The organism is Streptomyces sp. NPDC050619 (assembly GCF_040654815.1).
Taxonomy (GTDB): domain Bacteria; phylum Actinomycetota; class Actinomycetes; order Streptomycetales; family Streptomycetaceae; genus Streptomyces.
Genome location: NZ_JBFAIR010000046.1, coordinates 1 through 56954, shown reverse-complemented (window position 1 = coordinate 56954; position 56954 = coordinate 1). Strand labels below are relative to the sequence as shown.

The 56954-nt window shown below is 71.6% G+C and carries 52 protein-coding genes, 1 rRNA gene and 1 pseudogene (1 of these 54 running past the window's edge); 16 read left to right on the top strand and 38 right to left on the bottom strand.

Annotated features, from left to right (window positions below; genetic code table 11):
• Positions 1 to 233, bottom strand: the 5' portion of a protein-coding gene (locus AB0I77_RS46130) for an acyl-CoA dehydrogenase family protein (protein ID WP_363288913.1). It extends 940 nt beyond the left edge of the window; 233 of the gene's 1173 nt are visible here — the first part of the coding sequence; it begins with the start codon at positions 231 to 233; the stop codon falls past the left edge of the window.
• Positions 234 to 415: 182 nt separating this feature from the next.
• Positions 416 to 2014, bottom strand: a complete 1599-nt coding sequence (locus AB0I77_RS46125; RefSeq protein WP_363288912.1) for an MFS transporter — start codon at positions 2012 to 2014, stop codon at positions 416 to 418.
• Between the two features lie 259 nt (positions 2015 to 2273).
• Here AB0I77_RS46125 and AB0I77_RS46120 point away from each other — a divergent pair, with 259 nt between their 5' ends.
• Both AB0I77_RS46120 and AB0I77_RS46115 read left to right on the top strand, forming a co-directional pair.
• The gene (locus AB0I77_RS46120; RefSeq protein ID WP_363288910.1) at positions 2274 to 3464 is read left to right on the top strand and encodes a mannosyltransferase family protein; all 1191 of its coding nucleotides are present in this window, start codon (positions 2274 to 2276) and stop codon (positions 3462 to 3464) included.
• Between the two features lie 238 nt (positions 3465 to 3702).
• The gene (locus tag AB0I77_RS46115) at positions 3703 to 4695 is read left to right on the top strand and encodes a phosphatase PAP2 family protein (protein WP_363288909.1); all 993 of its coding nucleotides are present in this window, start codon (positions 3703 to 3705) and stop codon (positions 4693 to 4695) included.
• 90 nt (positions 4696 to 4785) lie between these two features.
• Here AB0I77_RS46115 and AB0I77_RS46110 read toward each other — a convergent pair whose 3' ends face one another.
• Positions 4786 to 5001 (bottom strand): I78 family peptidase inhibitor, encoded by a 216-nt coding sequence (locus AB0I77_RS46110; RefSeq protein ID WP_363288908.1) that lies wholly within the window; start codon positions 4999 to 5001, stop codon positions 4786 to 4788.
• Between the two features lie 429 nt (positions 5002 to 5430).
• Here AB0I77_RS46110 and ctaD point away from each other — a divergent pair, with 429 nt between their 5' ends.
• Entirely contained in the window at positions 5431 to 7119 is a 1689-nt protein-coding gene (gene ctaD, locus AB0I77_RS46105; RefSeq protein ID WP_363288907.1) for a cytochrome c oxidase subunit I, read from the top strand.
• On the opposite strand, the pseudogene AB0I77_RS46100 reads toward ctaD, so the two are convergent.
• The 3 genes and pseudogenes from AB0I77_RS46100 to AB0I77_RS46090 form a co-directional block, all read right to left on the bottom strand.
• Positions 7004 to 8061, bottom strand: a pseudogene (locus tag AB0I77_RS46100) (WYL domain-containing protein); the annotation flags it as partial. The gene ctaD and the pseudogene AB0I77_RS46100 sit on opposite strands and share 116 nt — an antisense overlap.
• Before the next feature lie 67 nt (positions 8062 to 8128).
• The gene (locus tag AB0I77_RS46095; protein WP_363288906.1) at positions 8129 to 9427 is read right to left on the bottom strand and encodes an ABC transporter substrate-binding protein; all 1299 of its coding nucleotides are present in this window, start codon (positions 9425 to 9427) and stop codon (positions 8129 to 8131) included.
• Entirely contained in the window at positions 9396 to 9962 is a 567-nt protein-coding gene (locus AB0I77_RS46090) for a hypothetical protein (RefSeq protein WP_363288905.1), read from the bottom strand. Before AB0I77_RS46090 ends, AB0I77_RS46095 begins: the two co-directional genes overlap by 32 nt.
• A 135-nt stretch (positions 9963 to 10097) precedes the next feature.
• On the opposite strand from AB0I77_RS46090, the gene AB0I77_RS46085 reads away from it, so the two are divergent.
• Genes AB0I77_RS46085 through AB0I77_RS46075 form a run of 3 tightly spaced genes read left to right on the top strand, consistent with a single transcriptional unit; the run spans position 10098 to position 14478 of the window.
• Positions 10098 to 10577 carry a hypothetical protein gene (locus AB0I77_RS46085; RefSeq protein ID WP_363288904.1) on the top strand — a complete coding sequence of 160 codons (480 nt, stop codon included), beginning with the start codon at positions 10098 to 10100 and terminating at the stop codon, positions 10575 to 10577.
• An 11-nt stretch (positions 10578 to 10588) separates the two neighbouring features.
• The gene (locus AB0I77_RS46080) at positions 10589 to 13777 is read left to right on the top strand and encodes an ATP-binding cassette domain-containing protein (RefSeq protein WP_363288903.1); all 3189 of its coding nucleotides are present in this window, start codon (positions 10589 to 10591) and stop codon (positions 13775 to 13777) included.
• A complete protein-coding gene (locus tag AB0I77_RS46075; protein ID WP_363288902.1) occupies positions 13774 to 14478 on the top strand; it encodes an ATP-binding cassette domain-containing protein in 705 nt (234 codons plus the stop codon). The genes AB0I77_RS46080 and AB0I77_RS46075 overlap by 4 nt, the downstream gene beginning before the upstream one ends.
• Here AB0I77_RS46075 and AB0I77_RS46070 read toward each other — a convergent pair.
• Positions 14387 to 15010, bottom strand: coding sequence for a transglycosylase family protein (locus tag AB0I77_RS46070; RefSeq protein WP_363288901.1), 624 nt, complete (start codon positions 15008 to 15010; stop codon positions 14387 to 14389). The genes AB0I77_RS46075 and AB0I77_RS46070 overlap by 92 nt on opposite strands.
• Positions 15011 to 15422: 412 nt before the next feature.
• Here AB0I77_RS46070 and AB0I77_RS46065 point away from each other — a divergent pair, with 412 nt between their 5' ends.
• Together AB0I77_RS46065 and AB0I77_RS46060 are read left to right on the top strand one after the other, a co-directional pair.
• Positions 15423 to 16205: a hypothetical protein gene (locus tag AB0I77_RS46065; protein ID WP_363288900.1), complete on the top strand. Its 783-nt coding sequence runs from the start codon at positions 15423 to 15425 to the stop codon at positions 16203 to 16205.
• An 83-nt stretch (positions 16206 to 16288) separates the two neighbouring features.
• Complete coding sequence (locus tag AB0I77_RS46060; RefSeq protein ID WP_363288898.1) at positions 16289 to 16657, top strand: hypothetical protein; 369 nt, start codon at positions 16289 to 16291, stop codon at positions 16655 to 16657.
• A 50-nt stretch (positions 16658 to 16707) separates the two neighbouring features.
• On the opposite strand, the gene der is transcribed toward AB0I77_RS46060, so the two are convergent.
• From der to aroH, 5 genes are all read right to left on the bottom strand, one after another.
• Positions 16708 to 18183: a ribosome biogenesis GTPase Der gene (gene der / locus AB0I77_RS46055; protein WP_363288897.1), complete on the bottom strand. Its 1476-nt coding sequence runs from the start codon at positions 18181 to 18183 to the stop codon at positions 16708 to 16710.
• Positions 18184 to 18246: 63 nt separating this feature from the next.
• Entirely contained in the window at positions 18247 to 18909 is a 663-nt protein-coding gene (locus AB0I77_RS46050) for a lysophospholipid acyltransferase family protein (RefSeq protein WP_363288896.1), read from the bottom strand.
• Entirely contained in the window at positions 18906 to 19601 is a 696-nt protein-coding gene (gene cmk, locus AB0I77_RS46045; protein ID WP_363288895.1) for a (d)CMP kinase, read from the bottom strand. The genes AB0I77_RS46050 and cmk overlap by 4 nt, the downstream gene beginning before the upstream one ends.
• Positions 19602 to 19711: 110 nt before the next feature.
• Positions 19712 to 20797 carry a prephenate dehydrogenase gene (locus AB0I77_RS46040; protein WP_363288894.1) on the bottom strand — a complete coding sequence of 362 codons (1086 nt, stop codon included), beginning with the start codon at positions 20795 to 20797 and terminating at the stop codon, positions 19712 to 19714.
• Positions 20794 to 21156 (bottom strand): chorismate mutase, encoded by a 363-nt coding sequence (gene aroH / locus AB0I77_RS46035; protein WP_363288893.1) that lies wholly within the window; start codon positions 21154 to 21156, stop codon positions 20794 to 20796. Before aroH ends, AB0I77_RS46040 begins: the two co-directional genes overlap by 4 nt.
• A 196-nt stretch (positions 21157 to 21352) precedes the next feature.
• On the opposite strand from aroH, the gene AB0I77_RS46030 reads away from it, so the two are divergent.
• From AB0I77_RS46030 to AB0I77_RS46020, 3 genes are read left to right on the top strand one after another with little or no spacing between them, the layout of a single operon-like run.
• On the top strand, positions 21353 to 22009 hold the full coding sequence (locus AB0I77_RS46030) for a hypothetical protein (protein WP_363288892.1): 657 nt from the start codon (positions 21353 to 21355) through the stop codon (positions 22007 to 22009).
• Between the two features lie 40 nt (positions 22010 to 22049).
• Positions 22050 to 22634 carry a DUF6529 family protein gene (locus AB0I77_RS46025; protein WP_363288891.1) on the top strand — a complete coding sequence of 195 codons (585 nt, stop codon included), beginning with the start codon at positions 22050 to 22052 and terminating at the stop codon, positions 22632 to 22634.
• Entirely contained in the window at positions 22631 to 23029 is a 399-nt protein-coding gene (locus tag AB0I77_RS46020; RefSeq protein ID WP_363288890.1) for a Rieske (2Fe-2S) protein, read from the top strand. The genes AB0I77_RS46025 and AB0I77_RS46020 overlap by 4 nt, the downstream gene beginning before the upstream one ends.
• Before the next feature lie 81 nt (positions 23030 to 23110).
• Here the strand turns inward: AB0I77_RS46020 and AB0I77_RS46015 are convergent, their stop codons facing one another.
• From AB0I77_RS46015 to AB0I77_RS45965, 11 genes are all read right to left on the bottom strand, one after another.
• Positions 23111 to 24130, bottom strand: a complete 1020-nt coding sequence (locus AB0I77_RS46015; protein ID WP_363288889.1) for an ADP-ribosylglycohydrolase family protein — start codon at positions 24128 to 24130, stop codon at positions 23111 to 23113.
• The gene (locus AB0I77_RS46010; protein WP_363288888.1) at positions 24127 to 24858 is read right to left on the bottom strand and encodes an NUDIX domain-containing protein; all 732 of its coding nucleotides are present in this window, start codon (positions 24856 to 24858) and stop codon (positions 24127 to 24129) included. Before AB0I77_RS46010 ends, AB0I77_RS46015 begins: the two co-directional genes overlap by 4 nt.
• Positions 24859 to 25022: 164 nt before the next feature.
• Positions 25023 to 26159, bottom strand: coding sequence for a pseudouridine synthase (locus AB0I77_RS46005; RefSeq protein ID WP_363288887.1), 1137 nt, complete (start codon positions 26157 to 26159; stop codon positions 25023 to 25025).
• Positions 26159 to 26842 (bottom strand): SMC-Scp complex subunit ScpB, encoded by a 684-nt coding sequence (scpB, locus tag AB0I77_RS46000; RefSeq protein WP_363288886.1) that lies wholly within the window; start codon positions 26840 to 26842, stop codon positions 26159 to 26161. The genes AB0I77_RS46005 and scpB overlap by 1 nt, the downstream gene beginning before the upstream one ends.
• Positions 26839 to 27849, bottom strand: a complete 1011-nt coding sequence (locus AB0I77_RS45995) for a segregation/condensation protein A (protein WP_363288885.1) — start codon at positions 27847 to 27849, stop codon at positions 26839 to 26841. Before AB0I77_RS45995 ends, scpB begins: the two co-directional genes overlap by 4 nt.
• A gap of 18 nt (positions 27850 to 27867) precedes the next feature.
• Positions 27868 to 28452, bottom strand: coding sequence for a hypothetical protein (locus AB0I77_RS45990; RefSeq protein WP_363288884.1), 585 nt, complete (start codon positions 28450 to 28452; stop codon positions 27868 to 27870).
• Positions 28437 to 29573 (bottom strand): ParA family protein, encoded by a 1137-nt coding sequence (locus AB0I77_RS45985; RefSeq protein WP_363288883.1) that lies wholly within the window; start codon positions 29571 to 29573, stop codon positions 28437 to 28439. The genes AB0I77_RS45990 and AB0I77_RS45985 overlap by 16 nt, the downstream gene beginning before the upstream one ends.
• 416 nt (positions 29574 to 29989) lie before the next feature.
• Positions 29990 to 31114: an alanine dehydrogenase gene (gene ald, locus AB0I77_RS45980; RefSeq protein ID WP_363288882.1), complete on the bottom strand. Its 1125-nt coding sequence runs from the start codon at positions 31112 to 31114 to the stop codon at positions 29990 to 29992.
• Between the two features lie 136 nt (positions 31115 to 31250).
• The gene (locus tag AB0I77_RS45975; RefSeq protein ID WP_363288881.1) at positions 31251 to 33341 is read right to left on the bottom strand and encodes a tetratricopeptide repeat protein; all 2091 of its coding nucleotides are present in this window, start codon (positions 33339 to 33341) and stop codon (positions 31251 to 31253) included.
• A gap of 181 nt (positions 33342 to 33522) precedes the next feature.
• A complete protein-coding gene (locus tag AB0I77_RS45970; RefSeq protein ID WP_363288880.1) occupies positions 33523 to 34149 on the bottom strand; it encodes an NUDIX hydrolase in 627 nt (208 codons plus the stop codon).
• 86 nt (positions 34150 to 34235) lie between these two features.
• Positions 34236 to 35900 (bottom strand): CTP synthase, encoded by a 1665-nt coding sequence (locus tag AB0I77_RS45965; RefSeq protein ID WP_363288940.1) that lies wholly within the window; start codon positions 35898 to 35900, stop codon positions 34236 to 34238.
• 506 nt (positions 35901 to 36406) lie between these two features.
• Here AB0I77_RS45965 and AB0I77_RS45960 point away from each other — a divergent pair.
• Positions 36407 to 38209 (top strand): glycoside hydrolase family 15 protein, encoded by a 1803-nt coding sequence (locus AB0I77_RS45960; RefSeq protein ID WP_363288939.1) that lies wholly within the window; start codon positions 36407 to 36409, stop codon positions 38207 to 38209.
• A gap of 70 nt (positions 38210 to 38279) precedes the next feature.
• Positions 38280 to 39662: an FAD-binding oxidoreductase gene (locus tag AB0I77_RS45955; protein ID WP_363288879.1), complete on the top strand. Its 1383-nt coding sequence runs from the start codon at positions 38280 to 38282 to the stop codon at positions 39660 to 39662.
• A gap of 173 nt (positions 39663 to 39835) precedes the next feature.
• Here AB0I77_RS45955 and AB0I77_RS45950 read toward each other — a convergent pair whose 3' ends face one another.
• Positions 39836 to 40792 (bottom strand): LLM class F420-dependent oxidoreductase, encoded by a 957-nt coding sequence (locus tag AB0I77_RS45950; RefSeq protein ID WP_363288878.1) that lies wholly within the window; start codon positions 40790 to 40792, stop codon positions 39836 to 39838.
• Positions 40793 to 40887: 95 nt separating this feature from the next.
• Between AB0I77_RS45950 and AB0I77_RS45945 the strand changes: the two genes are divergently transcribed.
• Entirely contained in the window at positions 40888 to 42552 is a 1665-nt protein-coding gene (locus AB0I77_RS45945) for a PucR family transcriptional regulator (protein WP_363288877.1), read from the top strand.
• 10 nt (positions 42553 to 42562) lie between these two features.
• On the opposite strand, the gene AB0I77_RS45940 is transcribed toward AB0I77_RS45945, so the two are convergent.
• The 6 genes from AB0I77_RS45940 to AB0I77_RS45915 form a co-directional block, all read right to left on the bottom strand.
• The gene (locus AB0I77_RS45940; RefSeq protein WP_363288876.1) at positions 42563 to 43699 is read right to left on the bottom strand and encodes a glycosyltransferase family 4 protein; all 1137 of its coding nucleotides are present in this window, start codon (positions 43697 to 43699) and stop codon (positions 42563 to 42565) included.
• 231 nt (positions 43700 to 43930) lie between these two features.
• On the bottom strand, positions 43931 to 44728 hold the full coding sequence (locus AB0I77_RS45935) for a hypothetical protein (RefSeq protein ID WP_363288875.1): 798 nt from the start codon (positions 44726 to 44728) through the stop codon (positions 43931 to 43933).
• A gap of 282 nt (positions 44729 to 45010) precedes the next feature.
• Positions 45011 to 46729 carry a DNA repair protein RecN gene (recN, locus tag AB0I77_RS45930; RefSeq protein WP_363288938.1) on the bottom strand — a complete coding sequence of 573 codons (1719 nt, stop codon included), beginning with the start codon at positions 46727 to 46729 and terminating at the stop codon, positions 45011 to 45013.
• Positions 46730 to 46964: 235 nt separating this feature from the next.
• Positions 46965 to 47870, bottom strand: coding sequence for an NAD kinase (locus AB0I77_RS45925; RefSeq protein ID WP_363288874.1), 906 nt, complete (start codon positions 47868 to 47870; stop codon positions 46965 to 46967).
• Positions 47867 to 48682, bottom strand: coding sequence for a TlyA family RNA methyltransferase (locus AB0I77_RS45920; protein WP_363288873.1), 816 nt, complete (start codon positions 48680 to 48682; stop codon positions 47867 to 47869). Before AB0I77_RS45920 ends, AB0I77_RS45925 begins: the two co-directional genes overlap by 4 nt.
• Positions 48683 to 48689: 7 nt before the next feature.
• Positions 48690 to 48974: a hypothetical protein gene (locus tag AB0I77_RS45915; protein WP_363288872.1), complete on the bottom strand. Its 285-nt coding sequence runs from the start codon at positions 48972 to 48974 to the stop codon at positions 48690 to 48692.
• Positions 48975 to 49016: 42 nt separating this feature from the next.
• On the opposite strand from AB0I77_RS45915, the gene AB0I77_RS45910 reads away from it, so the two are divergent.
• On the top strand, positions 49017 to 49364 hold the full coding sequence (locus AB0I77_RS45910; protein WP_363288871.1) for an SCP2 sterol-binding domain-containing protein: 348 nt from the start codon (positions 49017 to 49019) through the stop codon (positions 49362 to 49364).
• On the opposite strand, the gene AB0I77_RS45905 is transcribed toward AB0I77_RS45910, so the two are convergent.
• Genes AB0I77_RS45905 through AB0I77_RS45890 form a run of 4 tightly spaced genes read right to left on the bottom strand, consistent with a single transcriptional unit; the run spans position 49348 to position 53369 of the window.
• Positions 49348 to 50223, bottom strand: a complete 876-nt coding sequence (locus AB0I77_RS45905) for an ABC transporter ATP-binding protein (protein ID WP_363288870.1) — start codon at positions 50221 to 50223, stop codon at positions 49348 to 49350. The two genes, AB0I77_RS45910 and AB0I77_RS45905, sit on opposite strands and share 17 nt — an antisense overlap.
• A complete protein-coding gene (locus AB0I77_RS45900) occupies positions 50220 to 51257 on the bottom strand; it encodes an iron chelate uptake ABC transporter family permease subunit (RefSeq protein WP_363288869.1) in 1038 nt (345 codons plus the stop codon). Before AB0I77_RS45900 ends, AB0I77_RS45905 begins: the two co-directional genes overlap by 4 nt.
• Positions 51254 to 52297 carry an iron chelate uptake ABC transporter family permease subunit gene (locus AB0I77_RS45895; RefSeq protein ID WP_363288868.1) on the bottom strand — a complete coding sequence of 348 codons (1044 nt, stop codon included), beginning with the start codon at positions 52295 to 52297 and terminating at the stop codon, positions 51254 to 51256. Before AB0I77_RS45895 ends, AB0I77_RS45900 begins: the two co-directional genes overlap by 4 nt.
• A 43-nt stretch (positions 52298 to 52340) precedes the next feature.
• Positions 52341 to 53369, bottom strand: coding sequence for an HAD hydrolase-like protein (locus tag AB0I77_RS45890; RefSeq protein WP_363288867.1), 1029 nt, complete (start codon positions 53367 to 53369; stop codon positions 52341 to 52343).
• 74 nt (positions 53370 to 53443) lie between these two features.
• Between AB0I77_RS45890 and AB0I77_RS45885 the strand changes: the two genes are divergently transcribed.
• Positions 53444 to 54736 carry a DUF1015 domain-containing protein gene (locus AB0I77_RS45885; protein WP_363288866.1) on the top strand — a complete coding sequence of 431 codons (1293 nt, stop codon included), beginning with the start codon at positions 53444 to 53446 and terminating at the stop codon, positions 54734 to 54736.
• A gap of 70 nt (positions 54737 to 54806) precedes the next feature.
• Here the strand turns inward: AB0I77_RS45885 and AB0I77_RS45880 are convergent, their stop codons facing one another.
• The 4 genes from AB0I77_RS45880 to rrf all read right to left on the bottom strand — a co-directional run.
• Entirely contained in the window at positions 54807 to 55556 is a 750-nt protein-coding gene (locus tag AB0I77_RS45880; protein WP_363288937.1) for a hypothetical protein, read from the bottom strand.
• Entirely contained in the window at positions 55448 to 56023 is a 576-nt protein-coding gene (locus AB0I77_RS45875) for a hypothetical protein (RefSeq protein WP_363288945.1), read from the bottom strand. The genes AB0I77_RS45880 and AB0I77_RS45875 overlap by 109 nt, the downstream gene beginning before the upstream one ends.
• A gap of 12 nt (positions 56024 to 56035) precedes the next feature.
• Positions 56036 to 56605: a hypothetical protein gene (locus tag AB0I77_RS45870; RefSeq protein WP_363288944.1), complete on the bottom strand. Its 570-nt coding sequence runs from the start codon at positions 56603 to 56605 to the stop codon at positions 56036 to 56038.
• 257 nt (positions 56606 to 56862) lie between these two features.
• A 5S ribosomal RNA gene (gene rrf / locus AB0I77_RS45865) occupies positions 56863 to 56954 on the bottom strand; the annotation flags it as partial.

Genomic DNA, 56954 nt, shown 5'->3' with positions numbered 1-56954 from the left:
GCGGTGGCGCCGGCGCATCCGTACCCGCTGAGCGACATCCCGAGGGCACCGATCCCGCCGAGCTCGCGCGCGAGGTCCCGGATGCCGGGCAGTTCCCCGTTCTCGTACCACTCGGCGACATACGGCAGCACACGGTCGGCGGCCCAGGCCCGCATGGTCTCCCGGATGGCCAGGTCCTCCGGATCGAGCAGGTCGTCGATGCCGAGGGGGTCTGCGGGGTCGAACGGGACCATGATCACGTCCTCTCAAAACTAGCACCGCTAGTCACCATTTCCGAGGCTGACGTTACGACGCGGTTTCCCGCACGTCGAGGCCACACGAGACCGGGAGCCGCCGACGGCGATGCACCCCCACGGGAAACGTCCACTTCTCAACCGACCGCCACGGGCGGTGCGCGGGTGGGAGACGCCCTGCGTCAAGCGGAGACACGGGACTCGGCAACTTCCCGAGGCGCAGGCACCTCCACCGCACCAACATCCTCGCACTGCATACTCCGCGGCAACCGCAACGCCATCACCGCCCCCAGCAACAACAACCCCGCACTCACCAGCAACGTCACATGCAGCCCGTGCACGAAGCTGTCCTGTGCCGTCCGCCGCAGGGCAACCCCCGCCGGCCCCCCGAGCCGCCCGGCCACCTCGTACGCCTCCCCCAGCGAATGCCCCGCCGCCTTCGAGGCCGCCGCCGGTACCCCCGGCACGGACGACAGCCCGGGCGCGTACGCCGCGTTCATCACGCTGCCCAGGAGCGCGATACCGATCCCCGCCCCCAGCTGGTACGACGTCTCCCCGATCGCCGCGGCCCCGCCCGCCTGCTCCGGCGGAGCCTCGCTCAGCATCGACTCGTACGCCCCGAAGAGCGTGGTCTCCAGACCGAAGCCCAGCACCACGAACCCGAACAGCAGCAGCCCGGTGTTGTCCTCCTGGCCCATCGCCGTCAGCAGCACCACGGCGCCGGCCGTGAGACAGAACCCGACGCTCACCATCCGCCGCGGCCCGAACCGCCGCAGCATCCGCGCGCCGGCCAGCCCCGCCGCCATCGCCGCGATGGTCAGCGGCAGCAGCCGCAGCCCCGTCTCCAGCGGCGACAGTCCCAGGACCAGTTGCAGATACTGCGCCGCGATCAGCTCGAGGCCCACCAGCGCGAGCATCGCCAGCACGATGCAGCCCACCGCCGTGCTGAACGCCGGCCGCGCGAACATCCGCAGATCCACCAGGGGATGCGTACGCCGCCTCTGCCGTCGTACGAAAAGAACCAGCAACACCGCGCCGACCGCGAGCGGCACCAGGGTGAACGGGCCCAGTTCGCCGCCCCCGAGCCGCTTCACGCCCAGGACCATCGCGAACAGCCCGGCCGCCGCCGTGAGCGCGCCGACCACGTCCCAGGGGCCGTCGCCGGCCCCCTTCGACTCGGGCAGCAGCAGTCGTCCGATCGGCAGGCTGACCAGCATCAACGGTATGTTGACGAGGAACACCGAGCCCCACCAGAAGTGCTCGAGCAGGAAACCGCCGAGCAGTGGTCCGACCGCCGCGCCCACCGCGGCCACCGCGCTCCAGATGCCGATCGCGAGGGCGCGCTCACGCCGGTCGGGGAAGACCTGGCGGAGGATCGACAGCGTGGCAGGCATGATCATCGCGCCGCCGACGCCGAGCAGCGCCCGCGCCATGATCAGTACCTGGGCGGTGTCGGCGAGCGCGGCGAGGGCGGACGCGACGCCGAACAGGCCGTAGCCGAGGAGCAGGATCCGTCTGCGGCCGACGCGGTCGCCGAGCGTGCCGAAGAGGATCAGCAGCGAAGCGCAGACGAGCGGATAGATGTCGACGATCCAGAGCAGCTCTATCCCGCCGGGCTTGAGGTCCTCGGTGACAGCGGGCACAGCCACGTGCAGCACGGTCGCGTCGAGCGCGACGAGCAGCAGGCTGGCACACAGGACGACGAGGACGACCCAGCGGTTGGCACCGGCCCCGGCCGCCCGACGGCGCAGCCCAGCGGCGGCCGTGGTCGTCCCGGACATCTACGTACCTCCCAGTGTTCCCTCGCGTTCGGCGGGCTCACGGGGTGGGGACTCCCCGTGACTCGGCCGGAGAGGAGCGGTGGTCTCCGGCCCGCGCAACGATGGCGAGTGACACGTCAGCGTACGCGAGTTCATCGCGGTGCCTAGTGGCGGACCTCTCAGAGGTTGTACGGAACGCGTGTGGCATACGCCACTCTCCTCCCGCGCGACCATGCCCCGGCCGGCCACCCGGTTGCGTACACCGTCGATAATCGAGCCCGTGACCGATCTTGGAACGCGCGCGGCCCCGCCCGGTGCCCCGAGCCTGCGCCGAGTGGCCCCGGCTCTCCTCGGGTACGCGGCCGTACGCGCTCTGGGCCTGCTCGCGCTGACCCTGTGGAGCGCGGCGCGCGACAAGAGCGCGTACACCTTGCTGACCGGTCGCTGGGACTCCCTCTGGTACACGAGGGTCGCCGAGCTGGGTTACGGCTACGAAGTGCGCCTGCCGAACGGCGATGTGCACTCCAACCTCGCCTTCTTCCCGCTGCTGCCCTGGCTGGAGCGACTGCTGGCCGCGCTGACCCCGCTGTCGTACGCCGGCGCCGGTTTCGCCGTCGCACTCCTCGCCTCGCTCGCCGCGGCCTGGGGGATCTTCGCGGTGGCCGATCATCTCTACGGTCCCCGGGCGGGCTTGTGCACAGTGCTGCTGTGGGCCGTGCTCCCCGTGGGGATCGTGCAGTCGATGGCGTACAGCGAGTCGCTGTTCACGGCGCTGGCCGCCTGGTCGCTGTACGCGATCCTGACCGGCCGCTGGGTGGCGGCGGGCGCCCTGGCGTCACTGGCGGGCCTGACCCGGCCGGTGGGGCTCGCCGTGGTCGCGGCGGTGTGGGCGACGGCGATCGCCTCGTTCGTGCGAGACCGAAGCGAGGCCCAGGCAAGCGGCGCACACGACACGCCCCGCGCCCCCGACCTCGGCGCGCGCCGCGTCCTCGGCATGGCGCTCTCCCCCCTCGGTGCCGCCGCGTACGTCCTGTGGGTCGGCCACCGCACCGGCAAGGGTCCGCTCGGCTATCTCGACGTCCAGGCCGGCTGGCGCAACGGCTTCGACGGCGGCTACGCCTTCGCCCGCTTCGTCGCCGACAAGTTCACGTCGTTCCCGTCGGCACTCGCGGGCGCCGGGCTGATCGTCGGGGTCGGCCTGATCGTCTGGCTGTACGTCGTCTGCGTACGACAGCGCCAGCCGCTGCCCCTCCTGGTGTACGCGGGTGCCGTCACCGCGATGGCCCTGTGCGCGTCAAGTTATTTCGGCTCGAAACCGCGCCTCCTGCTGCCCGCCTTCCCCCTGCTGCTGCCCCTCGCCCTGGCCCTGGCCCGCGTGCCTACGCACAGGTCAGCACTGGTCATCGGTCCCGTCGCGGTGGCCTCCGCGCTGTACGGGGCGTTCTGGCTGAACGGCTCCGGTCCGCCATGATCGACTCCGGAGAGTCCATGAGCGCCGGGAGAAATCCACCCCATGATTCGGTGAACGAATTCATAAGCGCCGATAAACCGGAACCCGGAACGATCAAAGGAATTGAAGGACGGAGTCGTCCAGGATTGCGGAATCCCTGGAATTAAACCTCTCACTGAGAGGAATCCCACATCACATGGTCATCACAAAGCCGTGGATTCGACGGGGAACTGAGCTCACTCGCTGTAACGTCGATTGCGTGCGTACCGAACGAAACCTCACCCGTCTGGACCGGGTGTTCGCCAGGCTGGATCGTGAGCCGGAACGACCGGCCCACATCGATGTGCCGAAGATGAGTAGGCACAGGGTCGCGTTGCTTGCCGGGACCCTGGCCTTCTATCTGGCGATCGTGTGGCTCGTGGTGACCACCTCCTGGCTGGTTCGCCTCGACTGGCAAGTCATGTTCTTCCGCCCGTACCAGCAGTGGGCGGAGATCCACTGGTTCGTCGACTACTACGTGGTGCTCGGCCAGCGCGGCCCTACCGCGGTGATGGTCGCGGCCTGGCTGGGCTGGCGCTCCTGGCGGCAGCACACGCTGCGTCCGCTGCTCACCCTGGGCGCGTCGCTGCTGCTGCTGAACATCACGGTCGGCGCCGCCAAGATCGGCATGGGCAGACTCGGCCCGCACTACGCGACCGCCATCGGCTCGAACGAGATGGGCCTGGGCGGCGATATATTTCCCAGCGGCCACACCGCCAATGCCGTGGTGACCTGGGGAATCCTGGCGTATCTGGCCTCCACCCCGCGAGCGCGCCGCTGGCTGTCCGCCCTTTCGGCGGTGGTCTCGCTCGGCGTCGGGATGGCCACCGTCTACCTCGGTACGCACTGGTTGAGCGACGTACTCCTCGGCTGGGCCGCGGGTCTGCTGGTGCTGCTGGCCCTGCCGTGGTGCGAGCCGCTGATGGCCCGTGCCGAGGCCGGGATCTTCGACCTGCGCGACCGCTGGCGCGCCCGCCGCGACGTTCCGGCATCGGTGCCGGTCTCGCCCGTCGAGGCTCCGGTGCTGCTCAAGCCGCTCGGCACCGCCGCCCAGAACGAGACTGCGGGCCGCCCACCCCGGGCGCCCGCCTATCTGGCCCCGGGCCCGCACACGGCCCGCTCCGAGCGCACGCCGGTCACTCCCGTCGGCAGCCGCCGCCCGCCTCAGTCGGACCGCGTCGGGCGCGGTACGACCTCGGCGGCCCGCCCCTGACAGCGGGGTCGGTACGCACAGCCCACCCCCGCACGGCGACGGCCCCGGCTCCTTTCGAGGAGCCGGGGCCGTCGCCGTGCTGCTGGGCGTTCAGCCCTTCCAGGCCCGGGCCACGCGGCCGTCCTTCACCTCGAAGTTCAGCCGGCCCACGCGGTACTCCATGGTGATGATCGCCCCCGGCGGCAGTGACCGCACCGTCGACCACCCCCGTTCGCGCGCGAGCCGTTCGGCCCGGTCGGCGTCCTGGCCGACATAGGTGTCCGGACTGTCGTCCGGTTCGGCGGGAGGAGTCGGAATCGGTGCCATACGGCCACGCTAGGCCCTGTTCGGCGACCGGGGAAGTGCGGACCCTCACCCAGGGTCACGCGTCCCTCTCCGGTCACACTTCTGTCACAGAATCACGACAGTCGTTTCGGCCTAACTTGCTCACACGTATGGGCGGTTCCATAGCCCTTCCGCAGGGAATCGAACTCAATTCCCGCGTGTCGCACCAGCCCCTGGAAAAGCACCGTCGGAGAGTTCCGGGAGAACCCGCACCCGACTCTTTTCCCCGCCGATTCCACACGGTTCCCGGGACCTGACGTCGCATAGGAAATACACGGCTGCGGCACAGAACGCCCGTATCGCCCGCTGCCGGAGCACGCGACAGCGCGAGCATCATGGCGACTGCTCGCGGGTACGCGTGGCGCGGGCAGCGGCGAGTCCGGGCGCGACGAGCGAAGGGGCGAGCGAGCGATGGGGACGCAGACCGTGCAGGCGACGGCACCCGTGCGGATCAATCCGCACGGCAGGCTGATCGTCGACTGGCTGACCACCACCGACCACAAGAAGATCGGGCACCTCTACCTGATCACGTCGTTCGCGTTCTTCCTGGTCGGCGGCGTCATGGCGCTGCTGATGCGCGCCGAGCTGGCCCGGCCCGGGCTACAGATCGTCGACAACCAGGAGTTCAATCAGCTCTTCACGCTGCACGGCACGATCATGCTGCTGCTGTTCGCGACGCCGAGCTTCGCGGGCTTCGCCAACGAGCTGATGCCGTTGCAGATCGGCGCCCCGGACGTCGCCTTCCCCCGGCTGAACATGTTGTCGTACTGGCTGTTCCTCTTCGGCGGCCTGATCGTGCTCGGCTCGCTGCTGGTGCCGTCCGGCCCGGCCGCCTTCGGCTGGTTCGCCTACGCGCCGCTCAACGACGCCGTGCACTCCCCCGGCGTCGGCCCCGACCTGTGGATCATGGGGCTGGCGCTGGCCGGCTTCGGCACGATCCTCGGCGCGGTCAACTTCATCACCACCATCGTCGGGATGCGCGCCCCCGGCATGACGATGTTCCGGATGCCGATCTTCGTCTGGAACACCCTGTTCACGTCGATCATGATCCTGATGGCGTTCCCCGTGCTCGCGGCGGCGCTGCTGTGCCTGGAGTCGGACCGGCGGTTCGGCTCGCACGTCTTCGACGCGACGAACGGCGGGGCGCTGCTGTGGCAGCACCTGTTCTGGTTCTTCGGGCATCCCGAGGTGTACATCATCGCGCTGCCGTTCTTCGGCATCATCAGCGAGATCATCCCGGTCTTCAGCCGCAAGCCGATCTTCGGCTATCTGACGCTGGTCGCGGCGACGATGGCGATCACCGGTCTGTCGATGATCGTGTGGGCGCACCACATGTTCGCCACCGGTGCGGTGCTGCTGCCGTTCTTCTCCTTCATGAGCTTCCTGATCGCGGTGCCGACGGGCGTGAAGTTCTTCAACTGGAGCGGCACGATGCTCAAGGGCTCGCTGTCCTTCGAGACGCCGATGCTGTGGGCGGTGGGGTTCCTGGTGACGTTCCTGTTCGGCGGCCTGACCGGGGTGATCCTGGCCTCGCCGCCGATGGACTTCCACGTCACCGACACCTACTTCGTGGTCGCGCACTTCCACTACGTCGTCTTCGGCACGGTCGTCTTCGCGATCTTCGCCGGCTTCTACTTCTGGTGGCCGAAGTTCACCGGCAAGATGCTCGACGAACGGCTCGGCAAGATCCAGTTCTGGACGCTGTTCGTCGGCTTCCACACCACGTTCCTGGTGATGCACTGGCTGGGCGCGGAAGGCATGCCGCGCCGGTACGCCGACTACCTCGCCGCGGACGGGTTCACCGTGCTCAACACCATCTCGACGATCGGCTCGTTCCTGCTCGGCATCTCCACGCTGCCCTTCCTCTACAACGTCTGGAAGACGGCCAAGTACGGCAAGAAGGTCGAGGTCGACGACCCGTGGGGCTTCGGCCGTTCCCTGGAGTGGGCGACCTCCTGCCCGCCGCCCCGGCACAACTTCAACGCGCTGCCCCGGATCCGCTCGGAGTCCCCGGCGTTCGATCTGCACCATCCGGAGTACGCCGCGCTGACTCCCCAGCCCGAGCCAAAGAGCGAGCAAGCCGGTCCCGAGCCGTCCTGATCGCCTCGGTCAGCTCGGCGGGCTCCAGCACCTCGAACTCGAAGCCTGTCGTCATCACGTGGATCACCATCACATCGAGGCTCGCGGCCCCGGTGCGCAGCACGCAGGCGTCCGGCCCGTCGGGCTCAAGGGTCCCGGCGGTCGGGGAGATCCGCTCGGCGGCCTCCTGGAGCGGCACGAGCAACCGGATGACCGCGTGTGAGGCGTACGCGCGCGTGGAGACGCCTTGGGAGACGTACGCGGCGAGGTCGTCGGCGGGCGGCTCGCGCGGCTCGAAGCGCGGGCCGTGCGGCGGCCTGGGGATGACGCGGTCGACGCGGAACGTCCGCCAGTCCGCGCGGTCGAGGTCCCAGGCGACCAGGTACCAGCGGCGCTCGCTGCACACCAGGCGGTGCGGTTCGACGCTGCGGCGGGTGGCGGCGCCGATGGGGGTCCCCCCGCTCGAGGATGTTCGAGAGTGGGGGCGATCGCGGTACTCGAAGCGCAGACGCTCGGCGTCCCGGCAGAGGTTGGCGAGCTCGGTGAGGACGGCCGGGTCGATGGCGGAGGGCTGCGGGCCGCGCAGCATCGGCACGGTGAAGGCGTTCAGGGCGCTCACCCGGCGGCGCAGCCGGCTCGGCAGGACCTGCTCCAGCTTGGCCAGGGCCCGTACGGAGGTCTCGCCGATGCCCTCGATGCCCTGCCCGGCGGCCGTGCGCAGCCCGACGGCCACGGCGACGGCCTCGTCGTCGTCCAGGAGCAGCGACGGCAGCTCGGCGCCCGCGCCCAGCTGGTAGCCGCCGCCGGTGCCGGGACTGGCGTTGACGGGATAGCCGAGCTCGCGCAGCCGTTCCACGTCCCGGCGCGAGGGTGGGGGAGGTCGGCCAGGTCGGCGCCGGACCAGTCGCGGTGGGCCTGGAGCAGCGAGAGCAGGCGCAGCAGTCGTGCCGAGGTCTCCAACATGGGGCCGAGTCTGCCAGCGATCGCGAACAGCAGCTGTCCGCATGTCATGGCCGATACGGCAGCTCTGTCACGGCTGATACGACAGCTGCGGAACGTCGAAGCAGGTGCTGTTCATGTCCCCTTGGGAGACCCATCCCCGACCGTCCTGCCAACGGGCCACGGACAGACAGGACCTGCGGTGCTTCGGCGGTTCCGGCAGCCGTTCGAAAGCGACGGGGACCAGCAGACCGCCGGCGGTGTATCCCTCGCCGCGGTTCATGAAGCCGTCGACGCACGCGCGCGTGATGCCCGTCTCCGCCCGCGCACAGGACTTCGCCGCGTCCGTGAACCACCTCGCGGCGGCCCAGCCCTCCAACTGCCACTGGGAGTGCGTCTTCAGGCCCTTGGTGGCGTCCCGGAACTCCCGTACGGCCGCGTGGCCGGTGTCCTCGTAGTTGCGGCTGGAGCCCGTCGCCCACAGGGCGTTGCGGCAGCGCGGGGCGTCCTGGTAGTCCTCGGGGACGGTGGACGTCCAGTTCTGTACGTTCGTGACCTTGGCGGTGACCTCGGCGCCGACGTCGTCCATCGCCTCGCACAACCGCGCGTTGCCATGGCTGTCGATGGCGTCGAAGACGAGGTCGGCGCCCTGCTCCTTGAGGTCGGCCGCCACGGCACGGAAGTTGGGCAGCGCGAAGTCGACCTGCTCGGTGACCACCTGGTAGCCCTCGGCCTTCAGCCCCCGCTCCACGAGCGAGGCGTAGGCGGCGGACGCGGCCTGGTTGTAGGAGACGACGGCGGCCGTACGGGCGCCGTGCTCGCGCTTGAAGTAGCGGTAGACCTCCGTGCCGCCGTACTGCTTGCCGCCCCAGCCGGTCGTGCCGCCGCGGGGCGCGAGGCTGCCGTAGATGCCGTAGAGGTGCGGGTAGGTGTCGTAGGCGGCGCCGATGGGCTGGCCGCCGATGTCGGGCACGCGCGCGCGTGCGACGCGGGAGGCGCCCGCGTAGTCGAGGGCGGTGGTGGCGACCAGGGCGACGATCTTGTCCTCGTCGATCAGCTTGTGCACGCAGGTGTTGTTGCCGACGCCGCTGCCGCCGTCGTCGCACAGGCGCACCTCGACCGGGCGGCCGTCGATGCCCCCGCGCGCGTTGAGGCGGTCGAAGTAGGCCTTGGCGCCGTCGCGCGGGCCGGTGAAGGCGTTGCCGCCGACCGGGCTGGTGGCGCTGGTGATGATGCCGACGCGGATCGGGGCGCCGCCGCGTGTCTCGGGCGCGCTGGAACGGCTCTCGAAGTCGCTCTCCGGCAGGCGGCTGCCGCAGGCGGTGCTCAGGGCGAGCAGCAGCACCGCCGCGACGGCCTCAGCAACCCGCGGCCGGCGACTGCGACGCATAGCCGCTCAGCTTGACCAGCGCGCACAGCGTGCTGACCGAGACCTTCCAGGTGCCGTCCTCCTCGACGGCCGTCCCGGAGGCGTCCGGGAGAGCGGTGGCCCCGTTCAGGAGCAGCGTGTACGTCACGGTCGCCTCGGTCGGCTTCGTGAACTCGATCTCGGTGACCTCGGCCTGGACCTGCCCGCCGCGCTCGTCACCGCTGAAGGCCTTGAGCACCGGACCCATCAGATCGCCGTTCTCGAGGACGGCCTGCTTGTCCTTCGTGGAGGTCTTCGGGTCGAAGAACTTCTGCCAGTTCGCCTTGATCTCCTGCTCGGCCGCCGCCGGGTCGGCGGGCGCGGTCGACGCCGGTGCGCTCGTGGTCTGTTCCACGGAGGGGGTCGGGGGCGTGCTGTCGCTGCCGCCGCCGCTGTCGTCGCCGCATGCCACGAGGGCCGGGGCGAGGAAGAGGGCCAGGGCGGCCACGACCGCCGTCCGCCTCGGGGCCCGTCCCCGCCGTGCGTTCCCCCGCCTGAGGTCGCTCCCGAGAACCATCTGGCTCACCACCGGGTGTCGGTCCGGGCCATGTCCGCCCGGTGCTTTCAGGGTCAGCTCACAGGGGGCATAGTGCAAGCGATTGGCTGACATGGACAGGCGTATGCACAGACTTACGACGTGTGGGAGCCAGCGATGCGGACAGGCCGACTGCGGACCGTGCACCCCGTCCTGTGGGCCGGCTGGGCCGCGCTCGCCGCGGGCGCGGCGCTGTGCGTCATCGGCTGGTACGGCATCTCGGGCGAGCGTTACGCCGAGCGGCAGCTGCCCTACCTCGCGTCCTGCACGGTCCCCGGCGCCGCGCTGATCATCGCCGGTGCGGTGCTCCTCACCCACGGGCGAGGCGCGCTCGCCGCCGCGCGCGTGGAGGAGCTGTACGACCTTCTGGTGGCCGCGGAGCCCGCCGACGCCGAGGAGGAGTCCGGGCAGTCGACGTCCGCGCCCCTGGCCGTCAGCGAGGAGCTCCTGATGGTCCCGGGCGGCACCCTGTGGCACCGCGCGGACTGTCCGCTGGTCGCGGGGAAGGCGGAGGCCGTGCCGGTGGACTCCAAGCTGGTGGCGAGCGGCGAACTGGGGCCCTGCCCGATCTGTGAGCCCGCCGAGGAAACCGACTGAGGTCCGCGCCGATGTCCTCCCTCACGTACGACCTCACGCTCGCCGGTCTGTCCGTCGGCAGTGCCGCCGCGCTCACCGGGATCGGCCTGATCGTGACGTACCGCGCGACCGGGGTGCTCAACTTCGCGCACGGGGCGATCGCGATGGTGTGCGCGTACGTGCTGCGGCAGTGCGTGGTCGAGTGGGGGTGGCCGTTGTGGGCGGGGGCGGCGGTGACGCTGCTGGTCCTCGCGCCAGGGCTGGGCATGGCGCTGGAACGGTTCGTCTTCCGGCCGTTGTCGGTCCTGGGCAGCGACCCCGCGCAGACGCTGGTCGCGTCCATCGGTGTGTTCGTGCTGCTGGTGGGCGGGGCCGCGCTGGTGTGGGGGCAGGGGGCGCGGGACGACGTGCCGGAGCTGGTGTCGGCGGATCCGTGGGGGCAGCTGGCGGTGGTGGTCGTGGTGGCCGCCGGGGTCGGTGCCGTGATCCGGTGGACGCGTTTCGGACGGGAGGTGCGGGCCGTGGTCGACGACCGGCAGCTGGCCGTGCTCGGCGGGATCGACGCGGACCGGGTGGCCGCGGCGGGCTGGGCGTTCGGCTCGTTCACGGCGGGTCTGACGGGCGTACTGCTCGCGCCGTACGTGCGCCTGGACCCGTACGGCCTGCCGCTGCTCGTCATGGAGGTGGTGGCGGTCGCGGTGGCCGCGCGGATGCGGAGCCTGCCGGTGGCGGTCGTGGTGGCGCTGGGCATCGGGGTGGCGCAGAGTCAGCTGACGCGGCTGCATCCGTCGGGCTGGGGCGAGCCGTTGCTGCGGGCCGCCGGCGCGAACCTCTTCGTCGTGGCCCTGTTGGTCGCCGCCCTCGTCCTGCCCGGCATCGGCACGCGCGACGCCCTGCCGCGCACCGCAACCGCGCGCGTGCCGACCCCGCCCGGCGCCCGGATCGTGGCCGCCGTGCTGTTCCTGCTGCCGCTCGGCTTCGCGGGCTCGGACCTGCACACCTCGGTCCAGGTACCGGCGCTGGGCGTGGTGCTGCTGTCCCTGGTGGTGGTCACCGGCCGGGGCGGCCAGATCTCGCTGGGGCAGGCGGCGTACGCGGGCCTGGGCGCGCTCTTCACGGCCCTGCTGGCGGCCGGGCGCTTCCCCGGACTGCCCCGTCTCCCCGAACTGGCCGCGCTGGCCGTGGCGGTCCTCCTGGTCGCTCCGTTGGGGCTGTTGACGGGCTGGCCGGCGATCAGCCGCCGGGGCCTGGCCCTCGCGCTCGCGACCTTCGCGGTGGGCGTCGGGGTGAGCCGCTTCGTCTTCGCCCAGCCGTACGCCGTCTCCGGGCTGTCGCTGGGGCGTCCGGCGGGCTTCGGCGGGGACCGCGCGTACTACGTCCTGGAGTTGGTCCTGCTGGCGGCCGCGCTGATGGCGACGCACGCCCTGCGCAGGGGCCGCACGGGCCGGGCGCTCGCGGCCATGCGGGACCACGAGGCGGGGGCGTCGGCGGCGGGCGTCCGGGTCCCGTCCCTGAAGCTCCTCGCCTTCGTCTCGGGCGCCGCGCTGGCCGCGCTGGGCGGCGGAATGCTCGGCATGGGGCTGCGAGCCTTCGACCCCGGGGCCTACGACCCCGTCCGCGGGCTGCTGTGGTTCGCCGCGGTCGTGGTCCTGGGCGCCGACAGCACCCTGGGCGCACTGGCCGCCGCGGCCCTGCTGGTCGGGCTCGACGCGGGCGCGCGGGGCGGGGTGGCGGCGGCGCTGATCGGGGTGCTGGCGGTGCTCGTGGGACGTTTTCCCGGAGGGCCGTACGAGGCACTGCGGACGGCGGTGGAACGACTACGACCGCACCGGAGAACGAGGCTGACGCCGCTCGGTGCGCGCGTGCGGAGAGCGTTGCGTCCGGCCGAGGCGGGGCCGCCCCGCAGGGCAGCCCTGGCGGGCGCGACGGCGGTCCGGCGGGCCGGAACGAGCGCCGGCGCGGCGGGCCGCGGGGGCGAGGGGACGCCACGGGAGCCGGCTCCCCCTCCGCCCACCACCCGCCGCCCGGCCGACGACACGCAGGAGCGGCACGACACACCTCCCCGGACGACAACCGAGACACCCCGCCGGGCTGACGGCCCACCGGGCCAGACGCCTGGACAGCCAACTCCCGACACACCTTCCCCGACGACAACCAAGACACCCCGCCCGACCGACAGCCCACCAGAAGAGACACCCGCACAACCAACCCCCAACCCACCTCCCCCGACAGCAGCCCAGCCCCCGGCCGCCCGCGGCACCCCGCACCGAGCCGCGGACCCGGCGGCAGGCGAAAGCAGCCCCCCGCTCCGGCCGCGGAGCGAGACACCCGAGTCGCGGCACACCCCCGGCCCGGCGGCAGCCGCCGTACCGGACCCGGCGGGCATCGACGGACGGCGGTCGCCGACCGGCCGCTCCCCCGCCGCCGTGACGCCCCCGAAGGGGCCGCCCACACCCACGAATGCCGCCGTGACACCGCCGCCCAGGGGCACCGCGCCCCCGCACACACCCCCACCCTCGGACTCCCCCCTCCTCACCGCCCGCCACCTCCACGCCCGCTACGACGGCTTCACCGCCCTCGACGGCGTCGACCTGGACGTCCCGCCGGGGCAGGTCACCGCGATCGTGGGTCCCAACGGGGCCGGGAAGAGCACCCTGTTCCACTGCCTCGCCGGGACGCACCGGCCCTCGCACGGGCAAGTCCTCTTCGGCGGGCGGGACATCACGCGGCTTGCCGCCCACGCCCGCACCCGGCTCGGCATCGCCCGCACCTTCCAGCAACTGGCCGTCTTTCCCTCGCTGACCGTGGCCGAGAACGTCCGGGTCGGGGCCGAGCAGGGGCGCGTCGCCGATCCGGGCGCCGTGGAGCGGGCGCTGATGCTGCTCGGGCTCGACGGGCCGGTGCGCGCACTGCCCGCCGCCGACCTGCCCACCGGCACGCTGCGCCGTGTCGAGCTGGCCCGGGCCCTGGCGGGCGGCCCGCGCGTGCTGCTGCTCGACGAGCCCGCCGCCGGCCTGGACACCGCCGAGGTGACCGCGCTGACCCGGTTGCTGAAGGCCCTGGCCGCCGACGGCACCGCCCTGCTCGTCGTCGAGCACGACCTGGATCTGGTCGCCGACCTCGCCGACGTCGTGCACGTCATGGCGGCGGGCCGCATCGTCGCCTCCGGCCCGCCCGACCGCGTGCTCGACGCCCTCGGCGCCCAGGAGGCCCCGGCATGACCGTCGTCCTGGAACTGCGCCACGCGCGCGTGCGTTACGGCCCCCTGGAAGCCCTGCACGCCATCACCCTCGCCGCGCCCGGCCCCGGCCTCACCGTCCTGCTGGGCCGCAACGGCTCCGGCCGTACGACCGTCCTGCGCGCGCTGGCCGGAATCGTGCCGCTGTCCGGCGGCGCGGTGCTGTGGGACGGCACTGACGTGACCCGCGTGCCCGCGTTCGAGCGGGCCCGCCGCGGGCTGTGCCTGGTGCCCGAGCGGCAGGCGGTGTTCGGCTCCCTCACCGTGCGCGAGAACCTCGACCTCGCGGCGCCGGCCCCCGACCTCGCCCTGGACGCCTACCCGCAGCTGAAGCCCTTGCTCGCACGCCGCGCCGGCACCCTCTCCGGCGGCGAGCAGCGCATGCTCGCCCTGTCCCGCGCCCTGCTGGCACGCGCGCGCGTGGTGCTCGTCGACGAGCCCGCGCAGGGCATGTCGCCCACGGTCGCGGCCCGCACGTACGAACTGCTGGGCTCGCTCGACGCGTGCGTGGTGGTCGCCGAACAGCGGCTGCCGCCCGTGCCGCACGGCCGGACGGCGCTGGTGTACGAACTGCGCCGGGGCGCGGTCGTGTTCAGCGGAGAGGCGGCGGAGCTGGAGCGGCCGGCGCGGGGGACAGCGGCGGACCGAAGACGGCCCAGGCCCGGGACGAGCCCTTCGGGATGACCACCAGTGTGCCCACGTTCAGCCGGTCCGGAGAGTGGCCGATCGTCTTCTTGTTGGCCTGGTACAGCGCCGACCAGCCACCCCTGACGCCGTACTTGCGGGCGATCGAGGAGAGCGTGTCGCCGGGTTTCACCGTGTGCATACGGCCCTTGAGCCCGTACCGCCCGGCGCAGACGGGCCAGGCCTCCCAGCCCTGCGCGGCCAGCACCTCCTGAGCGACGGCGATCTGCTCCTCGCGGGTGGCGAGGTCCGCGCGCGGGGCGTACTTCAGCCCGCCGAACGCCTTCCAGGTGGGCTGCCCGAACTGGAGCCCTCCGTAGAAGCCGTTTCCGGTGTTGATGTTCCAGCGCCCGCCGCTCTCGCACTCCGCGAGGCAGCCCCAGGGCCACTGGTCCTTGGCGCACTCGTAGGAGGCGTGCTTCAGGGGCGGTCCGGGAGCCGGGGGCGGCGCTGCCGCGTGCGCCACGCCTGGGGCGAGGGCGGCGAAGAGCAGGGCCGTGGCCAGGGCGAGCTTGATCGGCTTGGGGTGCATCGGCCCACGCTAAGCGGCGCATCCCGGACACCCGCACCGGCGCGTCCGGTGCGCCCGGGGCCCCACCCGGTCGGCGGACCGGACGGGGCCCCGCACTCGGCGCATTCGGACGTCGGTGAATTTCGGCCACCCACTTCATTCGCCGATTTCCGGATTTGTCGACCAGCCGCCTCGGTGATCCGTAACCCACCCCACCGATCCAACTTCCTTGTATTTCCAGGGATTTGACGGTGAGTTCCGGATTCCGTACCAAGTGTGCCCCTGCGCTGGGGATGGTTCGATTCCCTTCGCCCTGGGGCGTGACCCCCTCCACAGATCGCCCGTTGTCTCCTTCATGAGCCCGGGACCCGCCCGGTTCACGGGCCGGGAGCCACCCGGTCCCGCCACGCACCACATCCCGAGGGAGCCACCCGTGCCGCGCATGCTCGACGTCAGCGACGAGGTACGCGCCGAGATCGGCGACGAAGAAGCCGACCGGCTGCTCGCCGGAGAGAACGCCCCCGGCAGTTACGACTGCACGTCCTGCCGCACCCAGGGGGACTCCGAACAGGAACGCACCAGCACGGTCCTGTTCATCGGTGACGAGACCGCCGTTCTCGCCTTCGCCCACGCCAGCTGCCTGCCCTCGCAGGTCGTCCAGGTCACCGAGGAGCAGCTCCAGGGCGCGGTGAAGTCCATCACCGGCGACACCGTCGACCTGGAGCCCGACAAGATCGCACCCGAGCAGGCCGTGCTCGGCGTGACCAGCGGACTCGTCCTGCTCGCCGGGGAGTTGCACCCCGCGCTGGTCGTCGAGCCGACCGCGCCGATCGTGCGGCCCGGTGCGACCGGGGCCGGTGACGACTTCCTGCCGCTGCTGATCGAGCAGGGGTTCATGCCGGTGACGGCGATCGAGTCCGCGCCGTCCGTGCTGCACGGGTGGTCGGTGCTGCTGGCCGCGGGACAGCTGCACGCGGTGCTTCAGCCTTCGGCGAACGGCGGGCAGCCGATGGCGTGGTGGCAGGCGCATCAGCCGTTGCAGGTGACCGAGAGCTGGCGGGCCACGGCCAACAAGCACCAGCAGGTGCTGGTGTTCGCCGCGCCGGTGGGGTCCATCGGGCGGCAGCCCCGAGAGGATCTGCTGCGGGACGCGCTGGACAAGGCGGCGGCGAACGGGAAGCTGGTCGCGGCGGCGATGCCTCTGGCGGGGACGTGAGCGTATTGAATCCGGGGAGTGCGGGTACTGCGGGCCCCTGAGCGCAACCGCATCTCTTCAAGTGCGGGGTCGTTTGGACATACGTGCACACCTACGACGTTCCCCGCCGCCAGTTCCAGCCGCTGCCGTCCGCGCGAATGGCTCAGGATCCTCTGGGCGGACCATCGGCCACGCCGATCTACGACGCGCTCTACGCCGAGTACGTCAAGTCCTTCCGCTCGCTGCCGGGTGACCGCAGCGGCGAGGAGGACCTGGGCTTCACCGCCTTCGGGAACATCCCGCACGCCACGGGCTCGTTCAGCAACTCGTACAGCGCCTACAGCGCGGGGGCCTACAGCGCCCGCCAGCATTCGCAGTGGCAGCGCGTGGGGCAGATCGGGCAGCAACAGCACAGCACGGGGATGCACCACGTGCCGGCGGCGCTGCCGCCCGGCCCACGCAGAGGCATCTGAGACATGAGGAAGGGCGGCCCCGGTGGGGGCCGCCCTTCCTCATGCGTGCGTCACTTCTTCCTGCCGCGCTTCTCGCGCACCCGCACCGAGATGTGGATCGGCGTCCCTTCGAAGGCGAACTCCTCGCGCAGGCGGCGCTCGATGAAGCGCCGGTAGCCCGCCTCGATGAAGCCGGAGGCGAAGAGCACGAACCGCGGGGGCTTGGTGCCGGCCTGGGTGCCGAACAGGATGCGCGGCTGCTTGCCGCCGCGGACCGGGTGCGGGTGGGCGGCGACGAGTTCGCCGAGGAAGGCGTTCAGCCGGCCCGTCGGGACGCGGGTCTCCCAGCCGGCCAGGGCCGTCTCGATCGCCGGGACCAGCTTCTCCATGTGGCGTCCGGTGCGCGCCGAGATGTTCACCCGCGGCGCCCAGGCGACCTGGAGGAGCTCGGTCTCGATCTCCCGCTCCAGGTAGTAGCGGCGCTCCTCGTCGAGGCTGTCCCACTTGTTGATGGCGAGGACGATCGCACGGCCCGCGTCCACGGCCATGGTGACGATGCGCTGGTCCTGGACCGAGATGGACTCGGAGGCGTCGATCAGGATGACCGCCACCTCCGCCTTCTCGACGGCGGCCGCCGTGCGCAGCGAGGCGTAGTAGTCGGCGCCCTGCTGGAGGTGGACGCGCTTGCGGATGCCCGCCGTGTCGACGAACTTCCAGGTCACGCCGCCCAGTTCGATCAGTTCGTCGACCGGGTCGCGCGTGGTGCCCGCCACTTCGTTGACGACCACGCGCTCCTCGCCCGCCACCTTGTTCAGCAGCGAGGACTTGCCGACGTTCGGGCGGCCGATCAGCGCGATACGGCGCGGGCCGCCGACGGCGGTGCCGAAGGACTGCTCGGGCGCCTGAGGCAGCGCCTCCAGGACGGCGTCCAGCATGTCGCCGGTGCCGCGGCCGTGCAGCGCGGAGACGGGGTGCGGCTCGCCCAGGCCCAGGGACCACAGGTAGGCCGCGTCCGCCTCGCCGCTTTGGCCATCGACCTTGTTGGCGGCCAGGACCACGGGCTTTCCGGCCTTGCGCAGCAGTCGTACGACCGCCTCGTCGGTGTCGGTCGCGCCGACCTTGGCGTCGACGACGAACACGACGGCGTCGGCGGCCTCGATCGCGTACTCGGCCTGCGCGGCCACGGAGGCGTCGATGCCGAGGACGTCCTGCTCCCAGCCGCCGGTGTCGACGACCTTGAAGCGGCGGCCCGCCCACTCGGCCTCGTAGGTGACGCGGTCGCGGGTGACGCCGGGCTTGTCCTCGACGACGGCCTCGCGGCGGCCGATGATGCGGTTCACGAGCGTCGACTTGCCGACATTCGGACGGCCGACGACGGCGAGGACGGGCAACGGTCCGTGACCGGCCTCCTCGATGGCGCCCTCGACGTCCTCGGGGTCGAAGCCCTCTACCTCGGCGAGCTCCATGAACTCCGCGAACTCGGCATCGCCAAGTGCTCCGTGCTCGTGCTCCTCGCCCGAGCCGTCGGAGTGGATCTGGTCGTTCATGAAGTCCGTACCTCGTTCATCGTGGTGATCGGTGGACCAACCCGGTTTCGCCGGGTTGGTCCACTACTCAGTGTCGCCCAGCCGGCCGGTCAGCCGCCTGGCGTTTTCCAGGTGCGCGGTGAGCTGCTTCTGGATGCGTTCGGTCGCCTCGTCCAGCGCCTTGCGGGTGCGCCGTCCGCTGCCGTCGCCCGCCTCGAAGGGGTCGCCGAAGACGACGTCGACGCGGCTGCGCAGCGGGGGCAGCCCCTTTATCAACCGGCCGGGCTTGTCGGAACTTCCCAGTACGGCGATCGGGACGATCGGGGCACCGCTGCGTACGGCGAAGTACGCGAGCCCGGCCCGCAGCGCGGCGAAGTCGCCCTCGCCCCGGGTGCCCTCGGGGAAGATCCCGAGGACGCCGCCGTTCTCCAGCACACCCAGCGCCCGGCCGATCGCTGTGCGGTCGGTGGTGTCGCGGTCCACCTTCACCTGCCCGATGCCGAGCAGGAAGGGATCGAGCGGCCCGATGAACGCTTCCTTCTTGACCAGGAAGTGCGTCGGCCGGGGCGCCACGCCCATGACCATGGGGCCGTCGATGTTGTGGGAGTGGTTGACGGCGAAGATCGCCGGGCCGGTGACCGGGACCTTCCAGGCGCCGAGCACGCGCGGCTTGAACAGGCCGTACATCAGGCCGACGCCGATGCGCCGCCCGACCTCGGCACCCCGCGCCGAAGGCAGTCCGGTCACTTCGCGGCCCGCTTCTCCTCGACGAGGGTGACCACGCACTCGATGACCTGCGCGAGCGTCAGCTCGGTGGTGTCCACCTCGACGGCGTCGTCCGCCTTGGCGAGCGGCGAGGTCTTGCGGCTGGAGTCGGCCGCGTCCCGCTTGATCAGGGCCTCGCGGGTGGTGTGGACGTCGGCGCCCTTCAGCTCACCGCTGCGGCGGGCGGCGCGTGCCTCCGGGGAGGCGGTGAGGAAGACCTTCAGGTCGGCGTCGGGCAGCACGGTCGTACCGATGTCACGGCCCTCGACCACGATCCCGTGCTCGGCGGAGGACGCCAGCGAGCGCTGGAGCTCGGTGATCCGGGCCCGCACCTCGGGCACCGCGCTGACCGCGCTGACCTTGGCGGTGACCTCCTGGGTGCGGATCGGACCGGCCACGTCGGTGCCGTCCACCGTGATCGTCGGGTTCGCCGGGTCGGTGCCGGAGACGATGTCGGGCTTGCCGGCGACGGCGGCGATGGCCGACGGGTCGTCGGTGTCGATGCCGTTGTTCACCATCCACCAGGTGATCGCCCGGTACTGGGCGCCGGTGTCCAGGTAGCTCAGACCCAGCTGCCCGGCCACGGCCTTCGACGTGCTCGACTTGCCCGTGCCGGAGGGGCCGTCGATGGCGACAATCACTGCCGGGGCGGTCCGGGCGGCGCCGTTTTCCACGGGTGGACACCTTCCTGGTGCGGTGTGGCGGGGTGTGCGGGGCGCGCTCGTGCCCCGCACAAGGTTACTGGCTCCCCGGCACCGCTCTTACAGGCGGATGATCGGGAGGATCACTGCCGGATCGACCAGCCCCGCTCCCGCAGCGCCGCGCTCAGCACGGGCGCCGTCTGCGGCTCCACCATCAGCTGCACCAGGCCCGCCTGCTGCCCGGTCGCGTGCTCGATGCGGACGTCCTCGATGTTGATGCCGGCCCGGCCCGCGTCGGCGAAGATGCGGGCCAGCTGGCCCGGCTGGTCGTTGATGAGGACAGCCACGGTCTCGTAGTCCCGCGGAGCGGATCCGTGCTTGCCCGGGACCCGGACCTGGCCCGCGTTGCCCCGGCGCAGGACGTCCTGGATGCCGATGGTGCCCTCGCCGCGCTTGGCCTCGTCGGAGGACTGGAGGGCGCGCAGCGCGCGGACCGTCTCGTCGAGGTCGGCGGAGACGTCCGCGAGGAGGTCGGCGACCGGCCCCGGGTTCGCGGAGAGGATGTCGATCCACATCCCGGGGTCGGAGGCGGCGATCCGGGTCACATCGCGGATGCCCTGCCCGCACAGCCGTACGGCGGCCTCCTCGGCGTGCTCCAGGCGCGCGGCGACCATGCTGGAGACCAGGTGGGGCATGTGGGAGACCAGGGCGACGGCGCGGTCATGGGCGTCGGCGTCCATCACCACCGGCACGGCACGGCAGTGCGAGACCAGTTCCAGGGCGAGGTTCAGCACCTCGGTGTCGGTGTCCCGGGTCGGGGTCAGCACCCAGGGGCGGCCCTCGAAGAGGTCGGCGGTAGCGGCCAGCGGGCCGGACCTCTCGCGGCCCGACATGGGGTGCGTGCCGATATAGGAGGAGAGGTCGAGTCCCAGCGCCTCCAGTTCGCGGCGCGGGCCGCCCTTGACGCTGGCCACGTCGAGGTAGCCGCGGGCCACGCCCCGGCGCATGGCGTCGGCGAGCACCGCGGCCACATGGGCGGGCGGGGCGGCGACGATCGCGAGGTCGACGGGCCCCTCGGGCGCCTCGTCGATGCCGGCACCGAGCGCGGCCGCCGTACGGGCCTGCTCGTGGTCGTGGTCGGCGAGGTGGACGACGACGCCCCGCTGGGTCAGGGCCAGGCCGGCGGACGTACCGATGAGGCCGGTGCCGATGACGAGCGCGGTCCTCACTGGGCGATGTCCTTGCGCAGGGCCGCCGCGGCGCCGAGGTAGACGTGCGCGATGTCGGCGCGGGAGCGGTCGGACTCGATGTGGGCGAGGACCCGGACGACGCGGGGCATGGCGCCGGCGATGTCCAGTTCCTGGGCACAGATCAGCGGGACGTCCACGATGCCGAGCTTGCGGGCCGCTGCGGCCGGGAAGTCGCTGTGCAGATCGGGCGTGGCCGTGAACCAGATGCTGATCAGGTCGTCCGGGGTGAGGTCGTTCCGCTCCAGGATGGCCGTGAGCAGGGCTCCGACCTGCTCGTCCATGTGGCCGGCTTCGTCCTGCTCGAGTTGGACGGCGCCCCGGACCGCTCGTACCGCCACGGCGTACTCCTCGCTGGTGTGCGTATCGGCTCTCGGTCATCCAGCCTAGTCAGCCCCTGTCGGGCCGGTGCCCGGCGCCCGCCCGCTGAGACGGGGCACGCGTCGGGCCGCACGGCGCGAACGCTCCCGTACGCCTCTGGACGCCGGGCCGCGGGTCCGCTCTGATGGCAGGACACCCGCCTCGGGGGAGGCCGTCATGAAGCGTTCCGGACCACTGTTCACCCTTCTCGCGGGACTGCTGTTCGGCCTGTTCATGCTGTCGCTCAACGCGACGACGGGGGAGAAGACCTCGTCGTCCTACGTGAGCGAGTCGCCCGGCGCCAAGGCGTCGCCGAGTCCGGCTCCCACGAAGACCACCCCGTCCCCCGCACCGACGACGGCGCCCCTGCCCCACGCCGACTACGCGGGCCGTACCGACGACGACTCCGCCGCCGTAGCCGTGACGCTGCGCGACGGCAAGGCGATCGCGTACTACTGCGACGGCCGCACCCAGGAGTCCTGGCTGAGGGGCGACGTCGAGGACGACGGGACGATGAGGCTCACCGGCAGGCACGGGGCCGAGTTGAACGGCACGCTCGAGGAGGGCAAGCGGATCAGCGGCACCGTCGACATCGACGGCGGCCACCACGCCTTCACCGCCGACCGGGCGAAGAAGCCGTCCGGCCTGTACCGGGCGACGGCGACGGTGCGCGGCGCGAAGATCGACGGCGGCTGGATCGTCCTGCCGAACGGCAGCCAGGTCGGCATATTCACCCGCGACGCCGAGCCCTCGGCAGCACCCCGGATCGACCCGGAGACCGGCGCGGTGACGGTCGACGGACAGCAGCTCACGGCCCACCCCGTCACCCCTTGATCCCGTTTGATCCCGTCGGCTGACCTCTCCGGGAGCGCTCATGACCGTCGACCCGAACGCCGCAACCCAGGACTTCCCCTCCCCCGAACCCGACCACCGCCGCCCGCATCCCGCCCGCTATCTGGTCCCGGCGCTGACCGCCGGCGCAGTGGCCCTCGCCCTGGGGGTGTACGGGAAGGTCCACGACCCGGCGGGGACCGCCTTCAACCTCGCCGGTTTCAGCAGCACGGGGGCGGTGAAGTCGTGGCTGGCGACGGCGGCGTTCTGCTTCGCGCTCGTCCAGGTGGTCTCGGCGGCGATGGTGTACGGGAAGCTGCCGGGCCCCCGCTGGTCACCGACGCTGCACCGCTGGTCGGGCCGCGTGGCGTTCCTGGTGGCGGTCCCGGTCGCGGTGCACTGCCTGTACGCGCTGGGCTATCAGACATATGGGGCACGGGTTTTGTGGCACTCTGTCCTGGGTTGCTTCTTCTTCGGTGCCTTCAGTGCCAAGATGCTGCTGCTCCGCTCGGAGCGACTGCCCGGCTGGCTGCTGCCGCTCGTCGGTGGCCTGGTCTTCACCGTTCTCACCCTCATCTGGCTGACTTCCGCCCTCTGGTTCTTCCGCACCTTCGGAGTGACGACATGACCGACCGTCCGACGCGGCGCACAATCCTTCTCGCGACGGGTGCGGCGGCGCTCACCGCCGCCTGCGGCGAGTACGACGACAACGATTCCGGGTCCGCCGCCTCCCCCGGTCAGGAACTGGCGAAGACGGCCGACATCCCGGTCGGCGGCGGCAAGATCTACGCGGACGAGAAGGTCGTCGTCACCCAGCCGAAGGAGGGCGAGTTCAAGGCCTTCTCGAACATCTGCACCCATCAGCAGTGTCCGGTGGCCAACGTCTCCGACGGCACCATCAACTGCACCTGCCACGGCAGCAAGTTCGCCATCGCGGACGGCTCGGTGTCGCATCCTCCGGCGACGAAACCGCTGCCCGAGAAGAAGATCACGGTGGAGGGAGACTCGATCCGTCTGGCGTGATCCGCCGCGTACGCTCCCGGTCATGCCGCACGCGATGCACCTGCCGCCGGCGCGGCCGCTCGATGTCGGCCTCCTCATCGCTCAAGCGTCCCAGAGCGCCCCGAGGGTGAGGAGTTCGCCGCGGTACTCGATGCGGTCGGCCCAGTCCGTCGGCCAGGCGTCGGCGCCCAGGTAGGCGCCCGCGAAGGCCCCCGTCAGACAGGCGATCGAGTCCGAGTCGCCGGAGGTGCAGGCGGCACGGCGCAGCGCGGTCACCGGCTCGTCGACGAAGAGCAGGAAGCACAACAGGCCGGTCGCCAGGGCCTCTTCGGCGATCCAGCCCTCGCCGGTGGCCAGACACGGGTCGGTCTCGGGCGAGACGCTCCCCACGGCGGCCTGGAGACGGTCGAGGATCTCCAGGCACTCGTCCCAGCCCCGGGCGATGAACTGCTCGGGGGTGGGGTCCTGGCCGCGCGTCCACAGGTCGCCGAGCCAGCGGTGGTGGTAGCCGCTGCGGTTCTCCAGTGCGTACGACCTCAGCAGCCCGACGAGGGCCATGGGCTCGGCGCCCTGCGCGAGCAGGCGTACGGCGTGCGCCGTGAGGTCGGACGCGGCCAGTGCCGTCGGATGCCCGTGGGTGAGCGCGGACTGCAACTGGGCGGCGCCCGCGCGCTGTTCGTCGCTCAGTCCGGGGACCAGTCCGATGGGAGCGACGCGCATGTTGGCGCCGCAGCCCTTGGAGCCGATCTGGCTGGCGTCCTGCCAGGGCCGGTCCGTGCGCTCCAGCAGTCGGCAGGCCCGGATGCAGGTGTTGCCCGGAGCGCGGTCGTTCTCCGGGGACCGGTTCCAGGCGATGAACTCCTGCCGTACGGGGTCGGCCATCCCCTCCGGTGCGAGCACTCCCCGGTCCATCGCCGTCCGCAGCCCCCGCCCCAGCGCCAGAGTCATCTGCGTGTCGTCGGTGACGATCGCCGGCCTCGGCAATGCCATCTCCCGCCAGGGTCCGCACTTGGCGAGGATCGAGGGGACGTCATTGAACTCGGTCGGGAAGCCCAGCGCGTCCCCGAGGGCGAGACCGGTGAGCGCTCCGGTGGCGGCTTGCTTCCGGACGGTGGTGGTCATACGGGGTGTCCTTCCCGGGACGGGCGGAGGAGGGGCGGGTGCAGGGTGGTGGCCGGGCCCGCACGGTACAGCGCGGCCGGTTTGCCGCGTCCGCCGGTCAGCCGGGCAGCGCCCGGGACCGGTTCGACGAAGCCGGGCGTGGCGAGCACTTTGCGCCGGAAGTTGGGCCGGTCGAGCTCGGTGCCCCAGACGGACTCGTAGACCTGCTGCAACTCGCCGAGCGTGAATTCGGGCGGGCAGAACGCGGTGGCGAGGCAGGTGTACTCCAGCTTGGCGCCGACGCGTTCGTGCGCGTCGGCCAGGATCCGGTCGTGGTCGAAGGCGAGCGGTCCGGCCGAGTCGTACGACACCCAGCTCGCCCGCGCCGCGTCGCTGCCCGCGTGCGGCTCGGGAGGGTCCGGCAGCAGCGCGGCGAAGGCGACCGACACGACCCGCATGCGGGGGTCGCGGTCGGGCTCGCTGTAGGTCCGCAACTGCTCCAGGTGCAGCCCGGAGACGTCCGACAGGCCGGTCTCCTCGGCGAGTTCGCGCCGGGCGGCCGTCTCCGCGGACTCGTCCGGCTGCACGAACCCGCCGGGCAGCGCCCAGCGGCCCGCGTACGGCTCCTGCCCGCGCTCGACGAGCAGCACGTGCAGCCCGCCGGCGCCGAGGGTGAGGACGGCGAGGTCGACGGTGACGGCGAAGGGTTCGTAGGCGTGCTTGTCGTAATCCGTTTCTTCCTGGCCCACGCAAACCCACCTCCTTAATAGTCAGTACGACTATAAAAGGGGTGGCTGTGTTGCGGCAACCCCTAGGCACACGGGGCACGGCGACCGGCCAAGACCGGTGGGAAGGCACAAACGAATCGGCCGGTCCCGAGTCGATTTCGGAACCGGCCGCCGTGAAGGGCGATCTACAGGTCGACTTCCTTCATCAGCATCCCGACCTCGGTGTTCGACAGCCGCCGCAGCCAGCCCGACTTCTGGTCGCCCAGGGTGATCGGGCCGAAGGCGACACGGACCAGCTTGTCGACCGGGAAGCCGGCCTCGGCCAGCATGCGGCGCACGATGTGCTTGCGGCCCTCGTGGAGGGTGACCTCGACGAGGTAGTTCTTGCCGGTCTGCTCGACGACCCGGAAGTGGTCCGCCTTCGCGTACCCGTCCTCCAGCTGGATGCCGTCCTTGAGCCGCTTGCCCAGGTCGCGCGGGATCGGGCCCACGATGTGCGCGAGGTAGACCTTCTTCACGCCGTACCTGGGATGGGTCAGCCGGTGCGCCAGCTCGCCGTGGTTGGTGAGCAGGATGACACCCTCGGTCTCGGTGTCGAGCCGCCCCACGTGGAAGAGCCGCGTCTCGCGGTTGGTCACGTAGTCGCCGAGGCACTGCCGGCCCTCGGTGTCCTCCATCGTCGAGACGACACCGGCCGGCTTGTTCAGCGAGAAGAACTGGTACGACTGCGTCGCCACGGTCAGGCCGTCGACCTTGACCTCGTCCCGCTCCGGGTCGACCCGCTTGCCCTGCTCCAGGACGATCTCGCCGTTGACCTCGACCCGCGCCTGCTCGATCAGCTCCTCGCAGGCCCGCCGGGAGCCGTAGCCCGCGCGCGCGAGCACCTTCTGCAGCCGCTCGCCCTCCTGCTCGGCGCCCGGGAAGGTCTTGGGCGGCTTGACGTCCTTCTTGTTCGCGTACCGGTCGCGGTTGCGCTCCTCGGCCCGCGTCTCGTACTCGCGCGAGGTCGCCGGGGCGGTACGGCCGCGCCCGCCGCCCTGCTGGGGCTTCTTCGGTCCGCCCTTGGCGCCGCCGCGCGCCGCGCCGCCGCGCCCCGCCTTCGGTCCCTCATGAGACGCGCTGGGGCCCACGTCGTAGCGGCGCTCCTCGGGGCGGGGCTTGCTGGGACGCCCCTGAGCCTGGCCCTGGCCCTGTGCCTGACCCCTGCCCTGACCCTGCCCCCTGCCCTGGCCCTTCGCCTGCCCCTGCTTCTGGTCCCTGTTGTTGCCGGCACCGCGGGGGTTACCGCGCCCGCCGCTCTTGCCGCTACCGCTGCTTCGCATCAAATTTCCGTCGTCGTATTAGGCGTCGTATTAGGCATGTACGTCCCGGCACCGTCGTCCGCGTCCGGAGCATCCGGATCGAACGACGGTACGGCTTCCTGGGTCTCGGCCTCGATCGCCTCCGCCTCCGGGAGGAAGGGCGCGAGCTCCGGGAGCTCGTCCAGACCGCGCAGGCCCATCCGTTCCAGGAAGTAGTTCGTCGTCGTGTACAGGATCGCACCTGTTTCGGGTTCCGTTCCCGCCTCCGCGACCAGACCGCGCTGAAGGAGGGTGCGCATCACACCGTCGCAGTTCACTCCGCGGACCGCCGAGACCCGGCTGCGGCTGACCGGCTGGCGGTAGGCGACGACCGCCAGCGTCTCCAGCGCGGCCTGCGTGAGCCGGGCCTGCTGGCCGTCCAGGACGAAGCCCTCGACGGCCGCCGCGTACTCGGGGCGGCTGTAGAAGCGCCAGCCGCCCGCGATCAGCCGCAGCTCGAAGCCGCGCCCCTGCACGGTGTACTCGTCGGCCAGCTCCCGCAGCGCGTCCGCGATCTTCCGCTTGGGCCGCTGAAGGATCTTCGCCAGGTGTTCCACGGTCGCGGGTTCGTCCACGACCATGAGGACGGCCTCCAGGGCCGGCTTGAGGTCGAGGTCGGCGACCGTGCGCAGGCCGGCCGGTACGTCGGTGGTCTCCTCGCTCACGCCTTCTCCTCCTCCTTGGGCAGCTCCGGCGGCCGGTCGAACTCGTCGGTCACCACGGGCTCGGTGTCCCCGTCCCCACCGGTCCAGCGCACCAGCAGCTCGCCCAGTGCGGTCTCCTGGTCGAGAGCGACGGCCTTCTCCCGGTACAGCTCCAGCAGCGCCAGGAAGCGCGCCACGACGGTCAGTGTGTCGACGGTGTCCTCCACCAGCACCCGGAAACTGGCCTCGCCGAGCTCCTTCAGCCGCGCGACGACGATCCCGGCCTGCTCCTGCACGCTGACCAGCGGCGCGTGGATGTGGTCGACGTACACCTGGGGCTTGGGCTTGGGCTGCATCGCCTTGACGGCGAGCTTCGCGAATCCCTCTGCGCCGATGCTGATGACCACCTCGGGCAGCAGTTCGGCGTGGTGCGGTTCGAGTCCGACGGTACGGGGGTAGCGGCGGGCCTCGTCGTCGAGCCGTCCGCTGAAGATGTCGGCGATCTGCTTGTACGCGCGGTACTGGAGGAGCCGTGCGAAGAGCAGGTCCCGGGCCTCGAGGAGCGCCAGGTCCGCCTCGTCCTCCACCTCGGCGGCGGGCAGCAGCCGGGCCGCCTTCAGGTCCAGCAGGGTGGCCGCGACGACCAGGAACTCGGTGGTCTGGTCGAGGTCCCAGTCCGGTCCCATCGCCCTGATGTGCGCCATGAACTCGTCGGTCACCTTGGACAGGGCGACCTCGGTGACGTCCAGCTTGTGCCGGGAGATCAGCTGGAGCAGCAGGTCGAAGGGCCCCTCGAAGTTGGCGAGCCGGACCTTGAAGACACCGTCGTCGACTTCTTCCGGCTGAGCCCCATCGGCCTCAGCCGGGGCCTCGACCGCAGCCACCGGTTCGCTCTCCGCCGCAGGCGGCGCAGGCACAGGCGCAGGCACAGGCACATCCGGTTCAACCGGCGGAGCCATCGCCCCTTTCCCCAGCGCGCGCCGACGACCGGCGGGTGCGCCGGGGGCGGGAACGTCGTTCGAGGTCATAGCCCCCGCAGGCTACCGCTACCGCCCGCGCAGCCGCCGGACGAGGATGCTCGCGTCCCCGCGGGACTCCAGGTCGGCCAGGACGACGGCGACGGCCTCGCGCACGATCCGTCCGCGGTCGACCGCGAGTCCGTGCTCGCCCCGGAGCACCAGACGCGCGTGCTCCAGATCCATCAGCTCCTCGGCGGACACGTACACCGTGATCTTCTCGTCGTGCCGCTCCCGCCCGCTGGGGCGGCGCGAGGGGGCCCGTCCTCGCTTGCCGCCGCGCGACTGGGCTCCGGCGGAGGCCTGGGCAGAACCTTCCTGCTCCCCCTGACGACGCCCGGAGCGCTCCGCGCCCCGGCTGCGGGACTCGCCGGCTTCCGCGGGCTCCGCGTCGGCCGCCACGTGCTCCGCGCCGTCGCCGTCGCCGCCCTGCGCGGGCACGGACTGCGGTCCGTCCTCGGAGGACGAGGCCGCGGCCCCGTCGCTCTCCCCCGCGGGAGCCGGCACCCGGGCCTCGCCGTTGGCCTGGCGCCGGGGAGTGGACGCCTGGAGCGCCATCCCCCCTGTCGTACGGAACAGTTCGTCGGCCCCCGGCAGACTCACTCGGCGTGACACCGGGCGAGCACCTCCCTGGCGAGCTGACGGTAGGCGGCGGCGCCGACGGAGTTGGACGCGTACGTGGTGATCGGTTCGCCGGCGACCGTGGTCTCCGGGAAGCGGACCGTGCGCCCGATGACCGTGTGGTAGACATGGTCGTCGAACGCCTCGACGACCCGCGCGAGCACCTCACGGCTGTGCACGGTGCGCGAGTCGTACATCGTGGCGAGGATCCCGTCGAGCTCCAGCTCCGGGTTGAGCCGTTCCTGGACCTTCTCGATGGTCTCCGTCAGCAGCGCGACACCGCGGAGGGCGAAGAACTCGCACTCCAGGGGCACGATCACCTTGTGCGCGGCCGTCAGGGCGTTCACCGTGAGCAGGCCGAGCGAGGGCTGACAGTCGATCACGATGTAGTCGTAGTCGGCCATGAGCGGCTTCAGGGCGCGCTGCAGTGTCGACTCGCGCGCGACCTCGGAGACCAACTGGACCTCGGCCGCCGACAAGTCGATATTGCTCGGCAGCAGGTCCATGTTCGGGACCGCCGTCTTCAGGAGCACCTCGTCGGCCGCCATGCCCCGCTCCATGAGCAGGTTGTAGACGGTGAGGTCGAGCTCCATCGGGTTGACACCGAGACCGACCGACAGCGCGCCCTGCGGGTCGAAGTCCACGAGCAGCACGCGACGTCCGTACTCCGCGAGGGCGGCACCCAGGTTGATGGTCGACGTCGTCTTGCCGACGCCGCCCTTCTGGTTGCACATCGCGATGATCGTCGCGGGGCCGTGACTGGTCAGCGGACCCGGGATCGGGAAGTACGGCAGCGGGCGCCCGGTCGGGCCGATGCGCTCGCGGCGCTGGCGGGCAGCGTCGGGCGCGAGCGTGGCCGCGTACTCGGGATCGGGCTCGTACTCGGCGTCGGGGTCGTAGAAGTGCCCGTCGGGCAGTTCGTCGTAGTCGGCGAATTGGTTGTGGGGCGCGCCACTTCCGTCGCCGGCCATGGCGTTCACGTGATGGCCATCCATGCTCTTGTGTGCTGTCCGAGTCATCCCTGGGATCTGGTGACTCTGGTGGGCTGCGAAGGTGCGCACAGCAACGGAGCCGACAGCCTCGAACCCCGCGGGGCCCTGGGCCCGTGCAGGCATTCCTGGTTGACCACCCCCGGGAGAAAATGTCGACTCATTCACAAGTCGTCTTACCTCCTTGGACGTGACCAGGAAACTTATCGATAGGTCAGCGTGGCACCATGCCGACGGTTGGCGACTCTATGGCGTGTCGGGCGTCCGCAGCAACACAATCCGCCGTACCCGGCAGGATGTGTCGGCAATGAAACATCCCACTGTCAAGGGCGTACGGCCGTCGCACGGTGGGTTTCACCGGTGTACGAATCGGTTCAAGGGTTACGTTCGAGGCGAGTTGACCGAGAGTCGCAAAGTGACCATACACACATCCGGCCGGGCCTCGTCGGTCAAGGTCCGGCCGGGTGTACGGCGTTGACGACCCCTGTTGACGAATCGCCTTTTACCGGATGATGACTTAGCGACTCGGCGGGCCGGGGGGCTCAGCCGAGCAGCGCGTCGAGCTCCACGTGCTCCAGGCCGTGCGCCTGAGCGACCTCGCGGTAAACCACCTTGCCGTCATGGGCGTTGAGCCCCTTGGCGAGTGCCGGGTCGCGCCGCAGCGCCTGGGCCCAGCCGTGGTCGGCGAGTTCGACGATGTACGGCAGCGTGGCGTTGGTGAGCGCGTAGGTGGAGGTGTTGGGCACCGCGCCCGGCATGTTGGCGACGCAGTAGAAGACCGACTCGTGGACCTTGAAGGTCGGGTCGGCGTGGGTGGTGGCGCGGGAGTCCTCGAAGCAGCCGCCCTGGTCGATCGCGATGTCGACAAGGACACTTCCCGGCTTCATGCGCGAAACAAGCTCGTTGGTGACGAGCTTCGGGGCCTTGGCGCCCGGGATGAGGACGGCGCCGATGACCAGGTCGGCACCGAGGCAGGCCTTCTCCAGCTCGAAGGCGTTGGAGACGACGGTCTGGATCTTCGTACCGAAGATCTTGTCGGCCTCCTTGAGCTTGTTGATGTCCTTGTCGAGCAGGGTCACGTGGAAGCCCATACCGATGGCGATCTGCGCCGCGTTCCAGCCGGAGACCCCGCCGCCGATCACGACGGCCCGGCCGGCCGGCACGCCCGGGACACCGCCGGGCAGCACACCGCGACCGCCGTTCGCGGCCATCAGGTGGTAGGCGCCGACCTGCGGGGCGAGCCGGCCCGCGACCTCGGACATGGGCGCGAGCAGCGGGAGGGCGCGGCCGGGCAGCTCGACCGTCTCGTATGCGATCGCGGTGGTGCCGGACTCGACGAGGGCGTCCGTGCACTCCTTGGAGGCGGCCAGGTGCAGGTAGGTGAAGAGCGTCTGGTCCTTGCGGAGGCGGTGGTACTCCTCGGCGATGGGCTCCTTGACCTTCAGCAGCAGGTCGGCGGAGGCCCACACCTCGTCGGCGGTCGGAAGGATCCGCGCGCCGGCGGCGACGTACTCGTCGTCCGTGATCGAGGAGCCGACGCCGGCCCCCAGCTCGACGACGACCTGGTGGCCGTGGCGCACCAGCTCGTGCACACCGGCTGGGGTGATGGCCACCCGGAACTCGTTGTTCTTGACCTCGCGGGGGATGCCGACCTTCACGTCGATCACGGTCCTTGGCTCAGAGTATGTGGGGGCATTACAAGACATACCCAGGCATGCGTAGGCACACCGGGAGACACCGCAGAAGAAGGCGCGGCAGAGCCAGTCTAATGAAGGTGTTCCCGCTGTCTAGCCTTTCATTGCATCAACCTTCAGCGGATGTACTACGGATTTCGCAGGCGTTAGCGTCTTGTTCCGGATGATCGGGCTGTTCCGGCTCCGCTTCCGCCTCCGGTTCCTCTGGAGAAAGCTCCTCCCCCAGCAGCCGCCCGGCCGCGCCCCGGTGCAGTGCCGCAGCCGCCGGATCGCCGAGGTGCTCCAGCGTGTCGGCGAGCCGCAACTGGAGCGCGGCCTGTAGGCGTACGTCCTCGGCGCGGCGGGCCCACTCGACGGCTTCCTGGCAGGTGCGCAGCGACTCCTCGGGCCGGCCGGCGTACTCCTGGACGCGGGCGAGCTCGCTCAACGCCCGTGCCTGGGCGGCCACATCGCCGTTCTTGCGGTACCCGGCGAGCGCGGCCCGCCAGCTGCGCTGCGCCTCGCCGTACTGGCCCGCGAAGGTGTGGGCGGCGGCGATACGGCCGTACAGCCGGGCGGCGTCCGCGCGCTCGTCCCGGGCCAGGCGCTGGGCGAGGGCCCGGCCGAACCAGTCGGCGGCCCGGTCGTAGTCCCCGAGCTCCAGATGGGCACCGCCTACGGATTCCATCGCGCGGCCGGTCGCATACGGGTCGTTCGCCTCCCGTCCGGCGTCCAGCGCGGCCCGGTAGCGCGCCAGCGCCTCCTCGGTGCGCCCGGTCCGCGCGTCCAGGTCGGCGAGGTTCAGCAGGGCGGCGGCCCGCTCCCGGGGCAGCGCGCGCCGCTCGGCCACGTCCAGGACGAGGCGGTGGATGCCGTACAGGTCGGGCGCGGCGGCCCGGGTGCCGAAGTGGGCCACCATCGCCCGCACGAGCTGGGACATCAGCCGGCGCGCGAGGGTGTCCAGCTCGCCGTCGGCGACCGCGAGGCGGGCGGAGGCGAGCAGGGCGGGCCTGCGGAAGGTCAGCCAGTCGGCGGCCGCCCTGGGGCTGGGGAAGCGCAGCGAGCGCGGCATGCCCTGGAGCTTCTCGCGTGCCTCGGGACTGTCGGTCTCGGTGATGGCCCGGCAGGACTGCAACAGCCGTACGGTCCGCTCCAGCATGCGGGCGCGGGCCAGCTGGAGCTCGGCGGGGCGGTCCTGGGACTCGGTGAGAGCCTTCAGCAGGGGCTGTAGACAGCCCGGGACCTCGTACTGCGGGAGCGGAGACTCCACCGCGTGCAGCAGGCCGAGGGCAACGAAGTCGTCCAGGGTGGTGCGGGCGCCGTCCACCGAGCAGCCCGCGAGCGCGGAGGCGGTGTGCGGGTCGACCAGGCCGGCCGGGGCGAGGGCGAGCAACCGCAGGGTCCGGGCGGCCGGGGCGGGCAGGGAGGTGTGGACGAGCCGGAAGACCCGGCTGAGCGGGGTCGTCCCCTCGTCACTCTCGGTGTGCAGATGCTTGGCGAGGTCGGCGACGGCCGCCTTGGGGCGGGCGGCGAGCCAGCCGCCGGCCAGCCTCAGCGCGGCGGGTTGGCCCTGGCACTCCTCGACCAGGCCCTCGGCGGCGCGGGGGTCGACGGTGATGCGGACCGACCCGGTGTGCCGGGACAGCAGTTCCACCGCCGACTTGGTGTCGAGGCCGCCCACGGTGCAGGGGCGGACGTCCGCGATCCCGGTCAGCGGGCCCCCGGAGACGGCGACGACCAGGCATTCCGGGGTGTCCGGCAGCAGGGCGTCGACCTGCTCCGCGGTGGCCGCGTCGTCGAGCAGGAGGAGCACCCGGCGCTCGGTGAGGGCCTCGCGGAGCGCGGCCGTGAGATCGTCCTCGGCGGCTCCGGCCGGCGCCGGCAGCTCCAGCGCGGCCAGCAGGGCGCGGGCGGTGCGCTCGGTGGGCACGGGCGTACCGTCGGGCTCGCTGAGTCGGGCCCGGAGCACCCCGTCCTGGTAACGGTCCGCAACCTGCCGTACGAGTTCCTCGGCGAGCGCGGTGCGCCCCGAGCCGGGCCTGCCCGCGATGAGGAGCACGCGCGCGCGGGGGGCCTTGCGGCCGGAGAGGGTGTCCAGGCCGGCCCGCTCGATGTCGGCGCGGAGTTCCTTCAACTCCCTTGTGCGGCCCAGGAAGAGAGTCTCCGCAGCAGTGTCTTCGGACAGCCGCACACCGTCTGTGTCCACCGCCTGATCCGTCACGGGCCACACTCCCGTCCCACCGTACGCTGGGGCCCGCCGGGACTCCGGTTCGGGCGTTTCCAGAGCCTAGTTCACGCTCTGCTACCTTCCGGGCGGAGCGCGGCGCAGCACGAGGGATACTCCCCCCGATCGGATCAGCCGATGGTCATATCAGTGGCGGAGTGTGGGTTCCGGGCCCGGTTCAGGATTCGAACGGCCGCGCGGGCCAGGGCGCCTGAGCCGGACGCAGGGCGTCGAGCCCGTCCCCGTTCCGAGCGGCGACCAGGGACAGCAAGCCCACGACGAGGCAGTTGTTGTGCACCTCGCCCGCGAGCACGCCCCGGACGAGGTCATCGACCGGCACGCGCGCGTGCTCCATGTCGGCCTCCTCGTCCTCCACCTCGAACCGCTCCCCCTCGGCCTCGGACAGCTCGCGGGCCAGGAAGACGCGCACGGCTTCGTCGCAGCCGCCGGCGGTCGTGTAGACGTCGGTCAGCACCCGCCAGTCCTCGGCCTTGACGTGCGCCTCCTCGTACAGCTCGCGCTGCGCGGCGTGCAGCGGGTTCTCGCCGGGCACGTCGAGCAGGCCGGCCGGGATCTCCCACAGCTTCTGGCGCACGGGGTGGCGGTACTGCTTGATGAGCAGGACCCGGTCCTCGGCGTCGAGGGCGAGGACGGCGACCGAGCCGGGGTGGACCTGGTAGTCGCGGCGGACCACCGAGCCGTCGGGCATGACCACCTCGTCCGTGCGGACGGAGGTCTTGTTGCCCACGAAGGGGGTTTCCGTCGCCCGGATCTCCCACGCCTCGGGGGTGTCCTTGATCGTCATGCACTCTACCTTCCACCTGCGCAAAGAGGCCGGGGCGCCCGCCTTTTGAATGCGCGCGCCCCGGCAACCGTACAACTGTTGTGCAGCTAGGAAATCTTCCGCTCGACCGCCGCCTTCACCAGGCCGGCGAACAACGGGTGCGGACGCGTCGGACGCGAGCGCAGCTCGGGGTGCGCCTGGGTGGCGACCAGGTAAGGATGGACCTCGCGCGAGTACTCGACGTACTCGACGAGCTTGCCATCCGGCGAGGTGCCGGAGAACAGGATGCCCGCCTTCTTCTCCAGCTCCGCGCGGTAGGCGTTGTTCACCTCGTAGCGGTGCCGGTGGCGCTCCTCGACGTACTCCTTGCCGTCGTACACCTCGCGCACGATCGAGCCCTCGGCCAGCTTGGCCGGGTACATGCCCAGGCGCATCGTGCCGCCCATGTCGCCCTCGCCGGCGACGATGTCGAGCTGCTCGGCCATGGTGGAGATGACCGGGTGGCCGGTGGCCGGGTCGAACTCGGTGGAGTTGGCGTCGGAGATGTCGGCGAGGTTGCGGGCCGCCTCGATCACGATGCACTGGAGGCCCAGACACAGGCCAAGCAGCGGGATCTTGTTCTCGCGGGCGTAGCGGATGGCACCGACCTTGCCGAGCACACCGCGGTCGCCGAAGCCACCCGGGATGCAGATGCCGTCGACGTCACCGAGCTGCTGGGCGGCGCCGGCCTTGGTCTTGCAGTCGTCCGAGGTGACCCACTTGATCGTCACGCGGGCCTTGTTGGCGAAGCCGCCGGCGCGCAGCGCCTCGATGACCGAGAGATAGGCGTCGGGCAGGTCGATGTACTTGCCGACCAGGGCGAGGGTGATCTCGTGGTCGGGGTTGTGCACGCGGTCGAGCAGGTCGTCCCAGGTCGTCCAGTCCACGTCGCGGAACGCGAGGTCCAGCTTGCGGACGACGTAGGCGTCCAGGCCCTCGCCGTGCACGGTCTTCGGGATGTCGTAGATCGAGCGGGCGTCGGGGCAGGCGACCACGGCGGCCTCGTCGACGTCGCACATCAGCGAGATCTTGCGCTTGATCGCGGTGGGCACCTCGCGGTCGCAGCGCAGCACGATCGCATCTGGCTGGATACCGATGTTGCGCAGAGCCGCAACCGAGTGCTGGGTCGGCTTCGTCTTCAGCTCTCCCGAGGGGCCGATGTAAGGCAGGAGCGAGATGTGAACGACGAAGACGTTGTCGCGGCCGACCTCGTGCCGGACCTGGCGCACGGTCTCCAGGAACGGCAGCGACTCGATGTCGCCGACCGTGCCGCCCACCTCGGTGATCACCACGTCCACCTCGTCCGTCGCCATGCGGCGGATGCGATGCTTGATTTCGTTGGTGATGTGCGGGATGACCTGCACGGTGTCGCCCAGGTACTCGCCGCGCCGCTCCTTGGCGATCACGGTCGAGTAGATCTGGCCGGTGGTGACGTTGGCGGAACCGTCCAGGTCACGGTCGAGGAAGCGCTCGTAGTGGCCGATGTCCAGGTCGGTCTCGGCGCCGTCGTTGGTGACGAACACCTCACCATGCTGGAAGGGGTTCATCGTGCCCGGGTCGACGTTCAGATACGGATCGAGCTTCTGCATCACGACGCGCAGGCCCCGCGCCTTGAGCAGCATGCCGAGGCTGGAGGCGGTGAGGCCCTTGCCCAGCGAGGAGGCGACACCCCCGGTGACGAAGATGTGCTTGGTCGTCGTGGCTGTGCTGTTTCGAAAAGCAGCGGGCGGCATGGCCAAGAGGGGGCTCCCGTGGTCGCGGTCTGGAGTGCGGAGCGGCTGCCTAGCCGGAAGAATCCGGGGGTGCCGTCGCTGCGGTTCGGGGGTTTCGTGCCCACCGGTCCACGGGCTACCAGGGTATCAGCGCCAGGAGGAGATGGCTTCCGGCCACGCTCCGCACACAGACCGACACAGACCGGGCACGAACGCACGGGTTTCTCACCGGTTGCTCACCCGTTCGGCGCACTCTCCTTGTCCGGAGCGGCACCCGGATCAACAACGTGCGTCGTATCCTGCTCGGACACTCACTGCCGAGCCGGCCGGCAACACGGCACCACCCCCGCCCGTAACCACCGGAACAACAAGAGCTCGTCAGTTCGTTGAGCAACAGATGTCGTTTTGCCTCACAGCGGCACGACTGTTTTGATTCACCGCTCAACGACGTATGCACAACCACCCCCTTGACCGCACTAGCGACAGCCCCCTTGCGGGGTGACGTGGCCGTTCGACTGGAGTTGCACGTGGCCGGGCGCATCGAAGATTACGCACTCATCGGAGACATGCAGACCGCTGCCCTGGTCTGCCGGGACGGCACAGTGGACTGGCTGTGCCTGCCCCGCTTCGACTCGCATGCCATCTTCGCCGGTCTGCTGGGCACCGAGGAACACGGCTTCTGGCGGCTCGGACCCGCGCACGCGGCCGACGCCGAACCGCCCACCGCGGCCCGGCGCAACTACCGCGGCGACTCCCTGATCCTGGAATCCGAGTGGGACACACCGCGCGGCACGGTCCGTGTAATCGACTTCATGCCCCCGCGTGACGGCGCCCCGCAGCTGATCAGGATCGTGGAGGGCGTCTCGGGCCGCGTCCCGATGCGCTCCGCGCTCCGGATGCGTTTCTCCTACGGCCGGGTCGTCCCGTGGGTGCACCGGCACGAGGGGCGCACGGTGGCCGTCGCGGGCCCGGACTCTGTGTGGTTCGACACGTCCGCCGAGACCTACGGCAAGTCGCTGACTACCTACGCGGACTTCACGGTCGCTCCGGGTGACCGGATCGCCTTCACCATCTCCTGGGAGCCCTCGCACAAGGAGCCGCCGGCGCTGCCGGAGCCGGAGCAGGCGCTGGAGGCGACGGAGGACTTCTGGCGTGACTGGGTGGAACACTGCACCTACCACGGTCCCTACCGCGAGGCCGTCGTCCGCTCGCTGATCACGCTGAAGGCGCTGACGTACGCCCCCACCGGCGGCATCGTCGCCGCCCCCACCACCTCCCTGCCGGAGGAGATCGGCGGCGTCCGCAACTGGGACTACCGCTACACCTGGCTGCGCGACGCGGCCATCACCCTCTCCTCGCTGCTGCGCACCGGCTACCGCGAGGAGGCCCGCGCCTGGCGCGAGTGGCTGCTGCGGGCCGTCGCCGGCGACCCGGAGAACCTCCAGATCATGTACGGCATCGCCGGCGAGCGCGAGCTGGGCGAGGCCGAACTGGACTGGCTGCCGGGATACGAGAGTTCCGGGCCGGTCCGGGTGGGCAACGGCGCCGCGCACCAGCTCCAGCTGGACGTGTACGGCGAGGTCACCGAGGCCCTGCACCTGGCCCACATGACGGGCCTGGCCCGCAACGACTACGCCTCGCTGCTCCAGCTCAAGCTCATCCGCTACCTGGAACAGCACTGGGACGAGCCGGACGAGGGCATCTGGGAGGTGCGCGGCCCGCGCCGCCACTTCGTGCACTCCAAGGTGATGGCCTGGGTCGCCGTCGACCGCACCATCAAGCTGATCGAGTCCGGCGACGCGGACGGCCCGCTGGAGAAGTGGCGCGAACTGCGCGACGACATCCACCGGGACGTGTGCGAGAAGGGCTACGACAAGGAGCGCAACACCTTCACGCAGTCGTACGGCTCCAAGGAGCTGGACGCCTCGCTGCTGCTGATCCCGCAGATGGGCTTCCTGCCCCCGGACGACAAGCGCGTGATCGGCACGATCGAGGCGATCCAGCGCGAGCTGTCCACGACGGACGGCTTCATCCTGCGCTACCCCACGGCCGGCGACGACGCGGGCGTGGACGGCCTCTCGGGCGACGAGGGCGCCTTCCTCGCCTGCTCGTTCTGGATGGCGGACGACCTCGCGATGATCGGCCGTGTGGACGAGGCCCGCAAGCTGTTCGAGAAGCTCCTGGCGCTGCGCAACGACCTCGGGCTGCTGGCCGAGGAGTGGGACCCGCACCTGAAGCGCCAGGTCGGCAACTTCCCACAGGCCTTCAGTCACGTGCCGCTCATCGACACGGCACTGCGACTGACCGCGTCCGGGGCGTACGGCGGCTGAGCGCGCCCCCTGGGCCGCACCCACCTAGGCTGAAACCTGGATAATTCCCCCATTTCGGAAGGGGGCGGCCATGGCTTCCCTCTCGAAGGCGGGCGCGGCTCTCGCCGCGCTCCGCGAGGAACTGGCCGGCGAGGTGTTCGCCCCGGGGGATCCGGGCTACGACGACGCCCGGACCGTCCACAACGGCATGATCGACCGACGGCCCGCGGTGATCGCGCGGTGCGCGCACGAGGACGACGTCGTACGGGCCGTGCGCTTCGGCCGGGAGCTGGACCTGAAGATCGCGGTCCGCGGGGGCGGGCACAGCGTGGCGGGCATGGCGCTGAACGACGACGGTCTGGTCGTCGACCTGCGCCGGATGCACGAGGTGACCGTCGACCCGGCGGCCGAGGCGGTACGGGTCGGGGGCGGCGCCACGATGAGCCACCTCGACCGCGCCACCCAGCCGTACGGCCTCGCGACCACCGGCGGCCGGGTCTCCACCACCGGCGTCGGTGGCTTCGTCCTGGGCGGCGGTACCGGCTGGCTGGACCGCTGCTGCGGACTCGCCGTCGACAACCTGCTCGGCGTCGAGCTGGTCACCGCCGACGGCAGCCGGATCCACGCGAACGCCGACGAGAACCCCGACCTGTTCTGGGGCCTGCACGGAGGCGGCGGCAACTTCGGCATCGCCACCGCGCTCACCCTCGAACTGCACGAGCTGCCCGAGTTCTGTGTCGCGCTGCTGATGTACCTCCCGGAGCTCGGCCCCGAGGTCGTCCGCACCTATCGCGACCTGATCTCGGCCGCCCCGGTCGAGGCGGCCGGCGGAGTGATCTATCTCACCGGCCCGCCCGAGGAGTTCGTACCGCCGCAGCTGGTCGGCACTCTGCTGTGCGCGGCGATGCTGACGTACGCCGGCGGTGAGGAGGGCATGCTCAAGCTCGCCGAGCCGCTGCTGGCGCTGCCGCACGAGGTGGAGATCGTCGGGGCGATGCCGTACGCCGACGTCCAGTGCATGATCGACGATCCGCCCGGGCTGCGGAACTACTGGTCGGCGGAGTTCCTGACGGAGGCGCCCGACGACTTCGTGGACGTCTTCTGTGCCCGCGCGGACTCCATGCCGGTGCCGTCCAGCACCCAGCACGTGCTGTTCCCGCAGGGCGGCGCGATCGCCGACGGGCCGCACGAGTATCCCGTGCCGTACCGGGACGCGCGCTGGGCGGTGCACCCGTTCGCGGCCTGGGAGAACCCGGCCGACGACGAACAGGCCATCCAGTGGGTGAGGGACGTGCGCGCCGATGCCCGGCCGTGGAGCTCCGGCGCGGTCTACCTCAACTTCATCGGCGACGAGGGCCCGGAGCGGGTGCGGGCCGGCCTGGGCGCCGAGAACACCCGACGGCTGGCCGAGCTGAAGCGGCAATACGACCCGGACAACGTCTTCCGCTTCAACCACAACATCAGACCGGCCTGAGCGCCATGAGCGTCGGCTCCCTGCCCCGGATCGCCGGCCGTGGCCGGAACAAGGGCGATCTCATCCAGCCCGGCCTCGGCTTACGCCACCACACACACGCACGCGTACGACGTCGAGACCGCCCACCAAGCCCACCGCCCACCACGGCGAACATGCCGCCGTAGCCCTGGCACTCAAGCCGGCCTGAACGCCCTCAACGTCCGCTCCCCACCCGGATCACCGGCCGTAGCCGGAACAAGGGCGATCTCATCCAGCCCCGCCTCGGCATACGCCTCCACACGCGCGCGTACGGCTTCGAGATCGCCCACCAGGCCCACCGCATCGGCGGCTTTCGGCGGCAGGGCCCGCAGCAGGGTGTCCCGGTCGGCGCCGGCGGCGGCCAGTTCCACGGCCTCGCCCAGGCCCGCCGCGGTGAACATGTCGCTGTAGCCAGGAACGGTCAGATAGCCGGCGATGCTGCCCAGGACCTGGGCGAGGGACTCCGGCTCCGGGTCGACGGCCGCGGGCAGCCAGGCGGCCAGCGTGGGCGGGGTGCGTCCCGCGCGCTCGGCCGCCGCGAGCAGCTTGGCCCGCAGTGTACGTACCTGTTCCGGGGAGACGATGTCCAGCAGCATGCGGTCGGCGTGCGCGGCGGCCGTGGCGATCGCGCGGTCGCCGAACGCGGCCACGGTCAGCGGGCCGCGTGGCGGCGGCAGGCGGCGGCGGAAGGAGCTGCCGGGCACGACCGGTTCGCCCGGAGCCGCGTGCAGGAGTACGCGTACGGCCGCCGCGCTCTCCTCCATCAGCGCGGCGGGCCGGACCCGGGGCCGCTCGTGCACGCCCTCGACCACCCGCTTGCTGGACGTGCCCAGCGCCACCCCGACCGGGCGGCCCGTGACGGCCGCGGCGCCCGCGGCGCCTCGGGCGATCGTGTACGGATCGCGCACCGACACCGGCACCGGTCCGGCGGTCAGCGCGACCCGCTCGGTGGACCGTCCGATCGCCGTGGCCAGGACGAAGGAGTCCCAGGTCGGCCCCTCCCCGGCCCACACCTCGCGATACCCGAGCCGGTCGGCGAGCACCGCCACCCGCAACGGCTCCTCGACCGAACTGTCGTCCTCGCGCCCCACCGCGACCACGCTGATGTCCATGCCAGGCCGCTACCCCGCCACGAGCGCCCCAAGCAGCGCGGCGATCACCTCCTTCGCCGGTGCCCCGAGGCACGCGCGCGGGTAGCGTCCAGCTCATGAACGGCGGCACGGACAGCGGCACGGACAGCGGCGTGGACAGCGGATTCGGCACCGAGGGCGCCGGGATCACCGTGCGGCGCGCTCTGGAGTTGCCAGGCCTGCACAGCGGGCTCCCCGAGGTCCTCGCGGGCGGGGACCGGCTGCACCGGACCGTGCGCTGGGTGCACGCGGGCGAGGTCCCCCACATCGCCTCGCTGCTCAAGGGCGGAGAGCTGCTGCTGACCACGGGCTACGGCCTCGGCACCCGCCCGGCCGAGCAACGCGCGTTCGTGCGCACCCTGGCCGAGCGGGGCATCGCGGCCCTCGTCGTGGAACTGGGCCCGCGCTTCACCCGCCTGCCCGCCGCCCTTGTCGACACGGCCCGCGCGGCCGGTCTGCCGCTGGTCCAACTGCACCGCGAGGTGCCGTTCGTGACGGTCACCGAGGAGATCCACACCGAGATCGTCAACGGCCACTACGCGCTGCTCCAGCGGGCGGAGGAGGTGCACCGCCGCTGCACTCAGGCCCTGCTGGACGGCGGCGGAGTGCCACAGGTCCTCGGCATCCTGGCCGACTTCAGCGGCAACCCCGTCTTCCTGGAGACGACGGACGGTCAGCTCCTGTACGCCGCCGGGCCGGGCCCCGAGGGCGCGGATCCGCTCCAGGTGTGGCAGGGACTGCGCGGCCGGCACAAGGACACTCCGCCGGCCGGCTCGGTGCTGGTGGACGTGCCCGGCGGCGGTCCGGGGACGGGCTCCGTCCGGGCTCGCATCGTTGTGCTGCCCGTGCGCGGCCCCCTCGCCCCGGTGCACCGGATGGCCGCCGAACGGGCCGCGGGCATCCTGGCCGTGGTCCTGATGCAGGCCCGGCAGGAGGAGGAGCTGGCGGCGCGCGGCCGAGGGGATTTCCTCACCGACCTCGCCGAGGGCCGTATCGCCGCGCGGGACGCGCCCGCGCAGGCGCGCGTGCTGGGCTTCAAGCCGGGCGACAGCCCGCTCCTGCCGATGGTGATGAAGCTGGGCGAGGCTCTCTCCCCCGGCGGAGGCTGGGCGGTCTTGGCGCGCGCGGTCGCCGAGGAGCTGGCCTCGGTGGGAGTACCGGTGCTGTTGGGCGTACGACCTGTCGAGGGCCGCGTCCCCCTCCTCGTGGGCCTGCGTTCGGATGCGGAGCGCTCGGCGGTCGCGGACCGGGTCGCGGCGGCGCTGCGGGCGGGGGTGGAGCGGGCGGGGATGCAACGGCCCGGAGCGCAGCCGCCGGTGGTGGTCGTCGGGGTGGCCGGCGGCTGGGCGGCGGCCTCCGCGGGCCTGCGGCACGCGGCCGAGACGGCGACGGCGGCCCAGGGCCTGTCCGACCGCCCCTGGTACGACGCCCGCCGCCTGGACATCGACCTGCTGCTGTGGCGGCTGCGCGACCACCCGGACCTGGCGGCCTTCGTGGACCGCGCGATCGGCCCCGTACGCGACCACGACAGTCGCTCCAAACCGCCGCTGCTGCCCACGCTGGAGACCTATCTGGCGCACGCGGGCCGCAAGGCGGAGACGGCACGCGAACTGCACCTCAACCGGCAGACGCTGTACAACCGCCTCGCCCGGATAGGGGAGTTGCTGGGCACCGACCTCGACGACCCGCAGACGGTCCTGGCGTTGAGCCTGGCCCTGCGGGCGCGCCGGCACGTGGCCTAGAGCAGCGCTGCTAGATCAGCGGCTGGGGCTGCGTCAACTCATCGTAGACGCAGAGGACTTGAGCGACGGTCTCGTCCTCGGTCGGCCAAGTGGCCGCCTGCCGGACGCCCTTCTCCCGCAGCAGCTCCTGACGCTCGGGGTCACCGAGCAGCCGTACGACGGCGTCGGCGAACGCCTCCGCGTCCCCGGCCGGGACGAGTTCGGCCGCGTCGCCGACGAGTTCTGGGGTGCCGCCGCTGTCCGTGGCGACGAGCGGCACGCGCGCGTGGAGGGCCTCCTGGGCGAGCAGAGACCGGGACTCCCCGCTGCTCGGCAGGAGCGCGAGGTCGGCGGCGGCGAGCAACTCGGTGACGTCATCGCGCCGTCCGATGAGCCGGGCCGGCAGCCCCTCCTCCTCGATCCGCCGCTGCAACTCGGCGCGCAACGGCCCCTCCCCCACGATGACCACCAGCGGCATGGGGTCCAGACGGCGCCACGCGCGCGTGGCGTCCAGCAGTGTGTCGTAGCCGCGGTGCCGGTCGAGGGAGCCGACGGCGATGAGCAACGGACGCCCGGTGGCGCCGAGTTCGGCCCGGATCTTGGGGCGCAGCCGGTCGGGATCCTCCGGCTCGACGGCCGGGCGGAGGCCGGGCAGGGCGACGGCGGCGAGCCGCGCGTCCCGCGCGCCCGTCCGGCGTGCCCGGTCCACGAGGGCCGAGGTGGTGCCGAGCACCACGACGGCGGCCTTGACCACCCGTCGCTCCAGCAGGCGCAGGAAATGGGCGCGCGCGCCCTCGGCGTACGCGCGGTCGTGCCAGGTGACGACGAGCGGGGTGCGGCGCCCGCTGAGCGCGAGCACGGCGCGGAAGGAGGCGTGCAGTCCGTGTGCGTGCACCAGGTCGGCGTTCGTGCACGCCTGCCGCAGCGCGGCCACGGAGCCCGGGTCGCTGCTGCGCGGCACGTGCACGTGTTCGGCGCCGGCGCCGGTGAAGTCGTAGATGCGATCGGCATCGGCGGGGGCGCACACCGTGACCCGCACGCCTCGTGCGACCAGCCCCGAGGTCAGGGAGCGCACGTGCGCGCTACTACAGGCGTTGCCTCCGCCCAGCACCTGCACGGTGCGCAGCGGCGACTGGCCGTGCGGTGAGTGGCTGCTCACGGGGGTCACGTGGCCGGGGCTCCTGGTTCGGGTCGGGCGGTCACGAGGAAACGTACAGAAGGTATCGAGCGGAGGGGTGTACCGCGCGCTTCCTACGCGTACTGCGTTCTTTGCCAAGGATGCCAGCACGTACGGGTGTTCCGGGCATGCCGGGAACCGGACGGCACGGCAATGCGGCGGGTCGGGTCACTCACACGAGTGAGGGAAGGATCAGTTCCGGACGCATGCGCGGGTGCATTCTCACCGCGCATACGCGGGCGCTTCACCGTCCGCCCACCGTCTCCCCACCGAACGCGCCACCTCGCTCACCTTGTCGCCGTACACGGCAGCGGCGGCGAGCGCGGCGGCATGCGCGACCAGCCCTGCCCGCCCGTTGCCCATGACGACGGCGGTGCCCAGAGCGGCGCCGAGCGCGTGCGCGCCCGTGTCGCCGATCATCGCGCGCTCGCCCAGGTCGTCGGGCAGGACGGCCCCCGCGGCCCCCACGGCGACGGCGGCCAACTCCGCCCCGGGCCCCTCGCGCAGCAGCCCCGGCGCGCCGAGCGCGACCACCGCTGCGGCGGCCCGACCCGGCCGTACGTCCACGAGGTTGACGAAATGCGCGGCCCCGGCGATCACGACCCCCGCGAGCACCTTGTCCACCGCCCGCTCCTTGAGCAGGGCCCCCGCGACGAGCCCGGCCGCCGAGATCCCGAACAGCTTCACCGCCCCGCTGGTGACCTCACCGTCCCGCAACGCGCCCAGATGCGCACGGAACCCCCTGCGCGAGTCACCGGCCCCGGCGACATCGTCGTACGCCCCACACGCCCCGGCGGCCAGCACGGCGAACCCGGCGGCGGGCCGCACCCGCCCGGCCCCGACGGCGGCCGCCAGCGCGGACGCGGGCCCGGCGTACAACTCGACGGTCCGCCCGGCGTAGTTCTTCCGCTCCCAGCGATCCTGGCCGCCGGGCGCCTTGGCGCGGAGGGCGGCGCTCGCGGCGCGGGTGACAACGGCGGTGAGTCCGAACGACGTGGTCCGGCGAAAGCGGTCGATCATCCGCCCACCCTACGAGGACGCGCCCTGAATGCCCGCCTGACCGCTCTCCCTGGACGCCGACTCCAGACGCCCACCTGGACGCCCGCTCTAGACGCCCTCCCTGGATGTCCGCCCTGGACGCCCACCCTGGACGCCGACTCCAGACGCCCACTATGGACGCCCGCTCCGGATGTCCGCCCTAGACGCCCACCCGGACACCGACTCCAGACACCAGCCCTAGACGCACACCCCGGACACCGACTCCAGAAGCCGGCCCCCGAACGCCCGCCCTGAACGCCCGCCCTAAACGTCCGCCCTGGCCGTCGCCAGCAACTCCTCCGCGTGTGCCCGGGCTGTCTGCGAGTCCTCCTGACCGGCGAGCATCCGGGACAGCTCCCGGACCCGCTCCTCGCCCTCCAGCACCGTCACACCGGACCGGGTCACGGACCCGTCGTTGGTCTTCTCCACCAGCAACTGCCGGTCGGCGAAGGCGGCCACCTGCGGCAGGTGCGTCACGACCACCACCTGCGCGGTCTTCGCCAGCCGCGCCAGCCGCCGCCCGATCTCCACCGCGGCCTTGCCTCCGACGCCCGCGTCCACCTCGTCGAACAGATACGTCGGCACCGGATCCGTCCCCGCGAACACGACCTCGACGGCCAGCATCACGCGCGACAGCTCACCACCGGAGGCGCCCTTGGCGATCGGCCGAGGCGGGGCACCGGGGTGCGGGGCCAACAGCAACTCGACCTCGTCGACACCGGCCGGCCCGTACGCGACCGCCCGCCCGCCGACCTCGACGCCCTCCGGGTCCTCGGTCTGCCGGATCTCGAACGACACGCGCGCGTGCGGCATCGCGAGCGAGGCCAGCTCCGCGGTCACGGCAGCCGCGAACCGCTCCGCGGCCTCCGCCCGCGCGTCCGTCAACGCCTGTGCCAGTCCGCCCAGTTCGACCCGCAGCGCGTCCCGCTCGGCGGTCAGCTCCCCAAGCCGCTCGTCGTCGCCCTCCAGCTCGGTGAGCCGGACGGCACTCTGCTCGGCCCACGCCAGCACCGAGGCGACGTCCTCGCCGTACTTCCGGGTCAGCGCGGTGAGCGCGGCCCGCCGCTCCTCGACGGCCGCCAGCCGCAGCGGATCGGCGTCCAGGTCGTCGGCGTACCCGGCGAGTTCCCCCGCCACATCGCCCAGCAGGATCCCGATCTCCCCGAGCCGGCCGGCGAGCGCGGCCAGCGCCGGGTCGTAGGACCGCACGGCGTCCAGGGCCCGCTGCGCGCCCGCGACGAGCGTCGCCGCGTCGATGCCCTCGGGATCCTCCGGATTGCCGGCGAGCGCGGCGTGCGCGGCCGTGGCGGCCGACGCCAGGGCCTCCGCGTGCCCGAGCCGCTCCGCCTCCTCCGCCAGCTCCACGTCCTCGCCGGCGCGCGGCTCGACGCCGGCGATCTCGTCGAGGCCGTAGCGCAGCATGTCGGCCTCCTGGGCCCGTTCCCGCGCGCGCGTGGTGATCTCGTCGAGCTCCACGGAGACGGCCCGCAGCCGCCGATAGGCCTCCGTGTACTTGGCCAGCGGCACGGTGACGGCGTCGCCCGCGTACCGGTCGAGCGCCTGGCGCTGCCGGGACAGCTTGAGCAGCCCCTGCTGATCGGTCTGCCCGTGCACGGCCACCAGCTCGTCGGCGAGCTCGGCCAGCACCCCCACGGGCACGCTCCGCCCGCCCAGGTGCGCCCGCGAGCGCCCTTCGGCGGAAACGGTACGGCTGATCAACAGCGCCCCGTCGTCGAGCTCCGCGCCGGCCTCCTCGGCCCGTACGGCGGCCGTGGTGTCCGCGGACACACTGATCCGCCCCTCCACGACCGCGTTCTTGGCCCCGATCCGCACGAGCGCCGCATCCGCCCGCCCGCCGAGCAACAGACCAAGGCTGGTGACCACCATGGTCTTGCCCGCACCCGTCTCACCCGTGACAGCGGTGAACCCCGGCGACAGCTCGACGACCGCATCGTCGATGACTCCGAGCGACCGTATCCGCATCTCCTCCAGCACGCCCCCGACCTTACGAGGTCGGGGGGCAGGAGTGCGACGGCACCCGACCCTGTTGTGTGAAGGTGCAGGTGACGAATGCGCATCGACCTCGCATGTCACCCACGGGAGTGGTCCAACCCAAAGGGGCGCGGGGCTGTATCGATATGCGGCTCCGCCGCGTGGGCGCGACCAGCCACATCCGGCCCGCGGCCGCGCGAACCACCCCGCACCCCCCTTGGCTGCGCTAGTGCGGCGCCCCCCGCCATCCAGAGACCGGCAACGCAAACTTCGCCACAAGCCGATCAGTGAACGAAGCATGATGCAGCCGAGCCAGCCGCACCGGCACAGCCCCCCGCCGCACCTCGACCCGCGCCCCCGGCGGCAACTCCACGGTCCGCCGCCCGTCACACCACAGCACCCCCGGCGGAATATGAGGCAGAACCTCCACCGCAAGCACAGAATCCGGCGACGTCACCAACGGCTTCGCGAACAGCGCATGCGCACTGATCGGCACCATCAACAACGCCTCCACCTCAGGCCACACCACAGGCCCACCGGCGGAAAACGCATAGGCGGTCGATCCAGTAGGCGTCGACAGCACAATCCCGTCGCACCCGAACCCCGTCACCGGCCGCCCGTCAATCTCCAGCACGACTTCCAGCAGCTTCTCGGCGCCCGCCTTCTGCACGGCCGCCTCGTTCAACGCCCAGTCCGTGTGCACGATGTCGCCGTTGCGATGCACGACGACGTCGACGGTCATCCGCTCCTCGACCTCGTACGCCTTCGTCGCCACCCGCTCGACGACCCTGTCGAGATCGTCCCGCTCGGCCTCGGCGAGGAACCCGACCCGCCCGAGGTTGACGCCGAGCATCGGCACCCCGGACGCCCGGGCGAACTCGGCACCCCGCAGCAGCGTCCCGTCACCGCCCAGCACGATCAGCAACTCGCACCCCTCGAGGCACTGCGGAGTGGCCTCCTTGACCAGCTGTACCTCCCCCGGCACCGGCAGATCCCGCGCCTCCGCCTCCAGAGCGCGTACCCCGATGCCCTCGCGCAACAGCCCCTTGACCACGAGTTCGGCGCTGCGAATGGCCGCTGGCCGCCCGGTGTGGGCGAGCAGGAAAACAGTACGAGCTCGGTTCGTTGTCAACGCGGCCCCTCCGCCACTGCACGGTCAACGTCGGCCGGGTCCAGTTCGGGTGCTCCCGACCGCAGCCACAGAAAGTACTCGACATTCCCGGACGGCCCGGGCAGCGGGCTGGCGGTGACGCCCTGCACGCCGAGCCCCAGACCCCACGCCCGCCCCGCCACCGCGCGCACGGACTCGGCGCGCAACTGCGGACTCCGTACGACTCCTCCACTGCCCAGCCGCTCCTTGCCCACCTCGAACTGCGGCTTGACCATCATCACCAGATCGGCGTCCGGCCGCACGCACCGCACCAGGGCGGGCAGGACCAGTCCGAGCGGGATGAAGGACAGGTCCCCCACGACAAGATCCACCGGCTCCCCATCGATCGCTTCGAGCGTCAACTCGCGTACGTTCGTACGATCCTTGACGATGACGCGTTCATCGCTCTGGAGAGACCAGGCGAGTTGTCCGTATCCGACATCGACGGCGACCACCTGAGCCGCTCCCGCCCGCAGCAGGACGTCGGTGAAACCGCCGGTGGAGGCGCCGGCGTCCAGCGCCCGCCGCCCCTCGACGACCAGCCCCTGCGGCAGGAACACCGCCAAGGCGCCCGCGAGCTTGTGGCCGCCCCGCGACACGTAGCCGGGGTCGCTGTCGTCGGTCGAGACCACGATCGCCGCCGCGGTCTCCACCTGTGTGGCGGGCTTGGTCGCGACGATCTTGCCGACGCTGACCCGTCCGGCGGCGATCAACTGGCTCGCGTGCTCGCGCGAGCGCGCGAGCTTCCGGTGGACCAGTTCCGCGTCGAGACGGCGACGTGCGACTCCTGCCACGTTCGGTTCAGCTCCTGTGTTGTTCGTACGGCCGCGGGGGCACCGGAGGTCCCGGGCGGGCGTCGAGCGCGGTGAGCGCGTCGCGCAGCCCCCGGTGTACATCCTCGTACACCTCGACGTGTCCGTCCGTGTCGAGGTGGTCGGCATCACCGAGCCGCTGGAGCTGGACGTCCACGTCGGCGTTGCCGGTGGAGGCGCGGGGCACGTTCAGCGGGGCGGGGGCAGCGGGGTCGTACGTGGGTTCGACCTCGGGCTCGCTCTCCGGTACGGCCTCGGGCACAGTGTCGCTCATGCCCAGACGCTACCTCGAAGCACTGGGGTACCGTCGATCACGATGGCAACGATCGAGGAGTGCCGCGCCGCACTCGAAAAACTCTCGGACAACATGCAGGGCACCGAGGGCGATGTCCACGCGGCCGCCGCGCTGGACCGCTCGGTGAGCTGCCGCATCACGGATCTGGACGTCACGTTCGTCGGCCGCATGGCCGAGGGCCGGATCCGGGTCGACGACACCCTTCAGGGGCCACCGCGGGAGAAAGCCCAGATCAGACTCACCATGGCGGGCGACGACCTGGTGGCCCTGGTCGACGGCAAGCTGAACTTCGCCAAGGCCTGGGGTTCGGGCCGGGTGAAGCTGGAGGCGAGTCTCATGGACCTGCTGCGCCTCAGGAAACTCCTGTAGCGGCCACCTTGGCGGCCTCGGCCCGGGCCCTGCGCGCCGCCGGCACCACCAGCGGGGTCCCCGTCTCCGGGTCGTCGATGACCTGGCAGCGCAGCCCGAAGACGTCCTCGACCAGATCGGCCGTGACGATGTCCTTCGGCGCGCCCTCGGCGATGATCGTCCCCTCGCGCAGGGCGATGAGGTGCGTGGCGTACCGGGCCGCGTGGTTGAGGTCGTGCAGTACGGCGACCAGCGTGCGGCCCTGCTCCTCGTGCAGTTCGGCGCACAGGTCGAGGACGTCGATCTGGTGCTGGATGTCCAGGTAGGTCGTCGGCTCGTCGAGCAGCAGCAGCGGCGTCTGCTGGGCGAGCGCCATCGCGATCCACACGCGCTGGCGCTGACCGCCGGACAGTTCGTCGACGTACCGGTCGCCGAGTTCGGCGACACCGGTCTGCGCCATGGACTCCTGCACGACCCGCTCGTCCTCGGTGGACCACTGCCGCAGGATCCCCTGGTGCGGGTAGCGGCCCCGGCCCACCAGGTCGGCGACGGTGATCCCGTCGGGCGCGATCGACGACTGCGGCAGCAGTCCCAGGGTGCGCGCGACCTTCTTCGCGGGCATCGACTGGATGACCTGCCCGTCGAGCAGCACCCGGCCCTGGTTCGGCTTGAGCATCCGCGACAGCGCCCGCAGGAGCGTGGACTTGCCGCACGCGTTCGGGCCGACGATCACGGTGAAGGAGTTGTCGGGTATCTCCACCGACAACTGTTCGGCGATCACCCGCTGGTCGTAGGCGAGGGTCACGTTCTCGGCGGACAGGCGGTTCACAGTGCTCCTTTGGTTGTTCAGCCCGCTGGGGGCGCTGCGGCGGGCGCTCATATCCGGCCCGCCTTGCGCTCGATGACCAGCAGCCACAGCAGATAGACACCGCCGAGGACTCCGGTGACCACGCCCACGGGCAACTGGTCGGCCCCGAACGCGCGCTGCGAGACCCAGTCGGCGGCGACCAGGAGAGCGGCACCCATGCACAGGGACGACAGCAGGTTCGGTCCGGGCGAGCGGGTCAGGCGGCGGGCGAGCTGCGGCGCGGTGAGCGCCACGAAGCTGACCGGTCCGGCGGCCGCGGTGGCCGCCGCGGTGAGCAGGACGGCGGCGATCAGCAGCAGCATCCGTACGCGCTCGACGCGCACCCCGAGGGCGTACGAGACGTCGTCGCCCATCTCCATCATCCGCAGCCCGCGCGCATGGGCGAGGACCAGCGGTACGAGTACGGCGCACAGTGCGAGCAGCGGCCAGACCTGGTCCCAGTCACGCCCGTTGAGCGAGCCCGTCATCCAGACGAAGGCGCTGGCCGCGTCGGTGAGGTCGGACCTGGTGAGCAGGTATCCGTTGATCGCCGTGACGATAGCGGACACACCGATACCGACCAGGACCAGTCGGTACCCGTGCACACCCCGCTTCCAAGCGAGCAGGTAGATGGCGATTCCGGTCGCCAGACCGCCCACGAGGGCGCCGACGGTGGCCTCGGTCGCGTTCCCCGAGAACAGCACGATCATCACGAGCGCGCCGACCGTGGCCCCCTGCCCGAGCCCGAGGACGTCCGGACTGCCCAGCGGATTGCGGGAGATGGCCTGGAACAGCGCGCCCCCGAGCCCGAGGGAGCCACCGACCAGGAGTCCGACGAGCACCCGCGGCAGCCGCAGCTCGTTGACGATCAGTTCCTGCCCCGCGTCGCCGTTGCCGAACAGCGTCCTGAGCACGTCGGCGGCCGAGATCGGGAAGTCGCCGGTGCCGATCAGCACGACGCTCGCGGCGAGCGCGGCGCACAGCAGCAGGACGACGACGGTGATGGCGCGGACGTCCAGTCGAACGGAGAGCCCGCCCGGGGTCCTGATGGCACGGTTGGTCTTCACAGCTGCGCCGTCCTCCGCCGTCGTACAAGAAAGATGAAGACCGGACCGCCGATGAGGGCGGTCACGATGCCAACCTGCAACTCCGAGGGCCGCGCGACGAGCCGGCCGAGGACGTCGGAGCCGAGCAGCAGCACGGGCGACAGGATGGTCGCGTACGGCAGGATCCAGCGCAGGTCGGGCCCGGTGAAGGACCGCACGACGTGCGGGACCATCAGCCCGACGAACACGATCGGTCCGCACGCGGCGGTCGCGGCCCCGCTCAGCACGGTCGCGGCGAGCATGGCCAGCGCCCGGGTGCGGTTGAGGTTGGCGCCGAGCGCCTTGGCGGTGTCGTCGCCCATGGCCACGGCGTTGAGCGGCCGGGCGAGGGCGAGGGCGAGGACCGTGCCGACCGCGATGAAGGGCAGTACCTGCTCGATGGTCGAATCGCTCGCCGAGGACAGCGAACCGACCGTCCAGAACCGCATCCTGTTGAGCGCCGTCTGGTCCATGATCATCACGGCCTGGAGATAGCCGTAGAGCGCGGCACTGATCGCGGTGCCGGCGAGCGCGAGCCGCACCGGCGTCGCGCCCCGGCTGCCGCCGAGGAACCAGACCAGCGCCCCCACCCCGGCCGCGCCGACGAAGGCGAACCACACATAGCCGCTCAGTGAGGTGACACCGAGGAAGGTGATGGCGGTGACGACCGCGGCGGACGCGCCCGCGTTGATGCCGAGCAGCCCGGGATCGGCCAGCGGGTTGCGCGTGAGCGCCTGGAGCACGGCGCCGGACAGGCCGAGCGCGGCACCGGCGAGCAAGCCCAGCACGGTCCGCGACAGCCGGTCGGCGACGACGACGTCGGCGTACGTCCCCGAATCCTCGAACAGACCGTGCCAGACCTCTCCCAGGGAGAGGGACTTGGCACCGATCGCGATGCTCGCCATCGCGACGAGCACCAGGATCAGGACGGCAACGAGCAACCCGAAGGCTCGTATCGCCCGGCGGTTCGGGAGCGCGGGGGCGGTCTCCGCGCGCTGTTCGGGAGGACTGTCGACCAACACGTAGTTAGGTTAGCCTACCCTCGCATTCAGCCAGGATCCGGCCTCACAGCCCCAGCCGTGCCAGAGCCTTCCCCGCATCCAGCTCGCACACACCTTCGCCCGCCGCAGTCCAGGCCGCCGCGCACAGCGCCCGCAGACCGTCCAGGGCCGCACCGTCACCGTCCAGTTCCAGCCGCTCCACGCCGGCCGTGGCCGTCCACCCGCCGCACCGGAACCCGCCGTCCGACTCGGCGATCTCCGGCTGCCCGGTGAGCAGCCCCCGCAGATCGGCGTCGACATACGTCGGCCGGTGCTGCGGCGGCGCGGCCAGCAGCTGCGCGCCGTCCGTCACCCCGGTCAGGACCAGCAGCGAGTCCACGTCCCCGTTGAACGCGCCCTCGATGTCCGTGTCCAGCCGGTCCCCCACCACCAGCGGGCGCTCGGCCCCGGTGCGCAGGATCGTCTCCCGGTGCATGGGCGGCAACGGCTTGCCGGCGACCTGCGGCTCGGCACCGGTCGCTATCCGTACGACCTCCACCGCCGCGCCGTTGCCCGGCGCGATACCGCGCGCGCTCGGAATCGTCAGGTCGGTGTTGGACGCGAACCACGGCACCCCGCGCGCGATGGCGTAGCACGCCTCCGCGAAGCGTCCCCACGGCAGTTCGGGACCGCCGTACCCCTGCACGACCGCCACCGGATCGTCCTGAGCCGACTCCACCGGCTCGAGCCCGCGCTCGCGCAGCGCCACCCGCAGCCCTTCCCCGCCGATCACCAGCACACGCGCACCCGACGGCACCTGCTCGGCAATCAGCCGGGCGACCGCCTGCGCCGAGGTGATCACATCCGACGGCCCCGTAGGTATGCCCAACTCGGTGAGGTGATCGGCGACGGTGTCCGGGGTCCGCAGCGCGTTGTTGGTGACATACGCGAGACGCATCCCGCCCGAGTGCGCGACCTCGAGCGACTCGACCGCGTGCGCGATCGCGTTCCCGCCCGCGTACACCACGCCGTCCAGATCGAGCAGTGCGGTGTCGTACGCCTCGCTCAGGGCCCGCCCACTGCCCTCGGGCCTCGTCCTGAAACCCTGGCTCATTCCGCATCGCTCCTTGGTGTGGCTCGCTTTCCCCCGATCATCCCCCATGCCACTGACAGCCGTACGATGCCGGGATGAACTCAGCGGGTCACTCGGAAGCAACGGCGCGCCGAGGCCTGGAACTCACCCCGTTCCGAGGCCTGCGCTACGACCCCGACCGGGTCGGCAGCCTGGCCGCCGTGACCTCTCCTCCGTACGACGTCGTGGTCCGCCCCGACGGCCTGCTCCACCTCGAGTCCGCCGACCCGCACAACATCGTCCGGCTGATCCTCCCCCAGTCCACGGCTCCCGCCGAACGCAACGCACAGGCGGCCCGCACCCTGCGCCGCTGGCTGTCCGAGGGAGTCCTGACCACCGACCCGGAACCGGGCCTGTACGTCTACGAACAGCGCGACGGCGACGGCATGCTCCAGCGCGGCCTCATCGGCGCCCTGCACCTGTCGGAACCGGCGGAGGGCGTGATCCTGCCCCACGAGGACGTCATGCCGCACGTCGTCGACGACCGCGCCGCTCTCATGCGCGCCACCTCCGCGAACCTGGAACCCCTGCTCCTGACCTACCGTGGAAACGGCTCGGCGACCGCCACGGCCGAGGTCGTCGAGCGCACCGCCGAACAGCCCCCGCTGCTGTCGACGACCACGGAGGACGGCTTCAGCCACCGCCTGTGGTCGCTCACCGAGCCGGCCGACGTGGCCCGCGTCCAGTCCGAGCTGGCCCGCCACCAGGCTCTGATCGCCGACGGCCACCACCGCTGGGCGACATACCGCCGCCTACGCGCGGAGCACGCCTCCCCCAGCCCCTGGGACTACGGCCTGGTCCTCCTGGTCGACACGGCCCGCTATCCCCTGCGCGTCCGCGCGATCCACCGGCTCCTGCACGGCCTGCCGGTGAGCGAGGCCCTCACCGCCCTCGAGGGCCTCTTCCGCGTACACCGCCTGGACGTCCCGCTGGCGCAGGCCCTGACCGCGCTCGCCGACGCGGCCCGCGAGGGAAACGCCTTCCTCCTCGCCGGCGACGGCGCCTTCCACCTCGTCGACCGCCCCGACCCTGCCCTGCTCGCCCGTACGATCCCCATGCACCGCCCCACGGCCTGGCGCACCCTCGACGCGACGGTCCTGCACGCCGCTCTCCTCGGCCATGTCTGGCACATCCCCGAGGACTCTCCCGCCCATGTCGCCTACATACACGACACGGCGGCCACAGTGGAAAAGGCCGAACGCGACGGCGCTACGGCCGTCCTGATGCACCCGGTCCGCGAGGAGGTCGTCCGCGACCTCGCCCGCCAGGGCGTCATGATGCCCCGCAAATCGACGTCGTTCGGCCCGAAGCCGGCGTCGGGGCTGGTGCTGCGCGCGCTGGACCTGTGACACGCGAAGGGGCGGGACCCCTGAAATCCGGGATCCCGCCCCCACCCTTCCTTCACTCACCTCATCGAGGTCAGTCCTTGTCGTCGTCCTCCACAGAGGCCTCGTCGCCTGACTCGGCCTCCTCCCCGTCCTCCTCGTCGTCGCCAAGGGCATCGACGAACTCCACGCCCTCCAGTTCGGCGAGCCGGTCCGAGGCGTCCGTGCTGCCGTCCTTGTCGGACTCCACGGCCTTGGCGAACCACTCCCGCGCCTCGCCCTCCCGCCCGGCGGCGAGCAACGCGTCGGCGTACGCGTACCGCAGCCGCGCGGTCCACGGCTGCACGGAGTTGGACGCCAGCTCGGAACTCTGCAACGTCACGATGGCCGCGTCGATCTGGTCCATGTCACGCCGGGCCCCGGCCGCGACGAGCCGCATCTCCACCTGCCCGGCCTTGTCGAGCTTGTGCACCTCGGGCGCCCCGGCCATGTCCAGCGCCTTCTCCGGTCGCCCGAGCCCACGCTCGCAGTCGGCCATCACGGGCCACAGGTCGACACCGCCGGTCATCCGCCGCGCGGCCCGGAACTCGGCGAGCGCCTCGCTGTACTTCTGGTTCGCGTACGCCGCGAACCCGGCCGCCTCACGCACGGCCGCGACGCGCGACGCGAGCCGCAGAGCCACCTTGGAGTAGCCGTAGGCACCCTCGGGGTCCTCGTCGATGAGCCGGGCAACCATCACCAGGTTCTTGGCGACATCCTCGGCGAGCCCCTTCGGCAGGCTCTGCAACTCCTGCCGTACGTCCTTGTCGATCTCGTCGCCCGTGACGTCCTCGGGGATCGGCAGCCGCTTGATCGGCTCCCGGTCCCGGTCGCGGTCGTCCCGGAAACGCCCGCCACCACGCCGGTCGTCACCGCCACGGAAGCCGCCGGGACGTCCACCGCGGTCGTCACGCCGGGGCCCACGGGGGCCGCCTCGGTCGTCCCGACCACGGATCCCACCGCGCTCGGCACCCCGGTCGCCACGGCTGTCGTCGCGCCGGAACCCACCGCGGTCGCCACGGTCGTCCCGGCGAAAGCCACGGTCACGGTCATCGCTGCGGACGGAGGGACGGTCACGGTCGTCCCGACGGAAACCTCCCCGGTCACCGCTGTCGCGGCGATCATCACGGCGGTCATCACGACGATCGTCCCGCCGCTCATCGCGGCGACCGAAGCCGCCACGGTCATCACCCCGCCGATCGTCACGCCGACCGCCGCTGTACCCACCTCGGTTGTCGTCGCGCCGGAAACCACCACGATCCCCACGATCATCGCTCCGACGCTCTACACGCTCTCCGCGGTCGGGGCGGTCGTCACGGCGGAAGGAGGGACGGTCACCGTCACGGCGGAAGCCACGGTCTCGGTCATCACGACGCGGCCCGGAGGGGCGGTCATCACGACGCGGCCCAGCGGAGCGGTCGTCCCGGCGCGGACCGGAGGGACGGTCATCACGACGCGGCCCGGCGGAGCGGTCGTCCCGGCGCGGCCCGGAGGAGCGGTCGTCCCGGCGCGGCCCGGCGGGACGGTCGCGGTCGTCGCGGCGAAACGCCGGGCGAGGCGCACGGTTGTCGTCTCGCCGGTCATCACGGCGGTCATCACGCCGGCCGCCGCTGTACCCGCCACGGTTGTCGTCGCGGCGGAATCCACCGCGGTCCCCACGATCGTCACTCCGACGGTCATCACGGCGGTCGTCCCTGCGCGGGTAGCCTGCACGGCTGTCGTCCCGCCGGTCGTCCCTGCGCGGTTGTCCGCCGCCGCGATTGTCGTCACGGCGGAAGCCACCACGGTCCCCACGGTCACCGCCATCACGGCGATCATCGCGACGGCCAGAACCTCCGCGGTCAGTACTGCCACGGCCGGAACCGCCACGGTCTCCGCGGTAACCGCTCCCGCTCCGGTCGCCGCGGTCACCACTGTCCCGTCGCCGCTGGTCGCGCTCCGGTCGATCGTCGGGAGAGTTGGTGGACATCGGTGACTCCTGTCTTAGGTACTACAAGTCATTCTCGCGCAGCCGAGTACCCGGCGCGCTCCGGGCTGTGCTTGTTTCAAAACAACAAAAGGACCCCTGGTCCCCAGCTGAACGCTGGGGACCAGGGGTCCTTCCAAAGATTGTTCGGCGGCGTCCTACTCTCCCACAGGGTCCCCCCTGCAGTACCATCGGCGCTGTAAGGCTTAGCTTCCGGGTTCGAAATGTAACCGGGCG

Bases quoted from the DNA above. Each gene is read 5' to 3' on its own strand.
- der (WP_363288897.1), bottom strand. From the start codon at position 18,183: ATGAACGACCAGATCCACTCCGACGGCTCGGGCGAGGAGCACGAGCAC.
- AB0I77_RS45965 (WP_363288940.1), bottom strand. From the start codon at position 35,900: ATGCCGCCCGCTGCTTTTCGAAACAGCACAGCCACGACGACCAAGCAC.
- recN (WP_363288938.1), bottom strand. From the start codon at position 46,729: ATGCGGATACGGTCGCTCGGAGTCATCGACGATGCGGTCGTCGAGCTG.
- AB0I77_RS45890 (WP_363288867.1), bottom strand. From the start codon at position 53,369: ATGAGCCAGGGTTTCAGGACGAGGCCCGAGGGCAGTGGGCGGGCCCTG.
- AB0I77_RS46110 (WP_363288908.1), bottom strand. From the start codon at position 5,001: ATGGCACCGATTCCGACTCCTCCCGCCGAACCGGACGACAGTCCGGAC.
- AB0I77_RS46125 (WP_363288912.1), bottom strand. From the start codon at position 2,014: ATGTCCGGGACGACCACGGCCGCCGCTGGGCTGCGCCGTCGGGCGGCC.
- AB0I77_RS45905 (WP_363288870.1), bottom strand. From the start codon at position 50,223: ATGAGCGCCCGCCGCAGCGCCCCCAGCGGGCTGAACAACCAAAGGAGC.
- AB0I77_RS45995 (WP_363288885.1), bottom strand. From the start codon at position 27,849: ATGACCTCGAACGACGTTCCCGCCCCCGGCGCACCCGCCGGTCGTCGG.
- AB0I77_RS45970 (WP_363288880.1), bottom strand. From the start codon at position 34,149: ATGACGATCAAGGACACCCCCGAGGCGTGGGAGATCCGGGCGACGGAA.
- AB0I77_RS45915 (WP_363288872.1), bottom strand. From the start codon at position 48,974: ATGAGCGACACTGTGCCCGAGGCCGTACCGGAGAGCGAGCCCGAGGTC.
- AB0I77_RS46005 (WP_363288887.1), bottom strand. From the start codon at position 26,159: ATGCGAAGCAGCGGTAGCGGCAAGAGCGGCGGGCGCGGTAACCCCCGC.
- AB0I77_RS45955 (WP_363288879.1), top strand. From the start codon at position 38,280: ATGGCTTCCCTCTCGAAGGCGGGCGCGGCTCTCGCCGCGCTCCGCGAG.
- AB0I77_RS46070 (WP_363288901.1), bottom strand. From the start codon at position 15,010: ATGCACCCCAAGCCGATCAAGCTCGCCCTGGCCACGGCCCTGCTCTTC.
- AB0I77_RS45985 (WP_363288883.1), bottom strand. From the start codon at position 29,573: ATGCCTGCACGGGCCCAGGGCCCCGCGGGGTTCGAGGCTGTCGGCTCC.
- AB0I77_RS46025 (WP_363288891.1), top strand. From the start codon at position 22,050: ATGACCGTCGACCCGAACGCCGCAACCCAGGACTTCCCCTCCCCCGAA.
- AB0I77_RS46095 (WP_363288906.1), bottom strand. From the start codon at position 9,427: ATGCGTCGCAGTCGCCGGCCGCGGGTTGCTGAGGCCGTCGCGGCGGTG.
- AB0I77_RS45950 (WP_363288878.1), bottom strand. From the start codon at position 40,792: ATGGACATCAGCGTGGTCGCGGTGGGGCGCGAGGACGACAGTTCGGTC.
- AB0I77_RS46015 (WP_363288889.1), bottom strand. From the start codon at position 24,130: ATGACCACCACCGTCCGGAAGCAAGCCGCCACCGGAGCGCTCACCGGT.
- AB0I77_RS46085 (WP_363288904.1), top strand. From the start codon at position 10,098: ATGCGGACAGGCCGACTGCGGACCGTGCACCCCGTCCTGTGGGCCGGC.
- AB0I77_RS45910 (WP_363288871.1), top strand. From the start codon at position 49,017: ATGGCAACGATCGAGGAGTGCCGCGCCGCACTCGAAAAACTCTCGGAC.
- AB0I77_RS46020 (WP_363288890.1), top strand. From the start codon at position 22,631: ATGACCGACCGTCCGACGCGGCGCACAATCCTTCTCGCGACGGGTGCG.
- AB0I77_RS46075 (WP_363288902.1), top strand. From the start codon at position 13,774: ATGACCGTCGTCCTGGAACTGCGCCACGCGCGCGTGCGTTACGGCCCC.
- AB0I77_RS46080 (WP_363288903.1), top strand. From the start codon at position 10,589: ATGTCCTCCCTCACGTACGACCTCACGCTCGCCGGTCTGTCCGTCGGC.
- AB0I77_RS46030 (WP_363288892.1), top strand. From the start codon at position 21,353: ATGAAGCGTTCCGGACCACTGTTCACCCTTCTCGCGGGACTGCTGTTC.
- AB0I77_RS45875 (WP_363288945.1), bottom strand. From the start codon at position 56,023: ATGATCGTGGGGATCGTGGTGGTTTCCGGCGCGACGACAACCGAGGTG.
- AB0I77_RS45885 (WP_363288866.1), top strand. From the start codon at position 53,444: ATGAACTCAGCGGGTCACTCGGAAGCAACGGCGCGCCGAGGCCTGGAA.
- AB0I77_RS45945 (WP_363288877.1), top strand. From the start codon at position 40,888: ATGAACGGCGGCACGGACAGCGGCACGGACAGCGGCGTGGACAGCGGA.
- AB0I77_RS46090 (WP_363288905.1), bottom strand. From the start codon at position 9,962: ATGGTTCTCGGGAGCGACCTCAGGCGGGGGAACGCACGGCGGGGACGG.
- AB0I77_RS45935 (WP_363288875.1), bottom strand. From the start codon at position 44,728: ATGATCGACCGCTTTCGCCGGACCACGTCGTTCGGACTCACCGCCGTT.
- ctaD (WP_363288907.1), top strand. From the start codon at position 5,431: ATGGGGACGCAGACCGTGCAGGCGACGGCACCCGTGCGGATCAATCCG.